This window comes from Candidatus Microbacterium colombiense (genome assembly GCA_029203165.1).
In the GTDB taxonomy this organism is placed as follows: Bacteria; Actinomycetota; Actinomycetes; order Actinomycetales; family Microbacteriaceae; genus Microbacterium; species Microbacterium colombiense.
This window is the reverse complement of record CP119308.1, coordinates 1,023,152-1,077,646: the sequence shown is the minus strand read 5'-3', so window position 1 is coordinate 1,077,646 and position 54,495 is coordinate 1,023,152. Positions and strand designations below refer to the sequence as shown.

Sequence of the window (54,495 nt, the reverse complement as noted above, 5' to 3'; positions counted from 1 at the left end):
GCACAGCGGAATCGCGAGCGGCAGGTACGACGCATCGGCATTGGAGACGTTGCCGAACAGTCGCGCGGCGAGCACATCGAACTCGCTCGGGGTGAGCAGGCGCTGCATGAACGTGGAGATCGCGCCGAGCCCGCCGCCGATGACGATGCCGATCAGCAGCATGAGCTGCAGGTTGCCGTAGCGGCCGGACAGGAGCCAGCCGTAGAGTGCCATCGCCAGAGAGACCATGATCGCGATCTGGATGCCGAACTGCCAGAGCCCTTGGATCGCGACGAGCCCGGCGACACCGAACAGGTACACCGTCGTCGTCTGGACGACCCGGTACAGGGACTCGAAGCCCATGATCGACGGCGTGATGATGCGATTGTTGGTGACTGTCTGGAACGCGACGGTCGCAACCGCCTGCGCCACCGCGACGACCGCCATCACCGTGATGTTCGTGGCGCGGTGTCGCGCGATCCGCCAGAAGCCTTCCGATGCGACCGGCATCGGATTGTCCCAGGCGAGCACTCCGAAGCCGAACACCACCGAGGCCGCAGCGAGGACGACGATCACGAGCACGTAGCGACGTCGTGCACGCGCCGTCGTGAACGAACCGGCCGAACGCAGCGCGTGACCCTGCACGGCGCTACCCACGGCGGCGCTGCCTCAACAGGAGCAGGATGAACACGACCGCCCCGAACACACCGAGGATCAACGACACCGGCACCTCGAACGGCATGATGATCGTGCGTCCGATGATGTCGCAGACGGTGACGATCGCGATGCCGAGCAGACACACCCATGGCAGATTGCTGCGCAGGTCATCGCCGCGCACCAGGGAGACGATGTTCGGCACTATGAGTCCGAGGAACGGGAGGTTTCCCACGACCACTGTCACGACTCCCGTGGTGATGGCGATCAGGACGGTACCGAGCAGGATGACCCGGTTGTAGTTCACGCCCACGTTCGTCGCGACCTCCTCGCCGAGACCGGCGATGGTGAGCCGGTCGGCGACGATGAACACGACGATCCCGACGAGCGCGACCACCCACAGCATCTCGTACTGACCTCGGAGCACCGACGTGAAGCTGCCGGCGAACCACACGCCCAGGTTCTGCAGCGAGTCGGTGACGAGCGCGAAATACGTCGACACCGCCCCCACCACCGAGCCGAGCATGATCCCGACGATCGGCACTATCAGCGATGACGTGAGCGAGACGCGTCGCAGGAACGCGAAGAACACCATCGTGCCGACGAAGGCCGCGACGACCGCACCGAGCATTCGCAGCGGGAGCGAGGGGTGCGGCACGAACACCATCACGGCGAGCAGGCCGAGCCCCGCCCACTCGGTGGTGCCGGTGGTCGTCGGCTCGACGAATCGGTTCTGGGTGAGGAGCTGCATCACGAGGCCCGCCATCGCCATGGCAGCGCCGGCGAGCACGAGGGCGATCGTGCGCGGAACACGTGTGATCTGGAACATCTCGGCCCCATCGGCCGCCCCGGCGATGTCGTACACACCCGTGAAGAGCGAGACGACGAGGAGCGCCGCGACGACGAGGACGCCGATCACCAGCTTGACGTCGAACAGCCGCCCGGCGGACCGAGGGGGCGACGTGAGATTCGTGGAGATCATCATGACGGGCGGCGGCACCCGGTCCCCCGACCGGGTGCCGCCGCACGGTCTCAGTTGCCGGCGCTCTTCTCGAGTGCGTCGGCGAGGTCGTTGAAGAAGGTCGTGTACGTCTGGATCCCCTCGTTGAGGTAGGTGTCCGTGGGCATGTACACGATCTGATCATCGGCGACCGCGGTGACGGACGCGAGCGCCTCGGAGTTCTCGAGGATCTCGGATGCCTGCACGTAGTCGGGCGTCTCGGCGGCGAACACCGCATCACGGTCGAGCACGAGGATCCAGTCGGGGTTCGACGCGGCGATCGCCTCCACCGAGATGTCGTCGCCCTGGTGGTCGTCGCTCGCGTCGTCGACCTCGAGCGCCGGAGTGAGCCCGAGGATGTCGTACACCGGGCCGAGCGAGCGACCGACGGTGGGTGCGAGGTACCCGATCGCCCCACCCGAGGTGTTGACGGCCATCACGGTGTCGGCGTCGACGTAAGCGGCTTTGGCGCGCTCGACGGCAGCGTCGAAGTCGTCGACCAGCTTCTTCGCCTCATCCTGCTTGCCGAAGATCTCGCCGAGGGCGGTGACCTGTCGCTTCAGCTCCGCGTCGAACGCTTCGCCCTCGCGCGGCTCCAGGTCGATGATCGTCGCGTCCGGGACGAGATCGGCGATCGCCTCATTGTGCTGGGTGAAGCGCTGTCCGCTGATGATGAGATCCGGCTCGACGGCAACGATGGCCTCGAGGTCGGGCTCGTTGTGCAGCCCGACGTCGACGATCGCGTCATCCTCCACGTACGACACTGTCTCCGGCATCAGCGCGACCGCTCCGGCGGCCAGTTCCACGTCCCAATCGGACAGCGTCTGGAACGTGCGGTTGTCGAGGGCGACGACCGATGTCGGGGGCGTGGCGACCTCGTGGCTGCCGGTGTTGTCCTCGATCGTGACGGAGTCGGCGGCGGCGGTCTGCTCCGGAGAGACGGTTTCGCCGGACGCACATCCGGCGAGCGCGAGAAGGCCGACGAGGCCGAGGCTCGTGGCGCTGAGGATTCTGGGCATGGACATGGAGAGACTCCTGTTCTGCGGGATGATCGCGCCGCACGACGGGCGCTGAAGGGAGTGAAGTTAGGGTTGCCTACCCTCACTAGAATTTAGGCTAGCCTGAATTCATGAGCGAGACCACCTCCGATTTCTCGATCGACCGGCGCGGACTGGACCTCGTGTTCCGCACCGTCACGATGACCGGGCGGGAGTGGCTCGCACCCGATTACGTGCGGATCCGTCTGACCGGCGCCGACCTCGCGGGCTTCGATTCCCCCGGAGCCGATGACCACATGCGGCTCTTCTTCCCCACCGGACCGGTGCACACGATCGACGAGCTGCGCGCGTCGCCGAGTCGTGAGTACACACCGCTCGCCTGGGGCGAGGACTGGCTGGACGTCGAGTTCGCCGTGCATGGCGATCAGGGTGTCGCCGCCCCCTGGGCTGCCACCGCTCCTCTCGGGTCGTCGATCGGCGTCGGCGGACCCCGCGGGTCCGCCGTACTCGTCGGCACACCCGGATCGTGGTTCCTGGCGGGCGACGAGACGGCGATCCCCGCGATCCGACGCTTCGCCGCGCTGGCCCCGACCGATGCCGCCGTGCGCATCGTGATCGAGACGGTCTCGGTGGGACGGGAGATCGACATCGACGCCCCGGTCGAGGTGGAGTGGCTGCACCGCGGCGATGCTCCCGCCGGTTCCGCGCTCATCCCGTTCCTCGATGCGCTCGACGCAGATGACGCGGTCGGCGAGGATCCCTTCGTGTTCATCGCTGCGGAGCAGTCCATCGTCAAGCCCGGACGGGCCCTCCTCGCGCGCTGGGACATCGACGCGGCGAAAGCCGTCGTCAAGGGGTACTGGAAGCGCGGCGAAGCGGAGTATCACGCACCGCACTGACAGGATGGCGGCATGGCACTCCTCGATCACCTGGGCATCACCGTCGCCGATCTCGAGCGCGGGCGCACGCAGTTCCACCCGATCCTCACCGCCCTGGGCTACCACAGCGGCGGCGAGGACGACCACTCGATCTCGTGGCACAACGGCGATGAGACCGAGATGATCCTCTACGTGTGGGATGAGGACTCCGCCCCGCACCGGCACGGACGCGTCGGCTGGCAGCATCTGGCGTGGGCCGTCGAGTCCCGCGACGAGGTCGATCGTCTGCACGCGATCGCCCTGGACGCGGGATGGACGGCTGTGCGCGATCCGAAGGAGTACCCCCGCTACAGCGACCGGTACTACGCCTCGTTCGTCGAGGACGACGACGGCATCCGCGTCGAGTTCATGTACAACCCGCCGCGCGATCCGGCTTGACTCCCGGGCGTGTCGCGCCCTAGTCTCGAAAAGCTGTGCCGACCGGCGCAGCGTCCAGCCGAGGAGACGACAGATGACCGCTCAGCGGAATCTCCCCATCGTGGCGGTGTTGCAGCTTCAGCCGAAGCGCAATGACCGTTTCGAGTCGTACCCTCCGGCACGCGCCGTGTGACAGCATCCGCTCTCACGCAGCCCCGTACCGACAGGTCCGGGGCTTTTTTTCATGAGTTCTCGACCTGTGGCTGACCAGCACACAAGGAAAGGAATCATGGAGAGGCTCTCCGCACGGCTGCTGTCATGGGCGTCGCTGATCGATGAGAAGACCATCGACCAGGCACGCACCGCCTCCGGCATGCCGTTCATCCACCCGCATCTGGCCCTGATGCCGGATGCGCACCTGGGCAAGGGGGCGACCGTCGGATCGGTCATCCCGACCCTCGGCGCGATCATCCCCGCCGCAGTCGGCGTCGACATCGGCTGCGGGATGATCGCCGTCCGCACCTCGTTCACGAAGAACGACCTCGCGGGTCTCGACCTCGCGCCGCTGCGCGAGCAGATCGAGCGCGCGATCCCGCTCTCCGCCGGTCGCTACAACAAGAAGATCGTCGCGACCGCCGAGCCCCGCATCGCGGAGCTCGAGGCGCTCGCCGAGACGCACGGCTTCGACCCCGAGACGTACGCCAAGAACTGGCGCCTGCAGCTGGGCACGCTGGGCTCGGGCAACCACTTCATCGAGGTCTCCGTCGATGAGCTCGACCGGGTGTGGCTGTTCCTGCACTCCGGGTCGCGGGGCGTGGGCAACCGGATCGCCGGACACCACATCTCCGTCGCCCAGCGGCTGGCGAAGCAGTGGTGGATCACCCTGCCCGACCCCGACCTGGCCTACCTCGTCGAGGGCACCGCGGAGTTCACCCGCTACATCCACGAACTGCGGTGGGCACAGCACTTCGCGCTGCTCAACCGTGAGGAGATGATGGACCGCGTCATCCGTCAGGTCACGGAGTTCCTCGGAACGCCGGTCGACGAGCAGGAGCGCATCAACTGCCACCACAACTTCACCGAGTCGGAGAAGCACTACGGCAAGCAGGTGTGGGTGTCGCGCAAGGGGGCGATCCAGGCGGATGCCGGTCGGCCGGGACTGATCCCTGGCTCGATGGGAACGGCCTCCTACGTGGTGGAGGGCCTGGGTGACCCGCAGTCTCTCAACTCCTCACCGCACGGTGCCGGTCGGGAGTACTCCCGCTCCGCCGCGCGCAAGACGTTCACGCACGAGCAGCTGCGGGAGGCGATGTCCGGCATCGAGTTCCGCGACACCGACGCGTTCATCGACGAGATCCCGCAGGCGTACAAGCCGATCGACCGGGTGATGGCGGATGCCGCGAGCCTCGTCTCGATCCGGCACACGTTGCGCCAGCTCGTCAACGTGAAGGGAGACTGAGCTCGGAGGTGGGTGGAGGTGCAGCTCCACCCACCTCTGCCACGTGGTGTGTGTCCCGTCCTGCACTTCGGCCGTTCCTGGAGCCCTGTCCACAGAAGCCGTGTGAACGCAGAATCCCCCACTTCGACCGGTGGCAGACTCGTCGCATCGATGCCAGCATGAGGGAGTGGGATTCATGAACGACGCGCAGATCTGGACCATGATCGGTTCCTTCAGCGCCCTGATGTTCGGCATGCTGACCGTGATCTCCACCCTCTTCGTGCGCGTCGTCCGCACCGAGATCGGCGGCCTGCGCAACGAGATGAACGGGCAGATCGGCGGTCTGCGCAATGAGATGAACGGACAGATCGGCGGCCTACGCAACGAGATGAACGGACAGATCGGCGGTCTGCGCAACGAGATGAACGCACGGTTCGATGCCGTCAACACGCGCATCGACGGGCTCGATCGCGACGTGCAGGCACTCGTCAAACGGAACTTCGGACTGGACCGCGAGTAGCACGCGGCACGCGTTCGGCCGTCAGGCGATCGGTGCGACGTCTGCGTCGACCGGCCGATCGGTGAAGGCCGTCTTCGGCACGAACAACAACAGCACCGCGGCCGCGAGGGCCGTCGCACCGCAGACGATCCAGACCGTGAAGTATCCGGCCAGCGACCCGGCAGTGCCCTCTGCCGCCCCGGCCGTGGCCGTCACGCCGTGCAGCAGCGCGATCCCGAAGATGCACGAGGCGATGGCGCCGCCCACTGTCTTGACCGAGTTGGTGAGGCCTGTCGCCACTCCGGTCTGCGACGCAGGTGCGGCGGACGCCGCGGCCGCCGGGAGCGCGGCGACCAGGGCACCGGAGCCGAGGCCCACGACCACCATGTTCGTGATGATCTGCGCATACGTGTCGTGGAACGGGAGGAAGAGCAGGAAGCCGACGCCCACCAGAACCGAGGCGCCCATCAGCGTGAGCCGCGGAGAGGTGCGGCGGGCGATCATGGGGAACAGCAACGCACCGGCGATCATGGCGATCAGATAGACCCCGATGATGAGCGAGGTCGCGAACCCCGTGGTGCCCAGACCGTAGCCGTAGACGGCAGGATCGGTGCGCGCGAACGTCGAGAGCGGCGCCTGAGCTCCGAGCACGCTGACGCCGAACAGACCCGCGGTGAGGAACACCGGCCCGAGCGCTGGAGAACGGAACATCCGCACATCGATCAGCGGGTCGTCGTGGCGCAGCTCCCACAGGGCGAACGGAACGACGAGCAGGATGCCGAGCAGCACGACCGCCCAGGACCACGGGCTCACCAGTCCCCCCTCGAGTCGCAGCAGGCTCAGGCCCCCGGTGAAGCAGATCAGAGCGAGCGAGATGAGGATCAGGCCGACCGTGTCGAACGCGCCTCCCGTCGGCTCCGGCGACTCCTTCACGCCGAACAGGATGACGAAGAAGCACACGACGATCAGCACGGCGGGCACGAGCAGCACCACCGTCAGCGGCAAGGCGTCGATCAGCGCTCCGCCGACGAGAGCGCCGATGATCGCACCGCCCTCGAGCGCGGCGACGAGGAGCCCGGCAGCCTTCGCGGTGATCGTCGAGCGTCCCTCCATCCGGCGCGACCGCGACCAGATCAGCGCGATCTCCAGCGGCAGCCACACCACGTAGAAGCCCATCAACGCCCAGGCGACGAGGAAGACCGCGAACGAGTCGGTGAACGGCAGCACCAGAGCCGCAGCCGCGGTCAACGCGGTCGAGATCAGCAGCATGCGTTTGTGGCCGACCATGTCGCCGAGCTTCGCGAAAGCCGGGACGACCAGCGCCGACAGCATCAGTTGCGTACCCTCGAGCCAGTTCACGTCGGCGTCGTGGATGCCCAAGTGCCGAGCGATGTCGGTCAGCATCGGCGTGTAATAGCCCTGCAGGACGCCGCTGGTGAACTCGACGAAGGCGAGGTAGCCGACGACGGCCGCGAGGGTGCCCAGTGTTCGGGTGCGCGTCATCGCGATTCCTGATTCTCTCTCGGCCCCGGAAACAACCGAAGGGCGGGTGAGATCACACTAGCCGTTCGAGCAGGGCTCGATGGAATCGCTCACCCCGCTCCAACGCGGCGACCTCGACGTTCTCGTCGACGCCGTGGATCGAGGCGCGCTGCGCGTTCGACATGTCCAGCGGTGCGAACCGGTACACCGCCGGCGAGAAACGGTGGAAGTGGCGGGAGTCGGTGGCGGCCATCATGATGTACGGCACGGCGGGCACTCCGGGGTGCGAGACGGCGAGCGCCTCGGCGAGCAGCGCGAACTGGGCATTCTCGGTCGACGACTCCGGCGATGGCTCACTCGCCTCGATGACGGTCACGGTCACGAGCGGGTCGTGGATGCGGCGACGCACGCGCAGCACTGTCTGCTGCGTCGTCTCGCCCAGCGCGATGCGCAGGTTGACGGTGGCGGTCGCCTGCGAGGGGAGCACGTTCGCCGCGGTGCCACCGGACTGCATGGTCGGCGCGACCGTCGTGCGCACCAACGCGGCGGGCTCTCCCCCCAGCAGCGCGAAGACACGCGAGGTCAGGGGTGGGACAGCGCCGAGCACTCGCAGCAGATGCCTGCCCGGACCGGGAGTCTGCTCCGCGAGCCGGGTCAGCATGCGCAGGACCGCCGTCGACGCCCGAGGGCGGAAGGTCGTCGGTCCGAGTCGATCGACCGCGCGCGCGATGCGGCGCACCGCGGTCAGTGAGGGTGGTGCCGATGCATGGCCTCCCTCGCCGCGCGCGGAGAGCGTCACGGTCATGACCCCCTTCTCGCCGACACCGATCATCGCCGCGCGCCCCGGCACGAACGGCAGCGGCGCGTCGACGACGGCCCCGCCCTCATCGACCACGAGCCAGGGCACGATGCCGCGAGCCTTGAGCACCGCCGCGATCTCCTGCGCCGCATGACCGTACGTCTCCTCGTTACCACCGAACGACAGATACACATCGCGAGCAGGCACGAATCCGTCGGCGAGCAGGTTCTCCACGGCCTCGAGGACCACAAGAAGCGGGCCCTTGTCGTCGAGTGCGCCCCGACCGTAGACGACTCCCCCGGCCACGACGCCGTCGAAGGGCGGGTGCGTCCAGGCATCGCTCTCGTCGACCGGCACCACGTCGTAGTGCGCCATGAGCACGACGGGGCCGTCGGATGCCGCAGCGGTGCCTCGCCAGTGGAAGAGGAGTCCGAAGTCGGTGTGCCGCTCGAGCACCAGGTGCTCGTGCGTGAGCGGATACAGTTCCGCGATCAGCGCGGCGAAGGCGTCGAAGGGTTCCTTCCCCCGCTGATCGACCTCGGCCGACACGGTCGGGATGCGGATCATCCGCGAGAGACGGTCGTCGATGCCTGGTCGCACGGTCGGTGGGGTCACATTCGCCATCGTATCGACCCGCGTGCGAGGCGGCGGAGTGCGGACGATCGCCGCCCGCGGCGCACAATGGAGGGGTGAGCCTGTTCACCTTCGCCCCCTCCCGCGGTCGTCGATGGCCGTTGGCGACCCAGGCCGCTCTCGGCATCGCCGCACCGATCGCCGTCATGACGCTCCTGGGCGAGCCCTCGCTGGGCTACGTGGCAGCCACCGGCGCGTTCACGGTGCTCTTCGCGGGATCGGCGGCAGTGATCGACCGCGCGCGGATCCTCCCCTTCGTCGCTCTCGGCCTCGTCGTCTGTGCGGCACTCGGAGCAGCCGTGGCAGGGCAGGAGTGGCTGGTCGGCATCGGCGTGGTCCTCATCGCGATCGTCAGCGCCGCCCTCTCGTTCGGATTCCGGCTGGGCCCACCCGGACCACTGTTCTTCGTGCTCGTCTTCGGTCTGACGACGCATGTGATCGGCGCCGCGACGATCTCGCCGTTCGTCTACCTGAGCGCGCTGGCCGCCGGATGCGCGTTCTCCTATCTGGTCGCGCTGACGCCGCTGCTGCTGCCGCGCGTCCGTGCCGTATCCGCCCGCCCGCTGCGCGAACTGCTCCCAGGACCGGCCCTGACCCCCGGCCGCCCGTCTGCTGCTGCTCCGGGTCGCCATCGTCTCAGTGCTGGGCGTGCTGCTCGGCCTGGTGATCGACCCCGAGCGCACCTACTGGATCGTCGGATCGGCCATCGCTGTGATCGGTGTCGCGGCGGCGCGCCGGGCGGCGTTCCAACGGGGGCTGCACCGGATGCTCGGCACCGTCGTCGGCGCAGGGGTGTACGTGCTGCTGGCACTCCTGCACCCCGCTGGCCTCTGGCTGGCGCTCCTCCTGGGCGCGTTGCAGTTCACGATCGAGTTGGTGGTGGTCCGCCACTACGCGCTGGCACTCGTCTTCATCACCCCGCTGGTGCTGCTGCTCACGGGGGCGGCCACGGGCAGCATCGGCTCGCTGGATGTCGCCCTCGAGAGGATCGTCGACACCCTCGTCGGGGCGGCGCTGGGGGCAGCATCCGGCGTTCTGCACCCGCGGGAACGACAGACGCAGGACTGACTCTCGCGTCAGCGGCGTCGGCGCGCCATACTCGGCTCATGACGCGCCCCTCCGATATCGATGAGTATCACCGCCGGCTCTCGCCGCAGGACCAGCAGATCTGCGACCTTCTTGCCGCCGAGATCGAGAAAGGCCTCCCCGAGGCACACGCGAAGGTCTGGCACGCGCATCCGGTGTGGTTCCTGGACGGCAACCCGATCGTCGGCTACGACCGGTTGAAGGACGCGGTCCGATTGATGTTCTGGAGCGGACAGTCGTTCCCTTCGCCGGGGCTCACGGCCTCCGGGTCGTTCCAGGCCGCAGAGATCCGCTACGACGATGTCGCCGAGATCGACACGGCGGCGCTGGCCGGGTGGCTCGAGTCCTCGCGGGCCGTCCAGTGGGACTACGAGCACATCCGCACCAACCGCGGCCTCGTCAAGCGCATCGACTTCTGACCGCGCGCCCCGATCACGGGAACACGGGCGAAGGCGTGGCGGTTGCATCTGCCGACGGCGCAATCGGCGTCGACGGAAGGAGCGACGGTGGAACTGACCCTTGTCACCTCGTCATTCTGCGGCGCATGCTCGCGCACCCGCTCCGTGTTGGCCGATGCGATGCGGTTCCTGCCCGATGCGACCGTCACCGAGATCGACGTCGCGCGTGATCCGGAGCGCGCGGAAGCCCTCGACATCCGCTTCACACCGACCATCATCATCAGCGACGCCGCCGGTGAGGTCGTGTTCCGCGCCGAAGGTGTGCCGACCGTTCCTCAGGTGCTCACCGCCGCGGTGAAGGCACTCCCCCGCACGACCTAGGGGACTCTCGCGATCCCTCTTGTGGAGGCAGGACCCCGGTCCGAGAATGAGCGTGCGCACGGCCATCCGCAGCCGTCATCCACCCGGGAGCACTCATGGCAAGTCTCAATCCGTACCTCTCCTTCCGCACCGAGGCGCGTCAGGCGATGGAGTTCTATCGAGGGGTCCTCGGCGGCGACCTCGAGATCAACGTGTTCGGGGAGTTCCCCGACATGGTGCAGGACCCGAGCCAGAAGGATCTGGTCATGCACGCGCAGCTCACCACGCCGGACGGCCTGGTGCTGATGGGATCGGACACGCCGGACGGGATGCCGTACGAGACCCCGCAGGGTTTCTCGGTCTCACTCAGCGGAAACACGCAGGCGCGCACGCAGGAGGTCTGGACCGCCCTCGCCGAGGGCGGGAACGTGACCATGCCACTCGACACGCCGCCGTGGGGCGGTACCTTCGGCATGCTCGTCGACCGGTTCGGCATCGCCTGGATGCTGCACGGCGACCCCGAGTGACGACTCAGCGCAGCGCGTGCGCCGCGATGAAGGACGCGGAGCGCTGCTCGTCGTCGGCCATCTCGGTCACGTGCTGCGGGGCGTCGAGCATCTCGCGCGAGCTCGGCGGAGTAGTCGAGGTCGATCCCGATCGCCTCGTGGATCGTCTCGGCGAACTTCTCGGGCTTCGCGGTCTCGAGCACCAGCATCGGCACGCCGTGCTCGACGTGCTCGCGGGCGACCTTCACGCCGTCGGCCGTGTGCGGATCGATGATCTCGCCGGTCGACTCGTGCACCGCGCGGATCGTCGCGAGACGGTCCGCGTGGGTGCTCGTGCCGCTGACGATCCCGAACTCGTCGGCGAAGCGCTCCTGCTCGGCGCTGAAGTCGAAGGAGCCCTGCTCGTCGAGTTCGCGCCAGGCGCCGACGACCGCTCGGGGTCGCGGCCGACGAGCTCGAAGATGAAGCGCTCGAGGTTCGACGCCTTCGAGATGTCCATCGACGGGCTCGACGTCGCGAGCGTCTGGGCGGCACTGCGCGGGCGGTACACGCCGGTGCGGAAGAACTCGTCGAGCACGTTGTTCTCGTTCGCCGCCAGCACGAGGCGTCGGATCGGCAGCCCCATCTGCTTCGCGAAGAAGCCGGAGAGGATGTTGCCGAAGTTGCCGGACGGCACCGTGAACGACACCTCGATGGGCGCCGCTCGACATCGGTCGCCCGGAGCCAGGCCCAGAAGTAGTAGACGGTCTGCGCGGTGATGCGGGCGAGGTTGATCGAGTTCACCGCGCCGAGGTGCTGCGAGCGCTTGAACTCGAGGTCACCGGCGAGGTGCTTGACCAGGTTCTGGCAGTCGTCGAACACGCCTTCCACGGCGATGTTGTGCACGTTGTCGTCGGCGAGCGAGAACATCTGCGCGCGCTGGAAGGCGCTCATGCGCCCCTGCGGCGACAGCATGAAGATCGCGATGCGTTCCTTGCCGCGCAGCGCGTGCTCCGCAGCCGATCCGGTGTCACCCGACGTGGCTCCGAGGATGTTGAGCACAGCGCCCTTGCGCTCCAGCGCGTACTCGATCACCTGTCCGAGGAACTGCATCGCCATGTCCTTGAACGCGAGCGTCGGCCCCTCGGAGAGTCCGACCAGCGTGAGTCCGTCGCCGATCGAGCGCAGCGGGACCACGCTCTCGGGGAACGCCGCATACGCGGCATCGGTCATGCGCGCCAGGTCATCGCGCGGGATGTCGGTGGCGAAGAGTCCGAGCACCTCGGCCGCGAGCTGCGGGTAGGTGAGAGCGCGCCAGCGCTCGAGCGTCTCCGGCGACACCTGCGGCATCGTCTCGGGAACGGCGAGTCCCCCATCGGGCGCGAGGCCCTCCAACAGCGTCTCGCTGAACGGCTGCGGCTGCATGCCGCCGCGGGTGGAGATGAACTGCACGTTGGCTCCTCGGCTCGGGACTCGGCGCCTCCATTCTCGCAGGCTGCGACGAGCACTCAGAACAACGAGGTCGGCAGGGCACCTTCGTGCTCGAGCAGCCAGCGCTTGGTCGCAAGCCCCTCGCCGGGGTTGCCGCCCGAGTAGCCGCCCAGTCCGTCACCCGCCACGACACGGTGGCACGGCACGATCAGCGGCACGGGGTTCGCCCCCATGATCGATCCGATGCCGCGTGCGGGCACCGTCGTACCGCTGCGGGCGGCCAAGCCACCGTAGGTGATCGTCTCACCGTGACCGACGGTGTCATACAGCGCCATCAGCACGGCCCGGGTGGCCACGGTCTGCTCCCCCAGATCGATCGGCAGATCGAAGGCGCGCAGTCGTCCTTCGAAGTAGGCGGCGAGCTGGGCGAGAGCCTCCTCGACGAGCGCATCGGGCGCGGTGCCGATTCCGTCAGGTGGCTCGGTCCGCCACGTCACGCGCGTGATCGACTGACCGTCGCTCACGACGCCGACGGTTCCCACCGGGGTGGGCAGAGTGGCGAAGGCGGACATGCGACGAGGCTACCGCTCCCGAGCGCGACGAGAGCCGGGTCAGATCCAGCCGCGTTCCTCGGCGATCAGCACAGCCTGCTGACGCGTGGCGACGGAGAGCTTGCCGAGGATCGTCGAGACGTGGTTGCGCACGGTTCCCGGCGCCAGAGAGAGGTCCTTGGCGATCTGCCCGGTCGTCTCACCGCGTCGGCCGGAGCGCAGCACATCGAGCTCGCGATCCGTGAGCGGAGAGCGTTCATCGCTGAGCGCGTCGGCGGCCACCTCGGGGTCGACGTAGCGTGCACCCGCCGCGACCCGTCGGATGACGGCGGCGACCTCGTCCGCACCCCGAGACTTGGGGAGGAAGCCGGCGACGCCCGAAGCGAGGGCACGGCGCAGCACACCGGGGCGCGCGTGCCGGGTGACCACGATGCATCGCGTGGCGATCGCGCGGTGGAGTCGCTCCGACACCTGCACCCCGTCGAGTCCGGGCATCTCGAGGTCGAGCAGGCAGACGTCGGGCTGCAGACGAAGCGCCTCGGCGACGGCCTGTTCCCCGTCCGCACACTCGGCGATGACGTCGATGTCGTCTTCCAGCCGCAGCAACGCGGCGAGCGCCGAACGGATCATCGCCTCGTCATCCGCCAGCAGCACCCGGATCATCGTTCCTCCTGCCTGCGCGACGGTACGGTCACGTCGACGACGAACTCGTCATCGGTGCGGGTCACGTCGAGCGTGCCGCCCGCCTCATCGATCCGGCGACGCACGCCGTCGAGCCCCGAACCGACGGTATCGGCCTCGCCCGCGCCGGCGGTGTCGTTCGCGATCATGTAGCGCCATCCGTCGCCGGAGCGGTCGAGCACGAGTCGCGCCCGGCGTCCTCCTCCGTGGCGGAGCACGTTGGTCGTCGTCTCGCGGATCACGGGACCGAGGGCCGACGCGGGCGCCTCATCCGCATCAGCGGGAATGACGGCGTCGACCTCGAGCCCGGCGGCGCGCAGCAGGTCACGGGCGTTGGCGATCTCATCGCCCAAGGGAACGGAGCGGAATCGTGTGGCGAGATCGCGTGTTCCCTGCCGGGCATCGTCGACGCTCGCCCGCGCGGCGTGGAGTTGCTCCATTCCCGACACCTGATCGACCGGCATGAGTCGCTCTGCGAGCTCGAGTTGCAGGGCGATCACCTGCAGATGATGCCCCTGGAGGTCGTGCACATCGGTGGCGACCCGTAGGCGCTCCTGGGTCGCCGCGAGCCGCGCCTCGGATGCGCGTGCACGATCGAGTGTGATGAGTACATCCCACCACCACAGCGAGCTCACCGTCATCACCGGCAGCAGCACCGTGTAGACGACGGGGAGCAGGAACGGGACGTCGGCGGCGATGTCGGGAGCCGAGTCGACCACGGCGAGACACAGGAGTACGGCGGTCGCGGCGATGACGACGCGATAGCGCACGCCGCGAGGCCAGTTCAGGAGCACGATCGACTGCGCGATCGGCATCGCGGCGAGCTGCCAGCTTCCGATGACGGCCCCCGCGCTGATCCCGTAGCCGATCGCGCCGAGAAGCGGGAGCGCGAGGCGCGTCCAACGGATGCCGGGCTCGACGTCGAGACGATGCCGGTAGGCGACGAGCAGCTGCACCGTGGACGCGCACCAGAGCAGACCGCCGCCCCCGACGACGAGCGCGACGAGACCGCGCAGATCCACGGCGATGCTGGTGCCGGTCCACGCGGCGACCATCGCCAGCTCGAACGCGATCACCGCGGTCGCCGTGTACCACCAGGTTGCGGTCACGCCGCGCGACAATCGCCGCGCCCCCGGCGTCGGCGCGGCGGCGAGGGGCTCGGTGTGGCTGCTCACCCCACCACGATACGGGCGTGACAGTTGTCACGGATCAGGCGTGCGATCCACCCGGAGATCAGTGACAGCACGGCACTGCCGTCGCAGGCGCGGCGGAGGTGGACTGAGGTCATCGCATCGGAACACCGGTGCACAGACATCCAGGAGCATCACCATGAACCTCATCGACACATTCCAGAACCTGGTCGCCCAGGTCCCGGATCTCGTGCAGCCGCTCATCGTCGCTCTCGCCGGCGCCATCCCCTTCATCGAGGGTGAAGGTGCCGCCGGTATCGGGATCATCGGCGGCATCCATCCGGTGATCGCCGCGGTGGCCGCCATCATCGGCAACTTCGTGTGCGTCGCCATCCTCGTGCTCGCGAGTTCCGGAGCGCGACAGGCGATCGTCAACCGATCCCGCGCCACGCAGTCCGTCACCGCCGGCGGCGCCGCGTCGACCGTCGATGACATCGTGCCCGACACCGGTCACGGCTCCGCCCGCAAGGAGAAGTTCCAGCGCGCCTTCGAGCGCTACGGCGTTCCGGGCGTCAGCCTGCTCGGCCCGCTGCTGCTGCCCACGCACTTCACGGCGACCATGCTCGCCGCGGCCGGCATCGGCAAGGCCCGCATCCTCTTCTGGCAGGCTGTCGCGATCATCGGGTGGACCACCGTCGTCACCGTGATCGTGGGAAGCGCGGTCTACGCGGTCCGCTGATCGGCCACCTGGCGGGACGATTCGCGGAGCGGATGACGATCAGCGGAGGTTTCCTCGGGGATTCCTCCGCTGATCGTCTGATGCTCCGTGATCCGTCGCGGTCTCGGCCTGATCAGTCGGACAACGCCGACAGGAACGCACCCGTACGATCAGCGATCTCGCCGGCCGCGACGTGATGCAGGTAGTGCGGGCCGTCGACTCGCACGACCTCGCCGTGATCGACGCTCGCGGCCTGCTGCTCGTGGAGCTCGATCCACTCCGCAGTGTCATCCGCACTCACGAAGGTCAGCACCGGGAGATCGGCGGGGAAGACAGCCCCGCTCACCGCCGCGAAGTTGCCGGGCGTCTGCTCGAACTCGTCGAGCATGGTCGGGGCGGTGGAGTTCTTCGCCGCGAGCATCGCCATCTGCCGCACGCTCTCCTCGTCGTACGGCAGCCCGTCATACGGATCTCCCGCGAGCGCGGTGAGCAGTCGGGTGATGCCGAGGTTCTTCAGCACGACCATCGCCTCGGTCGGCGTGGGCTCATCCGAACCCGGCTGGTCGGGAACGCTGTTGTCGATGCCGATGAAGGCCGTGAGCTCGTCGGCATAGCTCGCGCTGTAGGTGAGCGCGTAGATGCCGCCGATCGAGTGCGCCATGAGCGTATAGCGGGTGACGCCGAGCTGCTGCAGCGCCTCGTGGACCTCGGCGGCGATGTTCTCGGCCGTGCGCGGTGCGTCGGTCTGGTCGCTGAGTCCCGTGCCGAACGGTTCGACGACGACGACGCGGTGGTCGCGCGCGAGCTCGTCGGTGAGCGGCTGGAAGTCCCGTCCCGGCGACGCGGTGCCGAGTCCGGGCAGCAGCACGATCGTGTCGTCACCCTCGCCCTCGACGACGACGTGCATGGTCTTGCCGTCGACGGGGATGCCTTGGCCGTAGGCGGTGATCTGGGATGCTTCGACGACGCTTGCGACCGCGTTCACAGTGGCCGTGGTGGCGATCGCGACCACGGGGATGGCGACGATCACGCCGGTAGTGATGAGGAGGGTTTTCGCGAACTTCCGCATGGATTCCGTTCCGATTCGGGGCACGACTGCTGCCGTGCCGGGGGTATCTCTTCAGCACATCAGCCGGTCGGATGCCGCAGAAGTGCGCCCCCGTCATCCATCTCGATGACATCTGTCACGACGTCGCCACGGAGTACAGAATGTTCTGAATTCAGATTTTTGTGTACTATTCAGATGTGAGCACTCTCTCCGCCTCCCTGACGCACACGGCCGCCCTGTCCCGTCTCGGGCACGCGCTCTCCGACCCGACCAGGGCCGGCATCCTGCTCGCCCTCCGCGACGCTCCGTCATATCCGGCCGAGCTCGCCGAGTCGCTCGGCGTCTCCCGCCAGATCATGTCGAACCACCTCGCGTGCCTGCGCGGATGCGGACTGGTCGAGAGCATCCCCGACGGGCGCCGCAGCGTCTATCACCTGGCCGACGAACACCTCGCGCCCGCGCTGAGAGAACTGCTGCGCGTGGTGCTGATCGTCGAACCCGGATGCTGCAGCGGCGATGGATGCACCTGCTGATGTCGACCACGCTCACCCCCGCCCGGCGAGAGACCCTGCACCGCCGCATCCGCCTGATCGTCGCGATCACGATCGGCTACAACCTGATCGAAGCCGTCATCGCGATCTCGGCCGGCACGATCGCCTCCTCGGCCGCGCTGGTCGGATTCGGTCTCGACTCGACCATCGAGGTGCTCTCCGCCGGGGCCGTGGCCTGGCAGTTCACCCGCCGCGATCCGGAGCGCTGGGAGAAGCCGACGCTGCGGGTGATCGCCGTCGCCTTCTTCGCCCTCGCGATCTACGTCACGGTCACCTCGGTGTCGTCGCTGATCACGGCCGAACGGCCCGAGCACAGCACTGTGGGCATCGTCTTGACCGCGATCAGCGTGGCCGTGATGCCCTTCCTTTCACTCGCCGAGCGCCGGGCCGGCCGCGAGATCGGCTCGGCGACCGCCGTCGCCGACTCGAAGCAGACGTTGATCTGCACGTACCTCTCGGCCGCCGTGCTGGTCGGACTCGTCGCGAACAGCCTGCTCGGCTGGTGGTGGGCGGATGCCGTCGCCGGCCTGGTCATCGCGGCCTTCGCCATCCGCGAGGGGCTGGAGGCGTGGAAGGGCGACGCCTGCGCGACCTCGGTGGGGATGCTCCTCGAAGACGAGCACGACGACCACGACCACGACCACGACCACGACCACGACCACGACCACGACCACGACCACGATGGGCACGCCCACCGGCACTGACGCGAGCTAGGCGCCGACGAGCTCCGCGACCAACGACTCGATCCGCGCGCGGATGTCGTCACGGATGGGGCGCACCGCGTCGAGGCCCTGACCGGCCGGATCGTCGAGCACCCAGTCCTCGTAGCGCTTGCCGGGGAAGAACGGGCACGCGTCACCGCACCCCATGGTGATCACCACGTCGGACGCTTGCACGGCCTCGGTGGTCAGTACCTTCGGCTGCTCGGAGGTGATGTCGATGCCCAGCTCCGCCATGGCTGCGACCGCGACCGGGTTGATCTGCTCCGCCGGCATCGAACCGGCCGAGCGCACCGCGATGCGATCCCCGGCGATCTCGCGGAGGAAACCCGCGGCCATCTGCGAGCGCCCGGCGTTGTGCACGCAGACGAAGAGGACCGACGGTGTGGACGCACTTTTCATGAGGACTCCGCAGTGGTCTTCGGTGGATCGGCGGGAGCGAGCAGGCGACGCACGATGCCGCGCGACAGCATCAGCACCACGATGAGGAGAGTGACGAGGAAGAAGCCTCCGAGCTGCACCGCATCACCGAAGGCGAGGGCGACGAGCTCCAGCACCAGGAACTTGCTCCCGGGCATCACGAGAAGCAGCACGACCACGCCGATCAAGCGAGGCGCGACGCTCCCCTCGGTGCGGATCCGCGCCACGGCTGCGGACTTCACACGGACGACGACCTCGAGCACGAGCTTGAGCAGGATCGCCGTCAACAGCGACAGCAGGAACGTCTCGGAGATCACGGCGGGGAACAGCTGGCTGAACACCCCGAGAACCACGAGATACACCAGGACGTCGACCAGATCGATCGGGCGGATCCGCATGCTCGGATTCTATCGACCCGCTGGGAGCCTGACAGAATGAGGATCGTGCACCAGTCCAGGAGGCCCGCGGTCCTGCGCGGGTTCGCGGCGTCGAGCGTCGCGATCTTCGTCGCGCTGGCCGGTCACGTCTCCGCAGGCGGCGCGATGCCCGGCCCTCTCGGCATCCTGGTCCCCGGCGTGCTGGCGTTCATGGTGTGCGTGCTGCTCGCCGGGCGCAAGCTGTCGGTCCTGAGGCTCACGCTCTCGGTCGCGATCAGCCAGTTCCTGTTCCACGTGCTGTTCGTGCTCGGTACCATCACACCCTCGGGGGACACCGCACCGCACGTGCACGGCGCTCCGGTCGTGCTGCCCGCCATCACCGCGGGAGCCGACGCGGCGGCTGTCGCCGACGGCACCATGTGGTTCGGGCACGCCCTCGCCGCCGCGATCACCGTGATCGCCCTCCACCGCGGCGAGCGCCTGTTGCTCGGCCTGCGCGAACTCGCACAGCAGAGCGTGGTCTGGCTGCAGCGACGGATCGATGCCGCCGTCTTCGCTCCGCGCCCGCATTCCATCGTGCGCGCGCTCCTCGGCGCCGCGCGCCTCGACGCGCCTCACGACGCCGCCCTCCTCTCACCTCTTCGCGGACGCGCACCTCCTCGGACCCTCTCGGTCTGATTCACGCCTTCGGCACCTCCGGCCGACGGCGATCTGTGCGCGCGGGATCCGCCCCGCACGCGCTCCCGCACGCACGTTCGGCGTCGCCTCGCGACGTCCGTCGAGAGGTCTCTTCATCATGTCTTCCATCCGTCGAATCACGGTGGGGGTGGTGGTGGCGGCGATCGCGGTCCTCACGACCGCAGCCCCCGCATCCGCTCACGACGCGCTCGTCCACAGCACTCCCGAGGTCGACGAGCGCCTGCAGGCCGCGCCGGAGAACGTCAGCCTGACGTTCTCGGGCGAACTGTTGACGCTCGGAGACTCCAGTCAGGGCGCCGTGGTGATCGTCGTCGACCAGGACGGTCGCGACTGGTCCGCCGGCGATGTCGCGGTGACGGGCAACACCGTCACCGTCGACGTCGATCCAGCGATGCCGGAGGCCGGCTACCAGGTGCGGTGGCAGGTCGTGTCGGAAGACGGGCATCCGATCTCGGGCGTCATCCCGTTCACGATCGGGGATGCCGAGCCGATGGCGACGCAGGGAACGGGCGACGCCGGGGCCCCGGCCGATGTGCAGGAACCCGAGGACCAGACCGCATCAGGATCCGGCGGCGTGCCCCGCGCGCTGCTCATCGGGGCGGGAGGTGCGGCCATCGCCGTCGCCGCCTTCGCCCTCTATCGATTCCTCCGCCGTGCACGCACGGCGCCTGCGGCATCCGACGATGTCGACGCCGCAGAAGAACAACTGTGAAAGGTCATCCAGTGAACACCACTGCCAAGAAGTCCCTGTCCCGCTATGCCGCGCTCGTCGCGGTCTCCCTGCTCGCGCTCACCGGGTGCGCGACGACGGGCGCCGCCCCCGAGTCCGACGTGCCGGCCGGAGAGTCGATCACGATCGACGACTCGTGGGTGAAGTCCGCCGATGACGGCATGTCGGCGGCGTTCGGCACTCTGGTCAACAGCGGCTCCGACGACATCACCGTGGTCTCGGCCGATACCGAGGCGTCGAGCATGGTCGAGCTCCATGAGACCGTCGAGAACGAATCGGGCGAGATGGTGATGCGCGAGATCGAGGGAGGATTCGTCATCCCGGCCGGAGGCGAGTTCGCCCTCGAACCCGGCGCGAACCACATCATGCTCATGGGGCTCACGCATCCCCTGCAGGCGGGCGACGAGGTCACGGTCACCCTCACCTTCTCGGACGACTCGACGTACGAGTTCACGGCCCCCGTGAAGGACTACTCCGGCGCGAACGAGAACTACGAGTCGGGCGACGAGCACGAAGGCATGGATCACTGATGCCGGCGCCCGCTGAGGGCGCCCGCACCACCCGCTCCGGGTCGACCCGGCGACAGTTCCTCCTCGGAGGAGCTGTCGCCGGCGTCGGCGCGGCGGCGGCGATCGGTGTGGACTATGCGCTCACCCGGACGGACGCGGCACCGGCCGCTCCGTCCACGCCCATGAACGGCGAATCGACCGTGCCCTTCTTCGGGGCTCATCAGGCCGGGGTCGACACCGCGGCACAGGCCCACGGGTCGTTCCTGGCGCTCGATCTGCTCGATACGACTGACCGCGACGGACTGATGCGCCTGCTGCGCATCCTGACGGACGATGCTGCGCGTTTGACGCAGGGACTGCCTGCCCTCGCCGACTCCGAGCCCGAACTCGCGCTCTCGCCCGCCCGGCTCACCGTGACGTTCGGCTTCGGTCCGAGGTTGGTCGCCCGCGCGGCAGCTCAGGCTCCGGACTGGCTCGCACCGCTCCCCGCCTTCACGGTCGATCGGTTGCTGCCGGAGTTCGGCGACGGAGACCTGCTGCTGCAGATCGCCGGTGACGATCCGCTGACGGTGGCGCACGCCGCGCGGATGCTGCTGAAGGATTCGCGCAGCTTCGCGACGCTGCGCTGGAGCCAGAGCGGCTTCCGCCGCGCGTACGGCACAGAGCGCCCCGGCACCACCATGCGCAACCTGTTCGGTCAGGTCGACGGCACCACGAACCCGCAACCGGGCACGAAGAACTTCGACGAGGTCGTGTGGTCGGCTGACGGGTGGCTCACCGGCGGGACCGGCATCGTGGTGCGCCGCATCCGGATGGATCTCGACAAGTGGGATCGCCTGGACCGCAGCGGACGGGAGGCGTCGGTCGGGCGCACCCTCGCGAACGGGGCACCGCTGACCGGCTCGAAGGAGTTCGATGAGCCGGACTTCACCGCGAACACGGCGATCGGCTTCCCCGTCATCCCGCAGTTCGCGCACATCCGGCGGGCGCGGGGCGACGACGGAGTGCAGATCTTCCGCCGCGCCTACAACTACGACGAACGGCCGTCGGGCGTGGGCGTCTCGGAGTCGGGTCTGATCTTCGTCTCCTTCCAGGCCGACGTCGCCCGTCAATTCACGCCGATGCAGCGGCGACTCGATGAACTCGACCTGCTCAACGAGTGGACGACACCGATCGGTTCGGCGGTGTTCGCGGTACCGCCGGGATGCCGCGAGGGCGGGTTCATCGGCGAGACCCTGCTCTCGGGGGAGGACGACGCATGACCGTCACCGCATCCGCCGCGCCAGCATCGGCCCCCGGGATGGAGCAGACTCCCCCGCACCGCCGCCGCGGGTGGTTCGGTGCGCTCCTGCTGCGGCTCCACTTCTACGCCGGAATCCTGGTGGGTCCGTTCATCCTTATCGCCGCCGTCAGCGGGGCACTGTACGCACTGACCCCTCAGCTCGAACAGGTCGTCTACGCCCACGAGCTGCATGCGCCGGCGGCCGACACCACCCTCACCCTCGCCGAGCAGATCGCTGTCGCCGAGGCGCACATCGGCGATGAGCCCACACTCTCGGCGGTGCGGCCCGCACCCGAGCCGGGCGATACGACGCGCATCCTGTTCGCCGACGAGGGGCTCGGTGCGAGCGAGTCCCGGGCGGTGTTCATCGACCCGGCGACCGGGGAGGTCCGTGGCGATCTCACGGTGTACGGCACGAGCGGCGCGCTCCCGCTACGAACCTGGATCGACAACCTGCACCGGAATCTGCAGCTCGGAGAGTTCGGGCGTCTGTACAGCGAGGTGGCCGCGTCCTGGCTGGGGGTCGTCGCGCTCGCCGGACTGGCGCTGTGGATCATCCGCATCCGCACAGCACGCCAGAAGCGAGACCTCCTGCGCCCGAACCCGGGCCATCGCGGCTATCGGAGACTGTTCGGACTGCACACGTCTCTGGGGATCTGGGTGCTCCTCGGCGCACTGTTCCTCTCCGCGACCGGAATCACCTGGTCGCAGTACGCGGGGACGAACGTGTCTAACCTGCGATCATCGCTGGGCTGGGAGAACCCGCAGCTGGCCACGACCCTGGGCGACGACACCGAAGCACCCGCCGACGTGCACGCGCATCATCACGGATCGGAATCCGCTCCGACCGGTGCGGCCAACCCCGCCACCTTCGATGCGGTGCTCGCGATCGCGCGACGCACGAACGTCAACACCGGACTCGTCGAGATCAGGTCTCCAGTCGAACCGGGTTCCGCCTGGGTCGTGCGCGAGATCAAGTCCAGCTTCCCGACGGAGGTCGACCAGGTCGCGATCGACGGCACCACGATGCAGGTGGTCGACCGTGTGGACTTCGCCGACTACTCGCTGCCGGCCAAGCTCGCGCGCTGGGGCATCGATCTGCATATGGGAGTCATGTTCGGGCTCGCCAATCAGATCGTGCTGTTCCTTATCGCGAGCTCGATCGCCGGCATGGTCGTGCTCGGGTATCTGATGTGGTGGAAGAGACGACCGACCCGCGATCCCGGGCGCCTCGCGGGCACCCCGCCGCGGCGCGGTGCGCTGCGCGACGCCCCCTGGTGGGGACGTGGCGCGGTGGCACTCGGCGCAGTACTGGTCGGGCTGTGGCTGCCGCTCGTGGGCTGGACTCTGCTCGGATTCCTCGTGATCGATGTGCTCGTCGGCGTGCTCGCCGGCGCGCTGGCACGGTCCCGGCGACAGGCTTCACCGGTCGACTGAGCCACCCGCGGGCACGAAGGGGCGGGTGGGCCGGGCGTAGGTTGGGGGAATGCCCGCTTCCCCCGACCTCCTCGGCCGCACCGTCCTCGTCACCGGCGCGAACGCCGGGATCGGATACTGGTGCGCGGAGCAACTCGCCGTTCGCGGGGCACGAGTGCTGCTGGGGTGCCGATCCGTGGAGCGGGCGCAGAACGCGGTGTCGGCGATCCGCGCACAGGCGCCCGACGCGGATCTGCGCGTGCTGGCGCTCGACCTCGGCTCACTCCACAGCATCGGCGCGGCGGCCTCCGCGGTCGATGAACGCCTCGACGCGGTCATCTGCAACGCGGGAGTCAAGGCCGCCGACCGAGCCGCCCGCACGAGCGACGGACTCGACCTCATGGTCGGTACGAACTTCCTCGGACACTTCGCGCTCCTCGCGCAGCTCGCGCCGGTATTGGCCGACGATGCACGGGTCGTCGCCGTCGGCTCGTTGGCCCATCGTTTCGCCCGGATCGAGCCCGACACGCTCTCGGAGCCGTGGCGAGGGTCATCCCTCCGCCAGTACGGGCGCTCGAAGGCGGCGCTCATGGCCTTCGCGTTCGAACTCGATCGGCGATGGTCACACACGTCGCGCTCCGCGATCTGCGCCCACCCCGGCTATGCCGTGGATCCTCTCACCCCGACACGCCCCGGCGCGGTGGAGGTCTCGGCGCTCGTCCGCGCGCTCGCATCGCCGACGCGTGTGGTGGTGCAGGGCAAGAACGGCGGTGCTCTGCCGATCGTGCACGCCGCCACATCCGACGAGGTCCGAAGCGGGGACTACTGGGGCCCGGGAGGGTTGCTCGAATTCCGCGGCGCTCCGGCGCCGGTGACGGCATCCGAACAGGTGCGCTCCCCCGCCACCGGCGCCGACGTCTGGGCGGCGGCGGAATCCCTCACGGGAGTCGCCTTCCCCGACTGAGCACCGCGCGGCCGATCCCCGGGTCCGGCCCGGGTGTCCGACCTCGGTGTCCGACCTCGGCGACAGGATGTGAGCATGATCACACTGGGAGGACTCGGCGGCGGGGCGCAGGCCGACTGACCTGCGCCCCGCCCACCTCAGTCGGCCTCGGCCCGCGGGGTGACCCGCACCCGGGCGATGCGACGACGGTCGAGTTCGGCGACCTGGATCGTCGCGCCCGGCACCTCGACCGTGTCGCCGACGATCGCGAGCCGCCCGAGTTGCTCCGTCACGAAGCCGGCGATCGTGTCGGATGATCCGCGCGGCAATTCGACGCCCGTCGCCTCTTCGAAGTCCTGCAGGTTGAGCCGTCCGTCGACGCCCCCGCCCGGGGCATCCAGCACCGCGGTGTCGTACTCGTCGAAGATCTCGCCCACGACCTCCTCCACCAGGTCCTCGAGGGTGACGAGGCCGTCGGTGCCGCCGTACTCGTCGACCACGACCGCGATCTGATGCCCATCCGCACGCATCCGGGTCAGTGTCGGCAGCACGCGAGCGGTCGAGGGGATGTACGGGATCGCGCGCACCAGTGAGGCGAGCGCACGGTCCGGGTCGGTCGCGGCCGTCTCGAAGAGGTCGCGCACGTGCACGAAGCCCGTGATGTCGTCGATCGACTTGTCCGACACGGGGTAGCGCGAGAAGGGCAGCTCCCGCACCTGTGCCATCGCGTCGCCGACGCTCGACGTCTCGTCGAGGGCGACCACCTCGGGCCGCGGACGCATGACCTCGCTGATCTGTCGACCACGAAGCGAGAGCACGTCGTCGAGGATGCGTCGCTCATCGTCGGGCAGTCCCTGATGGCTCGCGACGATCTCACGCACCTCTTCATCGGTCATCTCATCCGACGTCTTGTGCGGGTCTCCACCCAGCAGCCTCACGAGAGCGTTCGTCGACACGGAGAGCAGCCAGATCACCGGCCGCATGACCGTCGCGAAACCGTTGAGGGCGGGCGCGACGGCGTATGCGAACTGCGCGTTGCGCTGGATCGCGAGACGCTTCGGAACGAGCTCGCCGAGCACGAGCGACAGGTAGGCGATGATCAGGGTCAACACGAGCGTCGCGATCGTCAGGGCCAGTGCCGGAGCCGCTCCCCAGGATTCGAGCAACGGCGCCAGTGACGGAGCGATCGACGTCGCACCATAGGCGGCGGAGGCGAAACCCGCCACCGTCACACCGATCTGCACAGCCGAGAGGAAGGTGTTGGGGTTACGGGCGAGAGCCGCGACCTTCGCCCCGCGGCGACCACGCTGGCCGATCGCGGTGATCTGACTCTCACGCAGCGTGACCAGAGCCATCTCGGTGGCGGCGAACACACCGCCGATCAGGACGAACGCGAAGACGAGACCGATGTTCCAGAACAGGTCGCCCATCAGCGGGCGTTCCTGTCTGTCGAGGGGTGAGCGTCCGGGGTGAACCGGACGCTCGTACTGTCAGAGTCCGAAGAGTCAGAACAGCGCTGCGCGCTCAAGAGTGCTCCTTGTTGGTCGGTGTTGCGATGGTGTCGGAAGGAAGGGGCTTGGGGTCGTTGCGCGTCTTGACGAGGCTGGCGACAGTGGCGACCGCGATGGTCGCGCCGATGAAGAGCAGCGAGAACCAGATCGGGATCTCAGGGGCCCACAGCACCGGCTCACCGCCGTTGACGAACGGCAGCTCGTTGACGTGCAGAGCGTGGAAGACGAGCTTCACACCGATGAACGCGAGGATGACGGCGAGGCCCTGAGCCAGGTACACGAGGCGCTCGAGCAGCCCGCCGATGAGGAAGTACAGCTGCCGCAGACCCATCAGCGCGAAGGCGTTCGCAGTGAACACGATGTACGCCTCGTCGGTCAGGCCGTAGATCGCGGGGATCGAGTCGACCGCGAAGACGAGGTCGATGAAGCCGATCGCGATGATCGTCAGCAGCATCGGGGTGACGAAGCGCTTGCCGTTCTTGACGACCGTCAGACGGTCGTTGTTGTACTCGTCGCTGACGGGCAGGTGGCGACGCACGAAGGTCATGAACCGGCCGTTGGCGGGGTTGCTCTCGTGGTTGCTGAAGGCCTGACGGTAGGCGAGCACCAGCAGCAGCGCACCGAACAGGTAGAAGATCCAGGAGAAGTTCTCGATCAGGGTCGCGCCGACCGCGATGAAGATTCCGCGCAGGATCAGCGCGATCACGATGCCGATCATCAGCACCTTCTGCTGATAGATCTTGGGCACGGCGAACCCGGTCATCACGATCAGGAACACGAAGAGGTTGTCGATCGACAGCGCCTTCTCGGTCAGGTAGCCCGCGAAGTACTCACCGCCGAACGTCCAGCCGGAGAATACGCCGATTCCGACGCCGAACAGCAGCGCGAGGCTGATGTAGAAGATCGACCACCGTGCCGATTCGGCGATGGTCGGCTCGTGCGGCGTACGCACGTGCGCGAAGAACTCGTACACGAAGAACGCGATCGTGACGGCGATCGTGATGATCCAGATGAGGGGGGTGATGTCCAAGGAGGGCTCCAGAGTCGGCGTATGCAGTAGCAGCGCCAAAGTCTTCTCCATTCCTGAGATCAGGAACCGGTGAACCGGGATGCGATTGCATCCGTAATGACGAACCCACCGTGTCGGAGTACTCCCCTTGGGATCTCCAGTGTACGGGATCGGGAGGGGTGCTCGCTGCCAACGGGGTGTGAGCGGACTCCACCCGATTACGCTGGATCCGCCCCACAGAGCGGAGACCGACATGGCTGCAGAGATCGACGATGCCGAACGCGCGGCGCGCGCCGCACATCTGAAGGAGCGCATCTACCTCACGTTCGCCGCGCTCGCGGTCGTGATCACCCTCTCCAGCCACGGCCACCCGACGGCCGGGCAGTCCGCCACGACGTTGATCGTCACGGTTCTCGGCACGCTGCTCGCGGTGTTCACGGCCGATCTCGTCTCGCACCTGGTGGTGCACGGACGCCTGTTCACCCGCACCGAGCTGCGTCACGCCGTCGGGTCGAGCTTCGGGGCGCTCAGCACCGTGGTTCTGCCGTTCATCTTCCTCGGCGTCGCCGCCTTGGGCGTTTGGAGCACCGGGGCGGCCCTGCGCGCGAGCGCCATCGCGCTGCTCGTCTCCCTGATCGTGATCGGCTGGGTCGCGGTGCGCCGCATCCCGCTGACCTGGATCCAGCGACTCATCGCGCTCGGCGCCGAGGCCGCGCTGGGGTTGGCCGTGATCGGCCTGCAGGTGCTCGCGCACGGCTAGGTCACTGCTACCGCTCATCTTCCAACGCCGCGCGCAGGACCGCTCGCGCGCGGCTGTAGCGGCTGCGGATCGTGCCCGCAGGTTTGCCGAGGTGCTGTGCGATCTCACCGAGGCCGAATCCGTCCCAGTGGAGCAAGCGGATGATCTCTGCATCGAGGGCGTCGAGGTCGGCGAGAGCCTCCCGCAGACCGTCGTCCTGAGGTGCTGTCGACGCAGGACGCGTCAGAGCCTCTTCCCGCAGACGTTCCGCCAACGCTTGGCGTCGCACTCCGCTTCGTCGACTCGTCATGAGCACTCGACGGGCGACCCCGAAGAGCCACATGCGAGCCTCCTGGTCATCGGTGGGCACGGCCGACACCCGTCTCCAGGCAATGAGCAGCGTCTCGCCCAGCAGATCAGCAGCGTCCTGCGGAGAGCTCCTGCGTTCGAAGTACGCCAGCAACGCCGGGGCTTCGCGTCGAACCACGTGCTCGATCCGTTCGGCGTCGGCAGTGATGTGCGGAACCGAGGCGCGCAGATATGACATCATTCCGTGGGCTCGATACCGTCGAGATCGTCACGACAAAGCTGGGTCACGGAAGCCAGGTGCGGATCGCCCGGCTCGAAGGACTCCCCCGGGGTGGCGGCACCCCACGCGATGCCAGGAACCACCTGATCGAGAACGACCAGGCTCTGCTCGACCACCGCCCAGGACTCGATCGACTCGGGGTAGCCGATGTCCTCCTCTCGAGGGTTCTGCTTTCGCTCCTGCACAGCGGCGGCGAACACCGCCGGATCCGCTGACGCCCAATAGTCGCCGACCGCCGTACGCTGCTCGTCGGTGAGGCCTCCCAGATCCACGTACAGCCTGCACTGCTCGCCGCGATCCTGTCCTTCTGTCGGAACGAAAGGCAGACCGGATGCAGGACGGAAGTCGGCTCCGTACTCGAGGCCCGCGAACGGAGGCACAGAGAGCAGAAAGCTATCGATATCGGTGGCCGCCGCAAGCGCTCCGACCAGCACCAGAGTGCCGCCGACCGCCACGATGGGGCGCCAGCGTCGACGCGGGCGGCCGGCGAGCGGCTGCGCGACCAATCGATCCATCGTCGCGTCGAGCGCCTCCGGCACGGGGCCGGCCGGATCGGCGCGACGCAACCGCTCATCGAGTTCGTGATCGTTCATGGTGCTCCCCATCCATCGTGGCTCATCAAGAACATGGCCGGCAGAGGAGAGAACGTTGCATGCAGCGGAGATTCGGGAATGCGACGGTGTCAGCCGTGCGGCGGTGCGCTCACCTCGGCGCCCGACAGCCGATCGATGATCGTCTCGGCGATGTCAGCCAGCGCGTCCCGCTGCGCGGGGGTGAGCGCGTCGATCACGAGGTGTCGCGCGGTCTCGATGTGCCCCGGCATGGCCCGGATCAACATGCGCCGGCCCTCGGTGGCGAGCTGGACGTCCGTCACCCGTCGGTCGTCGGCAGACCGAGTGCGCTCGACGATCCCGCGCTTCTCCAGCCGCGTGCAGACGTGCGAGAGCCGCGTCAGGGACGCGTTGGTGGCGTCGGCGAGCGCGGTCATGCGCAGAGTGCTCTCGGGCGCGAAGCGGAGTGCCGTCAGCACCATGAACTCGAAGTGCGTCAGGTGGGCGTCGCGCTGCAGCTGCGAGTCCAGAGCGGTCGGGAGCAACTGCGTGACCGCCACCAGGCCGAGCCAGGCCCGCGATTCGTGCTCATCCATTCTCGGAACCTGGAATGCCATGCGACCAGCGTACGTTAGTTGAAGCAACAACTAATCTGCCCGCAGATGGCGGGGCTCAGAAAGGGATCACGATGTTGATCGCATATTGGATCGCGGCGGGGCTCCTCGCACTCGCCTACCTCGGCGTCGGTGCGATCAAGATCGCCCGCCCACCGGCGACGCTCGCCGAATCCGGCCTGACCTGGGCGCCCGACTTCCCTCTGTGGACCGTGAAGGCCATCGGCATCCTCGAGGTGCTCGGTGCGATCGGACTGATCCTGCCTCCGCTCACCGGCATCGCCACGATCCTGGCCCCGCTCGCCGCGGTTGGACTGATCCTGCTCCAGGTCGGCGCGATCGTCACCCATGTCGTTCGCCGCGAGGTCACGACGCTCGCGGTGAACATCGTGCTGCTGGTGCTCGCCATCGCGGTCGCCTGGCTCGGATTCGCATCATGGGCATGACTCCGGCGGCTGCGGCCGGCGCCTGGCGCACATCACCGAGCGCGACGGCCGGGGCGGCTCCCGACGGCACGCAGATGGACACCGTCGAGCTGCTCGTCCGCGACCTCGACGCCATGACCTCGTACTATCGCGATGCCGTCACCCTCGACGTCCTCGAACAGTCCGGTGCTTCTGCGGTGCTCGGACGCGGCACACAGAAGATCATGACGCTGCGCCAAGAGCGAGACCTCCCCACCGCGAACCCGCGCGGGGCCGGGCTCTATCACACGGCGATCCTGTTCCAGGATCCGCAGCAGCTCGCATCCTCCCTCTTCCAGATGGCACAGCGTGTGCCGCAGACGTTCACGGGTTCTGCCGACCACCTCGTCAGCGAGGCGTTCTACTTCACCGACCCCGAAGGCAACGGCCTCGAGCTCTATCACGACCGGCCACGCGAGCAGTGGCAGCTGCTCCCCGGCGGAGGCGTCAAGATGGACTCCCTCCCGCTGGACCCGAACGCGTTCCTTCATCAGTGGCTCGACGAGGATGCCGCCAGCGCGGGTGACACGGCGGCGATCGGCCACGTGCACCTGCAGGTGGGCGATATCCCGACGGCGAAGCGGTTCTACGTCGACATCCTCGGGCTCGACATCACCGCCGACCTGGGCTCGGCGCTGTTCGTGTCAGCCGGCGGGTACCACCACCACATCGGCATGAACACGTGGCAGAGCGCGGGCGCAGGGCCCCGCGCCGCCTCACTCGGACTCGGAGACGTGCGCATCCTGGTGCCGACGCGCGACGATGTCGAGGCGATGACTGAACGCCTCCGGGGTCACGGGAACGACGGTGCCGACGACGGACGCTCGCTGCACATCGACGACCCGTGGGGCACGCGGTTGGTCATCTCGAGTCGATAGGCATGCAACTGCCGCGATCGACCAGAAGTCAGGATGCCGCTGTGACGACGACACTCACGACGCGTCGGAACGGGTCAGTGTCAGCGCTCGGGTCGAACGGTCCATAGCGGAGTTCGGCGAGTGCACGCGCCGGATTTGGGTCAGCGCCGCTCAGGAGGAGAAGCTCGGCGATCGCCTCGAAGTCGGCGAGATCCTCGTCGTCCAGCAACGAGTCGGAGATGCGGAAGACGACCATGCGGAGCGGCGTGTTGGGCTGCCACTCCGGGAGCGTCTCGCCGGGGTCGATCCGATGGTTCGGGTCGGCGCCGGACGTGAGCAGTCGTGTGACCTCGGCCACGTCGTGCCTCGCGACCGCGTCCAGAAGATCCTCGCCTGCAGACATGCGGAGAGCCTACTCCCGGGGTGCACGTGCGCGTCGAGCTGGTTCCACCGCTGTCCGATGACATCAAGTCTGTAGTTTTTGACAACGAGTCTGGGGCTGACATCCACGAAGCCTCGCGGTGGCGCGAGTCTCCTCCATTCGGCGAGTGACGCGTCGTGCGTCAGCAGTCCTGTCGTGTGCCAAACCTCTCACTACGTGTTTGAGCGGTTGACGCGAGCCGGTCTCTTCTTGCCGGTGGTGAGCCCGAAGTGCTTGCGCACAGCAGCGTCGTAAGCGTTGCTGGAATCTGAGAGCACTTTATATGCGCGTTCCAGGTCGTCCTCACTCTTGTGTAGGCAGGCGAATGCCGCCATGACGACCTCGCCCAGCTGCATTCGCAGGTCGTCCGTCACCACGAGCGAAAGGTAGGACGCAGTGTTGTCCATCTCCCGGACCACCGGTTTCAGATCTTCGGAGGATTCCAGCTCGGTGATGACACCGATCGCAATGCTCGTGGCTTCCTCGGCTAGCTGAATGAGTCGAGCGCTCTTCTCGAGAATGCGGTCGTCCCATCGGCGGCGAGCTTCGCGTCGGTCACGCTCGCGCCCTTTCGCCGTCAACCCTCCCGAATCTCGGGGCCGGTCACACAAGAAGAGAGTGGTCTGGAAGAGGGCGGCGCCGATCGAGTACGCGACCACCATCACCTTCGCGGTCGCACGCACGGGCTATCCCAAGACACGACCGCCTGTCACCGCTGAACTTAGCCTCAGGATCAAGTCATTTCGTTCGTCCAGGAACCTCTTCGAGGCAAGGTTTCGGGTCCGTACGTGCGCTGGCGGAACTGGCCGAAACCGGGCTGGCGATTGCAAATCGCCTGATCTCATACGTGCGGAGGTTGATTTCGGCGAGTTCTGGATCGGCCTCGCCGGGGTGCGCACCAAGGTCTTCATCTTCGTGTTCCGGGTGGATCACTCGGGGAAGGCAATTCATCGGGTCGATCCGACGTTGTCGCAGGAAGCGTTCCTCGCGGGGCATGTCACCGCGTTCGAGGAGTTGCGCGGGGTCCCCTCGATGCAGATCAACTACGACAACCTCGGACAGGCGGTGAAGTAGCTGCCCGGGGACCTGTATCGATACTTGCGGCCAGCGCCGAGTTTGGCTTGGCCACAGATTCATGTCTCTCCACGTCAGAGCTGCCTGAGTGCTCACAACGCGGCTTTGGAGTAGTCACATTCAACTCCACGTCGCTCGTAGGCAATTGGCACGGGCAGGGCCTGAAGTTCACAGCTCGCGACGCCTCCCCTGGTCGAACTCCCTGCTTCTCGACCGGAGTCGCGATCGTCATCGACGATCCAGGTGCGGATGAGAGATCTTGACAGGCTCATGGCCCCATACACGTCGCGACCCCGAAAGGTTGCACAGAATGCCGACGCTGCCGGTAGCAGCATGACCGAGACGTCGTGCGGATCGAGCCATCCTCGTGAGCGACTGCTGTCGAGTTTGAATACAGTTTCCTTGACTGAGTGAATCACCGTGTCCCACGCGACCTCTGGCCTCGTGGCGTACAGCGCTTCGATGTGCTTGAGCTCGGTCTCATGAAGGAGTAGCTCACGTACCTTCGCACCCAGGGGAACGTTCGCCTCGGCATCGAATCCGATGGCACCGATCGACTCAGCGTGTCCCAGCATCACCGCGATGTATGACTGGGTGTGGGTAATGCTCCCCGCGCGGTCTTCTGGCCAGACAGGCGCACCGTCCGCTCGACGAAGAATGGGGCGCGGCGGAAGGCCGATCAACGAAGCAGCACGGTGGGCGAGGTCTCGGGCGGTGAGGAACTCCTGCGCCCGAGCTTGACGCATGCGCACGGACATCGCCCATTCCTCCGGGAAAACCTCGAGCTCGTCAACGCCGAGACGAATCCGTTGCTCAAGCAGGACGACTTGCTCGCTGCCACCCACCCGAAGCTCTATCCGGTCGCCCGTCCGCTGAGCGCGCTACAGCGGAAAACAAAGATCAGGAACACAACGCCCAGGCCAGCGCAGGCGCATGACAAGGCCGGTACAAAGCCCAGCCACTCCACAAGACCGCCTCCGAGTGCGGCCCCTAGAGAGATCGCGCTGAACGCGCTCATTCGAAAAACGGCGGCCATCCTGCCTTGAGTAGCGCGCGATGCCAGCTGATGTCGAACCGCGTTGGACTGGACGTTGAACACCGTGAGACCCAGCCCGTAGAAGCCGAAAATGATGCTTGCAATCACCATCCCCGACGACACCGAAAGGAGCGGAAGGAGTAGCAGCGCGAACGGCGCCACCGACGCTGCGCCCGTCGCGAACAGCATCGTGCGGATGGATCCCAAATGCTCAGAGACACGTGATGCGATCGTGGCTCCGACGACTCCACCGAGAGCCCCGACCCCGAGCACCACGCCAACACCCGCGGCCCCGAACCCCAGCAACTTGAGCGCCGTGAGCATGAAGATGGTCAGCACTGCCTGCTCAAACAGGTTGAAGAACGTCATCTGGACGATGAGAACGTTGAGGACGGGCGTGCGCCACACGAATCTGAACCCCGCCCAAAGTTCTGCGAAGAACGAGGACTGCCCTTGTAAGCGGTCCGAGCCTGTCACCGGTCGAGCCCTCACACGAAGCAATGCAACTGCGGAAAGAGCGAAGGTAACCGCCATCGCGGCGAAGACCCCCGCCCCCAGTGCTGCAACGAGAAGCCCGGCAAGTGCGGGACCAACGACCTGAGCAATCGACACAGTCAGCTGAAGTCGGCTGTTTGCCGCAACCAAACGGTCCGGTGGCGCGATATCAGGAACGAGCGCCGTTGTGCCGACGCTCGCGACGGCGTTGAGCGCACCTGCCACCAGCACAACGGCCCAGAAGAACCATGAGGGCACTGATGTCAACGCGGCGACTACGGCGCATCCCCCCAGAAGCACGGCACGTCCCGCGTGGCACCAGGCGATGAGAGGAAGACGCGCGAACCTGTCGACCAGCACTCCAGCTACCGGCGTGATGACGAGGTAGGGAATGAACTGGAGCGCCGTTGCCGCAGACGCTTCGAACGCACCAAAGCCGAGTACTTCTACCGCAATGAGCGGGAACGCCACGGTCAGGAGTTGCCCGGCGACCTGCGCCGCGGATTGGCTTATCCAGTAGCTGTTGAAGCTACGCCACGAAGCCCGGGCTTCCCTCGAGGCCTGGTCCTCGAGAGTCATTGCTCAATTCCCCACGCCGCCGTATCGACCTGCTGCAGCCGCGGTGTCGTCTCAAGAAGGCGCGACATCAGCAGTGCTTCTCCGCCGCGAGAGCTGACGGCTTCGAAGTCCGCGGGGAGCCACATGGCTCCATACAGGGGAACTACTTCCGCCCCTCGCAAGGTCTTCGCATGGAGAGTTCCTGTGCCGAGATCCAGCACTCGGATCGCTGCGTCATCCACGTAGCGGGCGGGTTCGTAGACGACGACTTTCGCATATTCCAATGGTCCGTTTGCGCCCAGGCGCTCGTAGTCGAAGCCGCATGTCCTGATGGACAACGTCTTCGCATCCGTGATGGCGATGGAAAATGACGTCGGCCTGGCCAGAGGCCCGCCAACGAAAAGCGCTGGTTGCAGCCCCGACCGGGCTATGGATCGGACGTAGCTGGACATCTGCTCATCAGTTGTGGTTTGCCCGTGCCGCTCGTTCACAGCTCGCGCCAACGGGGCGAGTATCGGCGCCAGCTCCTCGATCTGTGATGGAGTTTCGATGACGGTCACAGGCTCACTATCCGCTGCGGTACGCATCTCCCTGCGGATCTTCATGCGTCGACGCCGTCCATCAATCTCGGAGATGGTGTGATCGAGCGAATCGCTGATCGTGATCCGAGCTGCGGCATCGATTAGCCGTGCTGAGTGCGGCGAACGGTCGAGTTCTCGAAGAGCAAGGGCCAGGGACCGATCTATGTAAAGCATCCCGATCACATGCTGCGCATGGAAGTCGAGGATCCTCTGGAGCAGAGCTAGCTCTGCCGGCAGGTTCTCATACCCTGACCGAACGAACCCGTTCCCCTGCCCGTTTCTCGTGCCAATCAAGATGTGGGTCCGGGAACTCAGTTCGCCAGCGCGCGCAGACAGCTCCCCGCCGAAAATAGCCGCGACATCGTAGGTGGTGCGAGAGGGCGGCCCCGGGAGAACATGGACGGGAATCGCGCTGACCCCCGTGTCATAGCTTGCCACCCACCATTCCACTTGGATGCTCGGGTTCGACAACGTGAGCGCGGATGTCCAGGCGGGCGAGGTGAACAGGGAATCGTTGTGCACGAGCCTGCCGCGCATGTCCGCGGGCAGATCAGCGTACGCATCGAACCGCGAGACATCAATCACGATCAGCTCCCACGTGTGTTGCGGTTCCGCTCATCGCGTTCTTGTTGTTTGCGGTGAGACGCGCAGGGGAAACCGTGATCGCCGAAGGGATCGCGTATGCGGGAAGCACGTCTCGCAGCTGCCTCTGGATCTCGCGACGAGACGACACAGCACCTCGCTCATCCGGGGTAAGAGCCACATGAAGCGCCAATGATGCTCCGAACGGTCCCTGCCTCATCTCCGCGCGGCAGCTTTGAACATGGCTGATCGAGCGCGCCGCTGCCTCAACCTCTTCTAGCGCGAAGCGATAGCCATTGAGTGACACTTGCCGGTCAATGCGCCCAATGACGGTTACCGTTCCGGACTCGTCCGACGTGCCGGAATCACCGGTGAAGTACTCCCCCGGCCTGTCGGCGGATTCAGCCGTTCGTCGAAACCCAGCTTGGGGGCCGTCGAGAGGCAGGTATCCGAGCGCGAGGTGAGGTCCGGAGACAACGACCTGCTGCGTACCGCCGTCGTGCTCAACCCGCACTCTATTGCTCCCGAACCCTGATCCAACCGGCAAGGGCGCAGATGGGTTCAGGCCTGCCAACATCGGCGGGATCTCCATCGCAGACGCGATCTGTGGTGTTTCTGTTGCACCGTAAACGTTAAACAAACGAGCCTCAGGCGCGTGAGAGAAAATCGATGCTGCGACCGCGGCTGTGAGCTGCGCGCCCCCGCAGATGACACGTCGGAGACAGCTCGAGGCCCCTCTGCCCACGAGCAGACCAAACTCCACAAGTGCCGGCGTTGCGTGCAGCACGGTCACGCCCCGCTCTTGGACGAAGCCGGCCAGGGCTCCCGGCGCGGTGAACACTTCCTTCGCGGGGATGTGCAGTTCTGAGCCGAGATGCAACGACATGACGATGTCGCGCAGCACGGGGTCGTGCCCGACACCACCCGTCAACGCAAACCTGTCATGATGGTCCACGTCGAAAACGCTGGGATAGGTTCTGGCCATCATCTCTAGTGCTCCGTGGCCAACGATGACCGCTTTGGGCACCCCCGCGGATCCGCTGGTAAAGAGAACATGACTTGCTTCGGCAGGAAGGTCCGTCCGGAGGTCCGTCAGCCGTACCGCTGTGGCGTGGGCGTGTTCGACTGTGACCTGCCAGCTCGCTTGGCTTTCGGAGATCATCCGTCGAATGCGACTTTGCGGGTTGCCTGCGTCGACTGGAGCGGGGACCGCGCCAGCTTTCCACACCGCGAGCAGCGTGACTATGAACTGAACTGAGCGATCCGCGACGATAACAACCGCTTCACCCGGCCGCATTCCTTTTCCGACGAATCGCTCATGGGCGCGGCTGACAAGCTCGTCGAGCTCACGAACGGTGATCTTCTTCGCTTCAGCAGAGACAATTGCTGTTCGTGCGGGGTCACGCTCAGCAAGCCGCTTAAGCGCTGAGGCGACGAAATGATGAGTCCCCGTCACAGCGCGTGGTCTGCAAGTTCGCGCACGAGCGCCTGGCTGAGCTCCCGCGCTGTGGCGTTGTCGAAAACCAAAGCGACCTTCGCCTCGATACCGAACCGGCGTTCGATCTCCGGCAGCAGGCGGATTGCGGTGATCGAGTCTCCGCCCAGATCGAAGAAGTCTTCGTCAGGCGTGACGTCGTCGACGCCCAGTGCGTCGTTCCACAACTCGATAACTCGCTCAAGGATTTCCTGGTCGTTCATTGTTCAGTCCCTACTGGCTCGGGGCGGTCATGGGCGGCAAGACGAAGGAGGTGTAGAGCGAACCCGTCGACGAGCGCGTTCGACGTACTCTCGGAAAGAGCATCGGTCCGTGCGGTCGCCGTTGCTCTCACCGACGTGTGGTCGTAGGAAGACACAAAGTTCAACGGTCGTCGCGCAGATTGAGGCGGGCGGTCTGAGCGAACCTTCATGCCGTCAGCGCCCGCGATCCTTAGCTGGCGATTCGCCAGCGCCTCGGGCTGGAACGCGAATTTCAGGGGGTATAGGTCCGCTGCCTCATGCGTGTTGAGGAGGTGCTCCCATTGGATTCGATGACCGGTGTTCCAGCGGCGGACTATCGCCGCGATCTCGCGCAGCACAGCTTGGTCGCCGGACGCAGTATCGACGCCAATGAACATCGAGGTCGCGAAGTAGCCCAAGGCCTCTGCCTCGGCAGCGTTCGTGCGTCCCGCGTGCGCCGATCCGAAGACCACCTGGGTGTCACCCAAGGCATCCGCGACTGAAAACGCGAAAGCGGCGGAACCAACGACGAAGGGGCTCACTTTGTGGGCACGTGCAGTCTTCTTAACAGCTGCCGCAAGCCCTTCCCATTCGCGGTGTCGCTGGGATGCCGGCCCCGTTTTTGACACGGCTCTTGAGTCGACGGCACGGACAGCCGAGTACTTCTGATCGAGAACGTCAGCCCATGCCGCAAGCGCAGAAGGCGCCGGCGGGATCTCACCGAGGTCGCGATACTGCGGCACCGACACGGTTGATGTGGTCCCGTCGCCGGTCAGCATCGTCGCGTACTCTTCCGAGATCCCTTCGTACAACAGCATCTGGGACCATGCGTCAAAAGCGAGATGGTGCACGCCAACGCCGATCACGAACTCTAAGTCTTCGGCGGACGCCCAGACACGTACTCGGATGGGCACCTCTTGTGTGAGATCGAAGTCGGCGCCGAGCGCTGCCCGAATGTGACGGACCGCGGAGTCCACATCCGTGACGGAGTCGACGACGCTGAATGCCTGATCGACTGCGTCCTGGGGAGTGTGCCTGACAACGAATTGACCGCTTGCGTCATACACCGCGCGAAGGACGTCGTGCCTTTGAAGCATTACGAGCAGAGCGTCGCGTAGAGCCCGAGTGTCCAACGTGCCGCGGTAACGGAAGACATCCCCCATGATATAGAAGCGGTCGCTCTCGACATCGATGAAGTCGATCATCATCTTCTGCTGAGCGGTTGGCGACCACGCGATCGAACTACCGAACACCACTGACACCTTCGTTCAGAGCTCTAACGTTCTCGGCGAGATGGACCTTACTCGTCGTACCAGTCAGGACAATCGCGCGCTCAAACAGATCGTGAAAAACGTCGAATGGACGTGAGCTGCTTGACAGCGTTCCAGAGGCGAATGGGCGGTTCAGAATGGGAACCACCGAGCTGCTCCCTGAGTCGAGGAACTCGTGAGCCAGGAGGACGTTCTGCGCGTTCGCCGGAAACTGTACCGTGTCGAAGACGCCTGAATCGACCGCTACCCGCAGATCGTGGGGCGTAGAGACGCTCGCGCCGACCCGCCCTACACGTTCGCCTCGAATTGAGGCGAGCCAGGATTGGACCCGCACGTCTTTGACCGTTTCGGCGGTGCACTTGTGAAGTTGGAGCAAATCCACGCGTCCAAGGAGCGCAAGCGAGCGTTGGAGACTACCCTCCAGGGCCTCCGGTGAGTGGTCGACGGTGCTTCCGTGCTCCGGCGACCAGAACTCCCCCGCCTTGGTCGCGATAGTCAGGCTGTCACGAACTTCGCTGCCACAAGACTTGAGGAAGCTGCCGAAGCGTTGTTCGCTGATCCCGTAAGCAGGAGCTGTGTCGAAGAAGCGGATCCCCAGCGCGACTGCTGTACTGAGAAGTGCCGCTGCCTGGTCTGACGCAGGAATGGACGTCTCTGCCTTGGGCCATGGTCTGCCGATCCCGATGAGTCCGAGGCCGAGCTGAATCTGCCCCACTAGGCATCGCTCCCCGAAGCACGCGGGTGGTAGACGGATTGATCTTCCACGGGCGCCAAAGCGAAGTCGCCATCCCCGTTGATCACCTTGCCCCGAGACAGCGTGATTGAAGAGGCTCGCCCGCGCCCCTTGAGCACAGCACCGCGAAGATCCGGGTCCGGGCCGCCGTGATCATCCCCACCAGACAACAAGATGTTCATCGCGCTGATGTCGCCGATAATTTGGCTTCCGTCTTCCAAAACGCAGGTGCCAATAATGTCGACCCGCCCGAGCAGACGGGTGCGGTTTCCGATCGTGGTCACCGCCCCCGCGCGGTTCACAAGGAGAGCGACTGCATGAGGGCCGATTGCATTGTCGTCACCGATCACCAGCCGTCCACCGCGTGTTGCATCGATCCGGCTCGCCTCAAAAAACAGATTGTTGTTTCCAATCCGGGTAGACCCTGGCTCCGCATCGATCCTGACCCCGGGGTAGAAGACATTGCCCGTACCAATCTGGACGTGTTTCGAGATCAGCACTGAGTACGGGTCGATCACGATGTTCCGCGTGTCGGCGATGATCTCGCTGACTCCGATGTACCCCAGCCGTTTGCGAATTTCGTCAGCGTAGGCAATCAGGTTTTCAGGCACTGAGCTTCTCCAGTTCGGTTTCAATGTCATAGTCGTCAATTGGACGTCGCGTCACTTCAGGTTGCCCGAGCGTCTGGAACACCCTTGCAGCGACAGCATTCGCGCTGTATGGACTCTCGGTCATCTTCCCCGGCAGCAGCGCAAGTACGTCGGTTGCCAGCGGAATCGTGCGAACATTCAACGAGCGAGGCTGGCCAGGATCCGGCGCATAGTCGACTTTCACGCAGGCGGTTACACGGGCCGCTCCCAGATCAACAGTGTGGAACCTCGAACGGATCCGTTCCAAGAGACGGCTGGCCACACCGTCATCAACGGCGAAGGTGGGCTCATCGACGACGACAGCGTCTTCGTTGAGCCCGACGATACTCCACGCGTCATGATTGATCATCGCCGCCTGGTCGGGGGCAACCCCGAAGACGGATCTCGCTGCGAGCCTCGGCAACGACACAAGATGACTTCGCCAGAACCGCAACGAGACCGGCGGCAGACCGAGGTCGTCACACGCTTGGGGTAGCCCGTATCCCGCTGCGCACACGATGTACCGGTAGTTCACTGAATGCGTGCCGTCCGCGGTCTCGATCTGCATCGCTCCGTTCACGGTGCCGCTGATACGAGCACCCAAGATAAAGTGCGTGCCACGAGCACGGAGTTCCGCGGTAAGCCCGGACGCCAGAATGCGGGTGTTGATCCCGATGTCGTCGACCTCGAAGGCATCCTCCCCATCGAGCGTGATGTCGGCGCGCAAGGCTTCCAGCGCTGCCCCGCGGAGCTCTGTGTGTCCGACGCCAGCCGCACCCCAACGCGCCAACGCGCGGTCACGGTCATGCTCAGGAACGATCGCTACTGCGCGGAGCGGCTCCAACTCAACGCATTCAGGGTATCGACGCTGAATCTCCTGCCAGCCATATCGGCACCGCTGCGCGACCGCGACGGCCTCACCTTCATCTGCAACGGACAGAGAGTGGTACGTGCCTGCGTGCAGCCACCCTTCGTTTCGGCTGCTGGTACCGGCGAGCGTTTGCTGCGCTTGGTCCGCGATTGCCACCGAGTATCCGATGCGAGAGAGCCGATCCGCCGCCATCAGGCCTGCGAACCCGGCCCCTACGACAACCACATCAACGTCTAAAACTGTCATCAGATCCCCTCGAACTCAATGCGAGGGCTAGATCACGCGCGAATCGGCGCCACCGTCAGGACCACTCGGTGCATTCTGTTGGCAACTGTTTACCAGGAGTTTGCCAACTTGTGCAAACTCCGCAAGCGCGTCTACGATCGCGGACATGCCATTACTTCTACTTATCGGAGCGGGCGAACGCCGCTACCGAGAAACGCTTCTGGCGTCGATCCAAGGCAACGACGTATGGCTCTTCACGGCGATCACCCCGACGTGGGAGGACCGATACATTGCAGGAAGCACAGTCATCCCTCGTTTGAATGCCACCCGAATCAGTACCCGGATGGATTACGTGCTCGAGAAGGCCACGCAGGTCGCCGATGAGCATGGCGTCGCGGGTGTCATCACGTTCGATGAGATGTTCACACCTTTGACCGCACGAATCGCCGACGCGCTCCAGGTTCCAGGTTTCGGTGTCGATGCAGTCGAAAACTGTCGCGATAAGTTGATCTCCCGTCAGGTCCTCCGGCACGCAGGGCTCACGCAGCCCGTGTCCGAGTACGCCGCAACTGCATCTGATGCTCTCGCGATCTCCCACACGACCGGATTCCCTTTGGTCCTAAAGCCGCGCGGGATGGCGGGGAGCATCGGCGTTCTGCGGGTCGATACTCCTGAGGAGCTGTCCGACGCGTTCGAGGTGGTTCGGCGGGCGGCAGCAATGGGCGCCCAGCGTCATGGGACGGGTGCTCTTGTCGAGCAGATGGTCGTTGGTGAAGAGGTCAGCATTGACAGTGCGGTGCGCGGTGGAAAGGTAGATCCCCTCTTCGTCGCTCGGAAACGATTCGGGCCTGCGCCGTACTTCGAAGAGACCGGACAGACAATCGACGCGGAGGATCCGCTACTGACCGACCCGCAGATCGTCGAGGTACTCGAACGCGCCCACCTCGCACTCGGCGTCAACAACGGAGTGACACACACCGAGATCAAACTCAGCCCAGATGGTCCGGTCATCATTGAAGTCAACTCCCGACCTGGCGGGGATTTTGTTCCACACACGGCGGAACTCGCCACTGGCCTTGAAGTAGGAAACATCGCAGCTCAGATCGCGCTCGGAGGTATTCCCCGCACCCAACGCACACGCACCGCCGTCGCAGCGAACGCGGTGCTGTACCCGGAGACGTCTGGAACAGTTCGGCAAGTGAATGTGCCTGCGCCCCAGCCGGACCTGGGGGTGGTGGAGGCCGCGCCACTCGTCAGCGAGGGTGCGACCGTCCTGCTTCCTCCCGACGGGTACATGACCCGGTATGCATACGTGCTTGTCAGTGCTCCGACGCCGCGGGAATGTGCGACCAGACTCTCTGCTGCCGTCGAGGCGTGTGCTCTTGAGATGGAGCCGGCTTGAGCTTTGCCTCGCGGACGCATCCTTAACGACCAGCTATCGCTGCCTGATAGGCGATGACCACGACTCTCGGGATAGGGCCCCGAGCGTTCACCTGAAGGCCGTTCTCGGTTGCCCACTCGCGGATCTCCGCAAGCTCTGCCGCACGCCTCACCCTGGGCGACAACGGCGCTTGGGTAGAGGCATCCACCCTTGCAGCTGCAATCCAAGGGGCGATCGTTTCCCGGAGCTTTGCGGCGTTCGCTTCGGAAAGGTCGATCACGTACGGGACATCATCAAACCAGAATCTCAGGGTATGTTGGGCCGTGCTGCCATCGAGATCATCAATGAGTCGAACTTCGTTGCGCGTCGACACGTTTTCTCCTTTTTGCATTCTCACGCCACAACTACGCCCCCCAGGCTGCAACTCAAGAATAGATCCAAGCCAGCGGAGTGCGAAATGTTGGTCGACAGACGATGGACGAACATCCCTCCACCGCCCTGTTTCCTGCGCTGAAGCCGTCCTCGAACGGCGGGACACCAGGTTCGGGGTCAGCCCACGCAACCCGATGGCGCTCCTCGCCACGTCGGTATGGACACAGCCGGTGCGCTGCAGCTCGCCGACACTCTCACCGGGCCGAGCGGAAGCGAACCGATCGGCGCGAGCGAGATCGCCGCGCACGTCCGGCAGCTGCGCACCAACCCCGAAGCATGGCTGATCTCCGGCCACAACGCGGGCCACTTCTCGCTTGCGGGCGCACGCACATCCTGAAGCCCGGGATCCGCGGCCTCGATCGCGGCGACCTGAACGAGCACCTGTCACTCGCCACGGCCGCAACAGCTCGTGCTCGCCGCCGAGGCAATAATCGAGCGCTTCGAGGACATCTTCACAGGTTTGCCGAAAGTTGCTTGCATTTTTCCAGCAGAGTTCGAGCTTCGAACGCTCGGCCCCACCGTGGTTCTGCTTAGCATCCCACCCGGACCAGCCGCGCGACGCTCGCTCCCCGCTCTCGGGATCGATGCGCTCCAGCTCGATCATCGAAAACTCCACCTACGACGGAGACATCCATTCAGCGTCCGGCCTGAACGTTCGCGGAGCTCGCGCCTCGGCGCGTCGGCTGATCGACGCCGTCCTCAAGCGCACGGTCCGGCCAGTCCTCGAGCAATCATTGGCCACTCCCCGACCAGTTCGTGCGTCAGTCGCTCGAAGCAATCGCGGACCTCGTCGTCAACACCGATTCACCTTCGCTCCGGCTCGGATGCCGGGCATCCTCGCGGGCCCGCTCCCGACGCCTCGATCGTTCCCGAAACTCTCGCCCCACCCGCAGACTTCGCATGACGCCGTGATCGAAGCTGATCATTCCTCGCCGCCGCCATTCGATCGAGGCGTGGCCACGAAAGCCCGCCACAGCCCGGCGTCGCTCAATGAACTCAAGACCCCGAGGCAGAGGGGCAGGTAAGCCATCAGTGTCCGGGAGCAAGTGGGTGAAGAGTTCAGCGAACGTCGGGCCCGCCGAGGTACGCCGCCGAGTCTGGGCGATATAGATCGCTGCTGCCAACGCCCATAGCTCGGCGGTATCTTCGCCTGTGAAGCCCTCAAACACGTAGACCCATTCGGCGGGGGGTGAAGATTCGATCCCCCGCCACCAGATCGGGCACGACTCAGACATCTCACCATCACAATCGCGGTCGCCGGCGCGAGCCCGCCCCGTGAAGCGACCGACTGTCATCGGGATGGGCAGCACACGTACAGGGAACAGCATCGATCTGATGCGCAGGCTTGACGTCCATCAGCACTGTTGCTGGCTCGCCGCGTTCAGCGAGATCGGCGTTCAGTACCTCGAGATCCTCGCCCATCTCGGCGTTGCGCAGCGTGGTGTAGGTCGCCCGGACAGCGACGACTTGCAGGTCTTCGTCGTTCCATCTCACCAAGTCGCCGGGATGGACGATCATCGGTCTGGCCCGAATCGGACTACGGCGGACATGCTCAGCGGACGGCTGAGATCGCATCGAGCGATGTCGGACCATATGAGGGCGTATGCCGCTCCGAGTGCGCTGTTTGGCGCGTCGTCGAGGAGCGCGACGAGGTCGACGAGTCGAAGCGCACCGGAATCCGGTAGATCCCGGAGAGCCACGCCCTCGAGCCACTGCGGGTCGCGGTAACGCAACAGGAACCTCAGGTTCTGTTGCGTCGCTCCGGGTAGATCGTCGAACACGAGGTAGTCCCATCCCAGAGCGGCTGCCATTCGCCGAGTGAGCTCGAACTTCGCCGCATCCTCCGGTTCGATCTCTGACCTCTCCCTGACGTCGACGAGAAGAGCGGTTCCGTCCTTGCGGCGAACGAAGTAGTCGGGGGCATGTCGGCGCTTCGGGTTGCGCCAATGAATCCACATCGGCTGACTCGACACCGCCTCAGCACTCCGGGTTCGATCGAGACTCATCAAGAACGCCCGCTCCCAAAAAGACTCGAAGGGCACGTGCTGGCCCGTCGAGGCAAGCCAGAAGCGTCCCTCGACATTGCGCTTGTGGGGGTAGTCCGGAAATTTCCGGACTGGGGCCGTCTCCTCGAAGGCGATCGACCCGGCATCCGCTGGTGTCGCCTCCCGAGCGAACCCGTGAAGCGAGTATCGAATTGTGGCCGCCATGGCGTTCGTTCCATCGATCGCCTGAAGCCAGTTGGTGGTCAGCGTCATTGCGGACTCCGTTCGGCCCCGGTGTCCGTGGAGGGGTTCCGCGGTGCGGATCCTGACTTGTCCGGCAAGGTACTCCGCCGTTCGGCGCGGAACCGGCAACACGCCGCTGATCTACAACTCGGGTGCGAATCTACAACTCCCGTGCGACGTTCTACAGGTAGATGAGATTTCTACAGATCCGGTGAGACAGGACAACCGGCTCACGAGAAAAGATTCCGTGACCAAACCGTTGCATTCGTTACCTCGCCGTTATACAGTGATCACACGGTGAATGTTTGCTGTGGCACTCACCGCATGTGATTGCAGGACACTCTTGGTGCAAGGGACAAGGGCCGGTCGGGAGCCTCTCCGACCGGCCCTTTACTGTTCGCACTATTCTGTGAGGATGACCGATCGCAAGCTCGCCCTGGAGGCCTGGGAGAGCCTGTTCCGCGCGCAGCACGAACTGTTCACCGAGATGATGGCGGACTTCGAGCACGCCGAGCTGGCGCAGGCGGAGTATGACGTGTTGCTCACCGTGACGCGCTCCCCCCAGATGACCGCGCGACTGCGCGACGTCACCTCGAACATGCTGATCAGCCAGCCCAGCGTCTCCCGTCTGGTCGATCGCATGGTCAGCCGCGGCCTCATCTCGAAGTGCGCCGATCCCGACGACGGCCGCGGCGCACTGATCCGCGCGACGGATGCCGGGGCACGCTCGTTCCGCGCCCTCGCGACCGTGCACGGCCGATCGATCGCCGAACGGATGGCGACTCTCGACGACGACGAACTGCGCGCTCTGCGCGACCTCGCCGAGAAGCTCCGCCAGGGCTGACCCCCTCTTCCCTCGCTCGCTCGCGGCAGAGTCTGGCAGGGTGGAGCGTGAGGGCGCGCACCACGGCGCGCTCGCGACCGCCCCCTCGGGGGGAACCAGGGAGGTCATTCATGGAGATCGCCGGAGCTGTCGGCATCCTCATCATCGTCGGCATCGCGATCGTCGTCGCCGTCGTCCTACTGCTGATCCTGCTGCTGTTCGCACGCAGCTGGATCAAGGTGGCCCGAGCCGACGAGGCACTCGTCATCTCGGGACGCAAGCAGAAGGTGCAGACCGCGGTCATCGCGGCAGACGGGACGAGCCGGCCCGAGATGTCGGAGTCACCCGTCACGGTCATCGTGAACGGCAAGTCGCTGGTCAACCCGATCACGCAGCGCCACGAGATCATCTCGCTGCGTTCGCGTCAGGTGTCGCTGAACGCCGAGGCGCAGTCGCTCGACAGCGTCACGCTGAACGTCGACGGCGTCGCGATCGTCAAGATCGGCTCCGACCCCATTCTCGTGCGCCGCGCTGCCGAGCGATTCGCCTCGCAGGACAAGGCCATCGAGCAGTTCACTACCGAGCAGCTCGAGGGTGCCCTCCGCGGCATCGTCGCCACGCTCTCGGTCGTCGAGCTCATGCGTGAGCGTAAGAAGTTCTCCGACCAGATCGCCGCCGACGTCTCGCAGGAGCTCGCCGAACAGGGACTCATCCTCGACTCGTTCCAGATCAAGGGCATCACCGACAAGGTCGGCTACATCCAGTCGCTCGGTGCTCCCGAGATCCAGGCGAAGCGTCAGTCCGCGGAGATCTCGCAGACCAACGCCGACCGCGCGATCAACCAGAAGAACATCGCCAACAAGGAAGCCAACCTGATCGAGCAGACCGCGCTCGACACGAACACGGCCAACTCCGACTCCGGCATCGGCCGCGCCCGTGCCGAGGCCGAGCAGGCCGAAGCCCTCGCCCGAGCCCAGGCCGAGCAGGCCGTTCTGCAGCAGCAGGCCGAGAACAAGCAGGCTCAGCTCGACGCCGACGTCAAGCGCGTCGCCGACGCGCAGCGGTACGAGGCCGAGACCCGCGCACAGGCCGAGCTGTACACGCGCGAGCGCGCAGCCGAAGCCGCCGCGATCGAGCAGGTCAAGCAGGCAGAAGCGCGCACCCGCATCGCCGAGCAGCAGGCACAGGCCGACAAGGCCCGCGCCGACGGTGAGGCCGCGGCAGCCGTGGCGAAGGCCACCGGTGAGGCGAACGCGCTGCGCTCGCAGGCCGAAGCCGAGTCCGAGGCACGTCGTCTGCGCGCCAACGCCGAGGCCGATGCGATCCGCGCCGAAGGTGACGCGCGCGCTGCCGCCCTCGAGGCCGAAGCGAAGGCGATCGCGTCGAACCAAGAGGCATTCATGTCGCAGCGCGTGCTCGAGGTGCTGCCGTCGATCATGGCCGAGTTCGCCAAGGGCTATGCCGCGATCGGCAACGTGTCGATCATCGGCGGGTCCGGCGACGACGGCGCATCCCAGGTCGTGGGGGCCGACAGCGCGAAGGCACTGCGCTCGGTGTTCGACAGCGTGCACTCGGCGACAGGGCTCGACCTCGCCGGCATCATCCAGGGCCAGGCCATCGGCCGCGGTTTCGGTGCCGGAGTCGCCGAGGCTACCGCACCTGCTCCCGCGCAGACGCGTGTTCCGAACCCGACCACTCCGCCACCGCCCGCCGCGTCAGTCGCAGACGCGGAGTAGTCACACCGTCACGCAGAACAGCGGATGCCGCGGCCGATTCCGGTCGCGGCATCCGCTGTGCTGCGCGGTCAGCGTTCATAACTCCTCAAGAACTGGGCCCGAACGGTCGGATAGCCCTCGATCGACGGAACCTGCGCCGTCTTTGAGGAGTTGTGAACGACGCAGCGGCCGCACCGACCGGGCAGACTGGAGGAATGACGTCCGCCGCGTTCGACCTCGCCGCCATCGGCGCGGGACTCTCGTTCGCGGCAGCCCTCGACGAGCTGTCGACGACGCTCGACACGAGCACGTCAGCGGTGGTGAGCGCTCCTCCCGGAACCGGGAAGACCACGCTCGTGCCACCGCTGCTCGCCTCGCGTTCGAGGGGTCGGGTCATCGTCACGCAGCCGCGTCGCGTCGCCGCCCGTGCCGCAGCGCGCCGACTCGCGCAGCTCGACGGCTCACCCCTCGGCAGCCGCGTGGGATTCACCGTGCGCGGCGAGCGCGTCGTCGGCAAGGACACGAGGGTCGAGTTCGTCACGGCCGGGGTGCTGCTGCGGCGCCTGCTGGACGACCCGGATCTCACCGGCGTGGATGCCGTGATCATCGACGAGGTGCACGAGCGAGCGCTCGAGACCGATCTGCTGATCGGCCTGCTCTCGGAGGTGCGGGAGCTGCGAGACGACCTGGTGCTCATCGCCATGTCGGCGACCCTCGATGCCGCACGGATCGCCACCGTCATCGGCACGGACGGCCAGCCCGCGCCGATCGTCGACCATGACGTGCCCGCCTTCCCGCTCATGGAGCGCTGGGCGCCCAGCCCCACCCCGCGCCTCGACGAGCGCGGAGTCACCTGGGGATTCCTCGATCATGTCGCCCACACCGCGGCATCCGCCGCCACCGACCTCATGCGCGACGACCCCGCCGCCGACGTGCTCGTCTTCGCGCCGGGCGCACGCGAGGTATCGGAGATCGCGCGCCGCATCCGCGCAGCGACCCGCTCCTTCGATGTGCGGGAGCTGCACGGCCAGATGCCGGCGGCCGAGCAGGATGCCGTGATCCGCGGCCGCCTCCCACAGGAGCCACCGCGCATCATCGTCTCGACCTCGCTCGCCGAGTCGTCGCTCACGGTGCCCGGCGTGCGGCTGATCGTGGACACATGCCTGGCGCGGGCTCCACAGCGTGATGCTGCGCGAGGTATGACAGGGCTGGTGACCACGGCGGCCTCACGTTCCTCGTGCGTGCAGCGCGCCGGCCGTGCCACCCGCCAGGGCCCGGGCACCGTCGTCCGCTGCGTCGATGAACGCACCTACGCCGCCGCCCCCACCCGCCCGACGCCCGAGATCGCATCGAGCGACCTCGCCGATGCGGCCCTGCTGCTGGCCTGCTGGGGCGCACCGGGCGGCATCGGCCTGCGGCTGATCGACGCCCTTCCCGCCGACAGCCTTGCGGACGCCACCGCGGTGCTGCGCGGCCTCGGCGCGATCGACGACGAGGGTCGTGCGACCGAAGAGGGTCGCGCTCTGGCCCGCATCCCGACCGACCCGCGCCTCGCCCGCGCCCTGCGCGACGGCAGTCCTGTGGTGGGCGCTCGACTGGCCGCCGAGGTCGTCGCAGTACTGGGCGGTGATGTGCGCGCCGCAGACTCCGATGTCGCACAGACGCTGATCGCCCTGCGGGGCGGCCGTACACCGGAGGCACGCCGGTGGCGGAGCGACGCGGACCGCCTCGAACGCCTGACGACGCCGACTCCGGGCGTGCGCTCGGATCTCGACGGCGTCGGCCTGGTGATCGCCCTGGCCTTCCCGGATCGGGTCGCCCGCCGCGTCGACCGCAGTGCCGGCGGGGCCACCTTCCTGCTCGCCTCCGGAACCCGCGCGGGGGTGACCGGCGCACTCGCAGCGGTCGAGTGGCTGGCGATCGCCGATGTCGCGCGAGCGTCCGGGCGAGCGGCCGCCGGATCGGGCGCGATCGTGCGGTCGGCAGCGACGCTCTCCGAGGAGCAGATGGAGCGGGCGGCGAGTCACCTGATCACCGACCGCGTCGAGGCCGAGTTCGTCGGAGGCCGCGTGCAGGCTCGACGCGAGCGGCGCGTGGGCGCGATCCTGCGCTCGTCGGCACCGGTGCGCGCGTCGGCCGACGAGGGGCGCGACGCCGTGCGCCGCACACTCCGGCGCGACGGGCTGGGGCTGTTCCCGTGGTCGGCGGCGGCGTCCGAACTGAGGAGCCGCCTGGCCCTGCTGCGCCGCGAACTCGGGACGCCCTGGCCGGACGTGTCTGATGAGGGCCTCCTCGCGACCCTCGATGCGTGGCTCGCGCCGGAGCTCGACTCTCTGGCGGCCGGCACCCCGGCGGCGCGGCTGGATCTGACCTCGGCGCTACGCCGACTGCTGCCATGGCCCGAGGCGGGGCGGCTCGAGGAACTCGTGCCGGAGCGCCTCGAGGTGCCCAGCGGATCCCGCATCCGCATCGCCTACCCCGCTTTCGATGATCCGGATGCACCGCCCGTCGTCGCGGTGAAGCTGCAGGAGTGCTTCGGCTGGGCGCAGACGCCGCGCCTCGTCGACGGTCGCGTGCCCGTGCTCTTCCACCTGCTCTCCCCCGGCGGGCGTCCGGTCGCCGTGACCGATGACCTCACCTCGTTCTGGTCGGGCCCGTACGCCCAGGTGCGCGCCGAGATGCGCGGGCGCTACCCGAAGCATCCCTGGCCGGAGGACCCCTGGGCTGCCGTTCCGACCAGGCACACCAAGAACCGCGCCGCCCGCTAGACCGCGGCCAGAGAGACCGCGTCGCCCGAGAGACCGAGCCGGCGCCTCAGCGGGTGCGGCGGCGCAGTGTCAGCGCTGCGAGGATGAGCGCGCCCACCGCGAAGGCGACGACGACGAGCAGCGGACCGAACACGTCCCACCCCTCATCACCCGCGGCGACCGCATTGATCGTGTCGATCGCATAGCTCAGCGGCAGCCAATCGGAGATGGCGTGGAGCACGTCGGGCATCTGATCGCGGGGCATGAAGAGACCGCCGAGGATGATCTGCGGGAACACGAGCAGGGGCATGAACTGCACGGCCTGGAACTCGGTCTGGGCGAAAGCGCTCGCCAGCAGTCCGAGAGCCGTGCCGAGCAGCGCGTCGACGACCGCGACCAGCCCGAGCTGCCACAGCGGTCCGTCGACATCGAGACCGCACACGCCCACCGCGAACGACACCGTGATCACGGCCTGCAGCAGCGCCATCAGCCCGAAGGCGAGCGCGTAGCCGAGGATGAAGTCGGCCTTGCCGAGCGGGGTGGTCATGAGTCGCTCGAGCGTGCCGGAGCGCCGCTCACGCAGCGTCGTGATCGAGGTGATCAGGAACATCACGATGAACGGGAAGAGCGCCAGAATCGCTCCGCCGAACTGATCGAACACGCCCTTCTGATCGCTGAACAGCCAGGCGAACAGCCCGACGAGCAGGCTGGGCGCGATGAGCATGAGCACGATCGAGCGGGGGTCGTGGCGCAGCTGAGTCAGGACGCGGCCGGCGGTCGCGAACGTCCGCAGCCCGTTCACGAGGCCGCCTCCTCGTCGTCGCGCCGCGCCTCTCGACGGGATCGCCTCGTGTCGGGGGAGAGAGACCGATCCCGTTCGATCAAGGCCAGGAACGCGGCCTCGGGATCGTCGGTTCCGGTGTCGGCCAGCAGCGCGCGCGGCGTGGTGTCGGCGATGATCCTGCCTTCACGCAGAAGCAGCAGTCGGTCGCAGCGGAGGGCTTCGTCCATCACATGACTCGAGACGATGAGGGTGACGCCGCGGTCGGCGAGACCGCGGAAAAGCTCCCACAGCTCGGACCGCAGCAGCGGGTCGAGACCGACGGTCGGCTCGTCCAGCACCACGAGCTCGGGCGATCCGATCAGCGCCATCGCGAGCGAGACCCGCGTCGACTGCCCGCCGCTGAGGGAGTCGACGAGCTGGCCGGACTGGGGGCCGAGGCCGACGTCGGCGATGACCCGGTCGACGTCGCCGTTCGGCGCCTTCAGCAGCGCCGCGAAGTACGACAGGTTCTGCCGCACGGTCAGGTCGCCGTACACCGCGGCGCCCTGGGTGCCGTAGGCCACACGGTGCCGCAGCTGCCGCGAACCGCCGGGCTCACCGAGCACCGTCACGTGGCCGGATGCGATGCGCTGCACGCCGACGATCGAGCGCATGAGCGTGGTCTTGCCGCATCCGGAGGGTCCGAGCAACCCGGTGATCTGCCCCCGCGGGATCGCGAGGTCGATCCCGTCGAACACCGGTGTCTTCCCGCGCTGCACACGCAGCTGAGACACCTCGACCGCGAGATTATTCATCATGCGATGAATTATGCGCCGACGAGGTGGCGCCGTCAACAGGACGATGACGCGCGCACTCCGGCCTCCCCCGAGCGCGCGCGTCGACCTACCTCGGCACCACGTCGTAGGTGATGCGCACGAGGCCATCCCCACCCGTGGAGTGATGCCCGCGCAGGGTGAGCAGAACGTCGCGATCGAGGTCGCCGAAGAGCCGGCTCCCACGTCCGAGCAGGATGGGAGCGATCGAGACGGTGATCTCATCGATGAGCCCTGCGGCGAGGAAGGACTGGATGGTGCGCCCGCCATCGACGTAGACGCGCTTCGCCTCGACCTCCGCGAGGATGGCGCTGACCTCGTCGACCGAGCGGGCGATCCGGGCATGCTCGCTCTCGGTGAGAGTCGTGCTGAGCACCACGACGGTCGCTCCATCGAAGGGCCACTCATCGAAGCCCGACACCGTGTCGTAGGTGGTGCGCCCCATGACGAGCGCGTCGACCGTCGGGAAGAAGGTCTCCCAGATCAGCCCCGGGTGCGCTCCCTCTTCGGCGATGTGCGCTCGGTGCTCCGGTTCCGTGAGCCAGGAGAGGTCGCCATCGGGTTTGGCGATGTAGCCGTCGAGGCTCGTTCCGATGAAGACGCATCCGCGCCAGGAGCGATCGAGGTTCATGTCCAGCCTTTCACGAGGGTGTCGATGGTGGATTCCGGCGAGGTGGGATCGAGCGAGACCGCCTGCCGGTACAGACTTCCGTGCAGGGCGTCGAGCATCAGCAGAGACGCGGCACGGAGATCGACGTCGGCGCGGAGCGACAGGTGTGCGAGCAGTGACTCGAGATAGTGAGCCTGTCGGGTCCACCCCTCTCGGAGCAGCTCTGCCGCCTCAGGCGACCACAGATCACGCATCAGCTCACCGAGCCCCGCGATCGCCGCAGAAGACGAGGCCGTCGCGAAGTGCGCGTGCCCGTACGAGTGGAGCTCATCCCGCGCACGCTCCGGGTCGATCGGCGCGCGAGGGATGCCGTCGATCCATCGCCGCGAGAGGGCGAGGAGCAGGCGCTCTTTCGATCCGAACCGCTTGATCAGACCCGCGGCGCTGATCCCCGCCGCCGGCGCGATCTCATCGAGCTTCCAGGGTTCGGTCGACGTGCGCTGAGCGAGGGCTGCAACTATGCGATCCAGCAGCTCAGCGTCGGAGGAGCGAGGGGGACGAGCCATTCCATTAGTAAATCATAACTGATTAATGGGATGTGACTCCGTCGAAGAGGTAGCGCTGCAGCGTGGGGCCGACGCGCGCCACGAGTTCGTCGACCGTGGCATCGGCGAGCGGAGGGAGACGCAGCACATACCGGGTGATCAGCATGCCGGCGATCTGCGAGGCGACGAGCGACGCCCGCAACTCGGCGTCGTCAGCGTCGAGACTGCGCGCCACCCGCGAAAGGAGTTCGCGCGAGAGGAATCCCGCCAGCAGCGGAGTCGTGAGTTTGCTGCCGAGCGCCGTGCGCAGCAGCATGACGCCGCGCCGGCGCACATCCGGCTGCTCGAACGCCTGCAGCACGTAACGGATGAGCCGCTCCCCCACCTCGTCGCGCGGGCCTGCGAGGATGCCGGGCACATCGATGTCGGGTCGCAACGGGATGCCGACAGCCTCGGCGAAGAGGTCGGCCTTGGTGCCGAAGTAATGGTGGACGAGCGCCGAGTCCACCTCTGCTCGCGCGGCGATCAGCCGGATCGTCGCACCGTCGTACCCCTGCTCGCCGAACTCTTCGACGGCAGCCGCGATGATCCGCGCCCGAGTATCGGAGACACCTTTCGGACGGCCGCGCCGCCGGAGGGGCTTCTGCTCGGTCATGCCCGCCAGCCTACGACCTCCCCCACGCCCGAGCTCCGGCGCTAGTCCAACAGGTGGCGCAGGTAGCGCGGCGGGGAGCCGAGGAACGATCTCCAGTGGTTGACGAGTTCGAGATCGTTCCACTCGGCGGGTCGAATGCCCCAGTCGCCGACCTCGAGGATGCGGGCGCCTGGAAGCGCAGCCAGCACGGGCGAGTGCGTGGCGCAGAGCACTTGACCGCCCTCGTCGACAATGCGCTGGAGCACCGCGATCAACGACAGGGTCGACGAGAACGACAGGGCGGCCTCGGGCTCGTCGAGGCAGTAGAAACCCGGCTCATCGAAGCGACTCTCCAGCAGCGCCAGGAATGATTCGCCGTGGCTCATCTCGTGGAAGGCGACGTCTCCCCTCGCCGAGGGATTCTCTTCGAGGTAGGTGTAGAACGAGTGCATCGTCTCGGCGCGGAGGAAGAACCCCCACCGGTTCGCCCCCACGCCACGCTGCAGCTGCAGCCAGTCCGAGAGCGGCGACTCGGTCGGGCGCGTGCGATGCTGCGCGTTGCGCGAGCCACCCTCCGGCGACAGCCCGTAGGCGATCGCGATCCCTTCGACGATGGTCGACTTGCCGCTGCCGTTCTCGCCGACGAGGAAGGTCACGCCGGGGTCGAGATCGATGCCCTCGCGCAGCACCTGCGCCACGGCTGGGATGTTCGCGGGCCAGCGACGGCTGGGGGCCGGCGCATCCGACGTCGGGCGCACGGCGACCACCGGCTGCTGGCGCCGACGCCTGCTGTTCGGGTCCCAGAACGGATCCATCGGTTCACTCCCTGCGTCGGCATCCCGTGGAGACTACCGGCGGCCGCCGACACGCGCCCGACACAAGCGCACTCAACGGGCACTCAGCACTCGATGACGTTGACCGCGAGGCCGCCCTCGCTGGTCTCCTTG

Annotated in this window: 62 protein-coding genes and 2 pseudogenes (2 of these 64 only partly in view); 26 read left to right on the top strand and 38 right to left on the bottom strand. The window is 66.7% G+C overall.

Features of this window, described 5'->3' with window-relative positions; genetic code table 11:
• The 3 genes in view from P0Y60_05260 to P0Y60_05250 are tightly spaced (at most 50 nt apart) and all read right to left on the bottom strand, a layout consistent with a single transcriptional unit that may run on beyond the window.
• Positions 1-636 carry the 5' portion of an iron chelate uptake ABC transporter family permease subunit gene (locus tag P0Y60_05260; protein WEK62162.1) on the bottom strand. The gene continues 393 nt to the left of window position 1, outside the view, so the window shows 636 of its 1,029 coding nt (coding positions 1-636); it begins with the start codon at positions 634-636; the stop codon falls past the left edge of the window.
• Positions 629-1,615: an iron chelate uptake ABC transporter family permease subunit gene (locus P0Y60_05255; protein ID WEK62860.1), complete on the bottom strand. Its 987-nt coding sequence runs from the start codon at positions 1,613-1,615 to the stop codon at positions 629-631. The genes P0Y60_05260 and P0Y60_05255 overlap by 8 nt, the downstream gene beginning before the upstream one ends.
• A gap of 50 nt (positions 1,616-1,665) precedes the next feature.
• Complete coding sequence (locus P0Y60_05250; protein ID WEK62161.1) at positions 1,666-2,658, bottom strand: ABC transporter substrate-binding protein; 993 nt, start codon at positions 2,656-2,658, stop codon at positions 1,666-1,668.
• Positions 2,659-2,762: 104 nt separating this feature from the next.
• Between P0Y60_05250 and P0Y60_05245 the strand changes: the two genes are divergently transcribed.
• The 4 genes from P0Y60_05245 (at position 2,763) to P0Y60_05230 (ending at position 5,884) form a co-directional block, all read left to right on the top strand.
• The gene (locus P0Y60_05245; GenBank protein WEK62160.1) at positions 2,763-3,530 is read left to right on the top strand and encodes a siderophore-interacting protein; all 768 of its coding nucleotides are present in this window, start codon (positions 2,763-2,765) and stop codon (positions 3,528-3,530) included.
• A gap of 12 nt (positions 3,531-3,542) precedes the next feature.
• The gene (locus P0Y60_05240) at positions 3,543-3,947 is read left to right on the top strand and encodes a VOC family protein (protein ID WEK62159.1); all 405 of its coding nucleotides are present in this window, start codon (positions 3,543-3,545) and stop codon (positions 3,945-3,947) included.
• Between the two features lie 268 nt (positions 3,948-4,215).
• The gene (locus P0Y60_05235) at positions 4,216-5,385 is read left to right on the top strand and encodes an RtcB family protein (GenBank protein ID WEK62158.1); all 1,170 of its coding nucleotides are present in this window, start codon (positions 4,216-4,218) and stop codon (positions 5,383-5,385) included.
• 175 nt (positions 5,386-5,560) lie between these two features.
• Complete coding sequence (locus tag P0Y60_05230; protein WEK62157.1) at positions 5,561-5,884, top strand: hypothetical protein; 324 nt, start codon at positions 5,561-5,563, stop codon at positions 5,882-5,884.
• Between the two features lie 21 nt (positions 5,885-5,905).
• Here P0Y60_05230 and P0Y60_05225 read toward each other — a convergent pair whose 3' ends face one another.
• Positions 5,906-7,366 (bottom strand): MFS transporter, encoded by a 1,461-nt coding sequence (locus P0Y60_05225; protein WEK62156.1) that lies wholly within the window; start codon positions 7,364-7,366, stop codon positions 5,906-5,908.
• Between the two features lie 52 nt (positions 7,367-7,418).
• Positions 7,419-8,768, bottom strand: a complete 1,350-nt coding sequence (locus P0Y60_05220) for a M20/M25/M40 family metallo-hydrolase (protein ID WEK62155.1) — start codon at positions 8,766-8,768, stop codon at positions 7,419-7,421.
• A gap of 648 nt (positions 8,769-9,416) precedes the next feature.
• On the opposite strand from P0Y60_05220, the gene P0Y60_05215 reads away from it, so the two are divergent.
• The 4 genes from P0Y60_05215 (at position 9,417) to P0Y60_05200 (ending at position 11,148) form a co-directional block, all read left to right on the top strand.
• On the top strand, positions 9,417-9,845 hold the full coding sequence (locus P0Y60_05215; GenBank protein ID WEK62154.1) for an FUSC family protein: 429 nt from the start codon (positions 9,417-9,419) through the stop codon (positions 9,843-9,845).
• Positions 9,846-9,883: 38 nt separating this feature from the next.
• Complete coding sequence (locus P0Y60_05210; protein ID WEK62153.1) at positions 9,884-10,282, top strand: DUF1801 domain-containing protein; 399 nt, start codon at positions 9,884-9,886, stop codon at positions 10,280-10,282.
• 87 nt (positions 10,283-10,369) lie between these two features.
• Positions 10,370-10,642 carry a thioredoxin family protein gene (locus P0Y60_05205; GenBank protein ID WEK62152.1) on the top strand — a complete coding sequence of 91 codons (273 nt, stop codon included), beginning with the start codon at positions 10,370-10,372 and terminating at the stop codon, positions 10,640-10,642.
• A 95-nt stretch (positions 10,643-10,737) separates the two neighbouring features.
• Entirely contained in the window at positions 10,738-11,148 is a 411-nt protein-coding gene (locus P0Y60_05200) for a VOC family protein (GenBank protein ID WEK62151.1), read from the top strand.
• Positions 11,149-11,152: 4 nt separating this feature from the next.
• Here P0Y60_05200 and thrC read toward each other — a convergent pair.
• From thrC to P0Y60_05180, 4 genes and pseudogenes are all read right to left on the bottom strand, one after another.
• A pseudogene (gene thrC / locus P0Y60_05195) lies at positions 11,153-12,558 on the bottom strand (threonine synthase).
• Positions 12,559-12,614: 56 nt separating this feature from the next.
• Entirely contained in the window at positions 12,615-13,109 is a 495-nt protein-coding gene (locus tag P0Y60_05190; protein WEK62150.1) for a methylated-DNA--[protein]-cysteine S-methyltransferase, read from the bottom strand.
• A gap of 39 nt (positions 13,110-13,148) precedes the next feature.
• Positions 13,149-13,751, bottom strand: a complete 603-nt coding sequence (locus tag P0Y60_05185; GenBank protein ID WEK62149.1) for a response regulator transcription factor — start codon at positions 13,749-13,751, stop codon at positions 13,149-13,151.
• Positions 13,748-14,944, bottom strand: a complete 1,197-nt coding sequence (locus tag P0Y60_05180; GenBank protein WEK62148.1) for a histidine kinase — start codon at positions 14,942-14,944, stop codon at positions 13,748-13,750. Before P0Y60_05180 ends, P0Y60_05185 begins: the two co-directional genes overlap by 4 nt.
• Before the next feature lie 154 nt (positions 14,945-15,098).
• Here P0Y60_05180 and P0Y60_05175 point away from each other — a divergent pair, with 154 nt between their 5' ends.
• Positions 15,099-15,638, top strand: a complete 540-nt coding sequence (locus P0Y60_05175) for a small multidrug efflux protein (protein ID WEK62147.1) — start codon at positions 15,099-15,101, stop codon at positions 15,636-15,638.
• 112 nt (positions 15,639-15,750) lie between these two features.
• Here the strand turns inward: P0Y60_05175 and P0Y60_05170 are convergent, their stop codons facing one another.
• Complete coding sequence (locus tag P0Y60_05170) at positions 15,751-16,686, bottom strand: alpha/beta hydrolase (GenBank protein WEK62146.1); 936 nt, start codon at positions 16,684-16,686, stop codon at positions 15,751-15,753.
• A 176-nt stretch (positions 16,687-16,862) separates the two neighbouring features.
• Here P0Y60_05170 and P0Y60_05165 point away from each other — a divergent pair, with 176 nt between their 5' ends.
• Positions 16,863-17,198 (top strand): metalloregulator ArsR/SmtB family transcription factor, encoded by a 336-nt coding sequence (locus P0Y60_05165; protein ID WEK62145.1) that lies wholly within the window; start codon positions 16,863-16,865, stop codon positions 17,196-17,198.
• Entirely contained in the window at positions 17,168-17,920 is a 753-nt protein-coding gene (locus P0Y60_05160) for a cation transporter (protein ID WEK62144.1), read from the top strand. The genes P0Y60_05165 and P0Y60_05160 overlap by 31 nt, the downstream gene beginning before the upstream one ends.
• Before the next feature lie 6 nt (positions 17,921-17,926).
• Here the strand turns inward: P0Y60_05160 and P0Y60_05155 are convergent, their stop codons facing one another.
• Together P0Y60_05155 and P0Y60_05150 are read right to left on the bottom strand one after the other, a co-directional pair.
• Entirely contained in the window at positions 17,927-18,337 is a 411-nt protein-coding gene (locus P0Y60_05155; GenBank protein WEK62143.1) for an arsenate reductase ArsC, read from the bottom strand.
• Positions 18,334-18,753, bottom strand: a complete 420-nt coding sequence (locus P0Y60_05150; GenBank protein WEK62142.1) for a hypothetical protein — start codon at positions 18,751-18,753, stop codon at positions 18,334-18,336. The genes P0Y60_05155 and P0Y60_05150 overlap by 4 nt, the downstream gene beginning before the upstream one ends.
• 36 nt (positions 18,754-18,789) lie before the next feature.
• Between P0Y60_05150 and P0Y60_05145 the strand changes: the two genes are divergently transcribed.
• From P0Y60_05145 to P0Y60_05120, 6 genes are all read left to right on the top strand, one after another.
• On the top strand, positions 18,790-19,410 hold the full coding sequence (locus tag P0Y60_05145; GenBank protein WEK62141.1) for a hypothetical protein: 621 nt from the start codon (positions 18,790-18,792) through the stop codon (positions 19,408-19,410).
• Positions 19,411-19,528: 118 nt separating this feature from the next.
• Positions 19,529-20,143: a copper resistance protein CopC gene (locus P0Y60_05140; protein ID WEK62140.1), complete on the top strand. Its 615-nt coding sequence runs from the start codon at positions 19,529-19,531 to the stop codon at positions 20,141-20,143.
• An 11-nt stretch (positions 20,144-20,154) separates the two neighbouring features.
• On the top strand, positions 20,155-20,691 hold the full coding sequence (locus tag P0Y60_05135; protein ID WEK62139.1) for a copper chaperone PCu(A)C: 537 nt from the start codon (positions 20,155-20,157) through the stop codon (positions 20,689-20,691).
• Positions 20,691-21,932 (top strand): Dyp-type peroxidase, encoded by a 1,242-nt coding sequence (locus P0Y60_05130; protein WEK62138.1) that lies wholly within the window; start codon positions 20,691-20,693, stop codon positions 21,930-21,932. The genes P0Y60_05135 and P0Y60_05130 overlap by 1 nt, the downstream gene beginning before the upstream one ends.
• Positions 21,933-21,970: 38 nt before the next feature.
• On the top strand, positions 21,971-23,389 hold the full coding sequence (locus P0Y60_05125) for a PepSY-associated TM helix domain-containing protein (GenBank protein ID WEK62859.1): 1,419 nt from the start codon (positions 21,971-21,973) through the stop codon (positions 23,387-23,389).
• A 49-nt stretch (positions 23,390-23,438) separates the two neighbouring features.
• Positions 23,439-24,332, top strand: a complete 894-nt coding sequence (locus P0Y60_05120; GenBank protein WEK62137.1) for an SDR family NAD(P)-dependent oxidoreductase — start codon at positions 23,439-23,441, stop codon at positions 24,330-24,332.
• Between the two features lie 137 nt (positions 24,333-24,469).
• Here P0Y60_05120 and P0Y60_05115 read toward each other — a convergent pair whose 3' ends face one another.
• Together P0Y60_05115 and P0Y60_05110 are read right to left on the bottom strand one after the other, a co-directional pair.
• Positions 24,470-25,741 carry a hemolysin family protein gene (locus P0Y60_05115; GenBank protein ID WEK62136.1) on the bottom strand — a complete coding sequence of 424 codons (1,272 nt, stop codon included), beginning with the start codon at positions 25,739-25,741 and terminating at the stop codon, positions 24,470-24,472.
• 94 nt (positions 25,742-25,835) lie between these two features.
• Complete coding sequence (locus P0Y60_05110; protein ID WEK62135.1) at positions 25,836-26,852, bottom strand: TerC family protein; 1,017 nt, start codon at positions 26,850-26,852, stop codon at positions 25,836-25,838.
• Positions 26,853-27,084: 232 nt separating this feature from the next.
• Here P0Y60_05110 and P0Y60_05105 point away from each other — a divergent pair, with 232 nt between their 5' ends.
• The gene (locus tag P0Y60_05105; protein ID WEK62134.1) at positions 27,085-27,591 is read left to right on the top strand and encodes a hypothetical protein; all 507 of its coding nucleotides are present in this window, start codon (positions 27,085-27,087) and stop codon (positions 27,589-27,591) included.
• Positions 27,592-27,598: 7 nt separating this feature from the next.
• On the opposite strand, the gene P0Y60_05100 is transcribed toward P0Y60_05105, so the two are convergent.
• From P0Y60_05100 to P0Y60_05090, 3 genes are all read right to left on the bottom strand, one after another.
• Positions 27,599-28,120, bottom strand: coding sequence for a sigma-70 family RNA polymerase sigma factor (locus tag P0Y60_05100; GenBank protein WEK62133.1), 522 nt, complete (start codon positions 28,118-28,120; stop codon positions 27,599-27,601).
• Complete coding sequence (locus tag P0Y60_05095; GenBank protein WEK62132.1) at positions 28,117-28,752, bottom strand: hypothetical protein; 636 nt, start codon at positions 28,750-28,752, stop codon at positions 28,117-28,119. The genes P0Y60_05100 and P0Y60_05095 overlap by 4 nt, the downstream gene beginning before the upstream one ends.
• A gap of 89 nt (positions 28,753-28,841) precedes the next feature.
• Positions 28,842-29,306, bottom strand: a complete 465-nt coding sequence (locus P0Y60_05090; protein ID WEK62131.1) for a MarR family transcriptional regulator — start codon at positions 29,304-29,306, stop codon at positions 28,842-28,844.
• 92 nt (positions 29,307-29,398) lie between these two features.
• Between P0Y60_05090 and P0Y60_05085 the strand changes: the two genes are divergently transcribed.
• On the top strand, positions 29,399-29,770 hold the full coding sequence (locus tag P0Y60_05085; GenBank protein ID WEK62130.1) for a DoxX family protein: 372 nt from the start codon (positions 29,399-29,401) through the stop codon (positions 29,768-29,770).
• Positions 29,761-30,666 (top strand): VOC family protein, encoded by a 906-nt coding sequence (locus P0Y60_05080; protein WEK62129.1) that lies wholly within the window; start codon positions 29,761-29,763, stop codon positions 30,664-30,666. Before P0Y60_05085 ends, P0Y60_05080 begins: the two co-directional genes overlap by 10 nt.
• A gap of 28 nt (positions 30,667-30,694) precedes the next feature.
• Here P0Y60_05080 and P0Y60_05075 read toward each other — a convergent pair whose 3' ends face one another.
• Positions 30,695-31,048 (bottom strand): hypothetical protein, encoded by a 354-nt coding sequence (locus P0Y60_05075; GenBank protein WEK62128.1) that lies wholly within the window; start codon positions 31,046-31,048, stop codon positions 30,695-30,697.
• Positions 31,049-31,239: 191 nt separating this feature from the next.
• Positions 31,240-31,749 (bottom strand): hypothetical protein, encoded by a 510-nt coding sequence (locus tag P0Y60_05070; protein WEK62945.1) that lies wholly within the window; start codon positions 31,747-31,749, stop codon positions 31,240-31,242.
• Between the two features lie 166 nt (positions 31,750-31,915).
• Here P0Y60_05070 and P0Y60_05065 point away from each other — a divergent pair.
• Positions 31,916-32,134: pseudogene (locus P0Y60_05065) on the top strand (IS21 family transposase).
• A 98-nt stretch (positions 32,135-32,232) separates the two neighbouring features.
• Here P0Y60_05065 and P0Y60_05060 read toward each other — a convergent pair.
• The 9 genes from P0Y60_05060 to P0Y60_05020 are packed head-to-tail and all read right to left on the bottom strand — an operon-like array spanning position 32,233 to position 40,858.
• Entirely contained in the window at positions 32,233-32,985 is a 753-nt protein-coding gene (locus P0Y60_05060) for a 4'-phosphopantetheinyl transferase superfamily protein (GenBank protein WEK62127.1), read from the bottom strand.
• A gap of 8 nt (positions 32,986-32,993) precedes the next feature.
• A complete protein-coding gene (locus P0Y60_05055; GenBank protein WEK62126.1) occupies positions 32,994-34,250 on the bottom strand; it encodes an MFS transporter in 1,257 nt (418 codons plus the stop codon).
• Positions 34,247-35,395 (bottom strand): GNAT family N-acetyltransferase, encoded by a 1,149-nt coding sequence (locus P0Y60_05050; GenBank protein ID WEK62125.1) that lies wholly within the window; start codon positions 35,393-35,395, stop codon positions 34,247-34,249. The genes P0Y60_05055 and P0Y60_05050 overlap by 4 nt, the downstream gene beginning before the upstream one ends.
• Positions 35,388-36,848, bottom strand: a complete 1,461-nt coding sequence (locus P0Y60_05045; protein WEK62124.1) for an AMP-binding protein — start codon at positions 36,846-36,848, stop codon at positions 35,388-35,390. Before P0Y60_05045 ends, P0Y60_05050 begins: the two co-directional genes overlap by 8 nt.
• The gene (locus P0Y60_05040) at positions 36,845-37,090 is read right to left on the bottom strand and encodes an acyl carrier protein (GenBank protein ID WEK62123.1); all 246 of its coding nucleotides are present in this window, start codon (positions 37,088-37,090) and stop codon (positions 36,845-36,847) included. Before P0Y60_05040 ends, P0Y60_05045 begins: the two co-directional genes overlap by 4 nt.
• On the bottom strand, positions 37,087-38,313 hold the full coding sequence (locus P0Y60_05035; GenBank protein ID WEK62122.1) for a condensation domain-containing protein: 1,227 nt from the start codon (positions 38,311-38,313) through the stop codon (positions 37,087-37,089). Before P0Y60_05035 ends, P0Y60_05040 begins: the two co-directional genes overlap by 4 nt.
• 37 nt (positions 38,314-38,350) lie before the next feature.
• Complete coding sequence (locus P0Y60_05030) at positions 38,351-39,094, bottom strand: aldo/keto reductase (GenBank protein WEK62121.1); 744 nt, start codon at positions 39,092-39,094, stop codon at positions 38,351-38,353.
• Complete coding sequence (locus P0Y60_05025) at positions 39,094-39,723, bottom strand: hypothetical protein (protein ID WEK62120.1); 630 nt, start codon at positions 39,721-39,723, stop codon at positions 39,094-39,096. The genes P0Y60_05030 and P0Y60_05025 overlap by 1 nt, the downstream gene beginning before the upstream one ends.
• Positions 39,716-40,858: an FAD-dependent oxidoreductase gene (locus P0Y60_05020; GenBank protein WEK62119.1), complete on the bottom strand. Its 1,143-nt coding sequence runs from the start codon at positions 40,856-40,858 to the stop codon at positions 39,716-39,718. The genes P0Y60_05025 and P0Y60_05020 overlap by 8 nt, the downstream gene beginning before the upstream one ends.
• A gap of 322 nt (positions 40,859-41,180) precedes the next feature.
• On the opposite strand from P0Y60_05020, the gene P0Y60_05015 reads away from it, so the two are divergent.
• Positions 41,181-42,239 carry an ATP-grasp domain-containing protein gene (locus P0Y60_05015; GenBank protein WEK62118.1) on the top strand — a complete coding sequence of 353 codons (1,059 nt, stop codon included), beginning with the start codon at positions 41,181-41,183 and terminating at the stop codon, positions 42,237-42,239.
• Positions 42,240-42,261: 22 nt separating this feature from the next.
• Here the strand turns inward: P0Y60_05015 and P0Y60_05010 are convergent, their stop codons facing one another.
• Positions 42,262-42,591: an Lsr2 family protein gene (locus P0Y60_05010; GenBank protein WEK62117.1), complete on the bottom strand. Its 330-nt coding sequence runs from the start codon at positions 42,589-42,591 to the stop codon at positions 42,262-42,264.
• A 216-nt stretch (positions 42,592-42,807) separates the two neighbouring features.
• On the opposite strand from P0Y60_05010, the gene P0Y60_05005 reads away from it, so the two are divergent.
• Entirely contained in the window at positions 42,808-42,987 is a 180-nt protein-coding gene (locus P0Y60_05005; GenBank protein WEK62116.1) for a hypothetical protein, read from the top strand.
• Between the two features lie 905 nt (positions 42,988-43,892).
• On the opposite strand, the gene P0Y60_05000 is transcribed toward P0Y60_05005, so the two are convergent.
• On the bottom strand, positions 43,893-44,168 hold the full coding sequence (locus P0Y60_05000) for a hypothetical protein (protein WEK62115.1): 276 nt from the start codon (positions 44,166-44,168) through the stop codon (positions 43,893-43,895).
• Positions 44,165-44,908 (bottom strand): TnsA-like heteromeric transposase endonuclease subunit, encoded by a 744-nt coding sequence (locus P0Y60_04995; GenBank protein WEK62114.1) that lies wholly within the window; start codon positions 44,906-44,908, stop codon positions 44,165-44,167. Before P0Y60_04995 ends, P0Y60_05000 begins: the two co-directional genes overlap by 4 nt.
• A gap of 385 nt (positions 44,909-45,293) precedes the next feature.
• Between P0Y60_04995 and P0Y60_04990 the strand changes: the two genes are divergently transcribed.
• From P0Y60_04990 to hrpB, 3 genes are all read left to right on the top strand, one after another.
• The gene (locus tag P0Y60_04990) at positions 45,294-45,722 is read left to right on the top strand and encodes a MarR family transcriptional regulator (protein WEK62113.1); all 429 of its coding nucleotides are present in this window, start codon (positions 45,294-45,296) and stop codon (positions 45,720-45,722) included.
• Positions 45,723-45,832: 110 nt separating this feature from the next.
• Positions 45,833-47,437: an SPFH domain-containing protein gene (locus tag P0Y60_04985; protein ID WEK62112.1), complete on the top strand. Its 1,605-nt coding sequence runs from the start codon at positions 45,833-45,835 to the stop codon at positions 47,435-47,437.
• A gap of 194 nt (positions 47,438-47,631) precedes the next feature.
• A complete protein-coding gene (gene hrpB, locus P0Y60_04980) occupies positions 47,632-50,184 on the top strand; it encodes an ATP-dependent helicase HrpB (GenBank protein WEK62111.1) in 2,553 nt (850 codons plus the stop codon).
• Between the two features lie 46 nt (positions 50,185-50,230).
• Here the strand turns inward: hrpB and P0Y60_04975 are convergent, their stop codons facing one another.
• The 7 genes from P0Y60_04975 to P0Y60_04945 all read right to left on the bottom strand — a co-directional run.
• Positions 50,231-50,965 carry an ABC transporter permease gene (locus tag P0Y60_04975; protein WEK62110.1) on the bottom strand — a complete coding sequence of 245 codons (735 nt, stop codon included), beginning with the start codon at positions 50,963-50,965 and terminating at the stop codon, positions 50,231-50,233.
• Positions 50,962-51,744 carry an ABC transporter ATP-binding protein gene (locus tag P0Y60_04970; GenBank protein WEK62109.1) on the bottom strand — a complete coding sequence of 261 codons (783 nt, stop codon included), beginning with the start codon at positions 51,742-51,744 and terminating at the stop codon, positions 50,962-50,964. The genes P0Y60_04975 and P0Y60_04970 overlap by 4 nt, the downstream gene beginning before the upstream one ends.
• An 85-nt stretch (positions 51,745-51,829) precedes the next feature.
• Positions 51,830-52,390 (bottom strand): dihydrofolate reductase family protein, encoded by a 561-nt coding sequence (locus tag P0Y60_04965; GenBank protein WEK62108.1) that lies wholly within the window; start codon positions 52,388-52,390, stop codon positions 51,830-51,832.
• Positions 52,387-52,935, bottom strand: coding sequence for a TetR family transcriptional regulator (locus tag P0Y60_04960; protein WEK62107.1), 549 nt, complete (start codon positions 52,933-52,935; stop codon positions 52,387-52,389). The genes P0Y60_04965 and P0Y60_04960 overlap by 4 nt, the downstream gene beginning before the upstream one ends.
• Before the next feature lie 22 nt (positions 52,936-52,957).
• Positions 52,958-53,569, bottom strand: a complete 612-nt coding sequence (locus P0Y60_04955) for a TetR family transcriptional regulator (GenBank protein ID WEK62106.1) — start codon at positions 53,567-53,569, stop codon at positions 52,958-52,960.
• 41 nt (positions 53,570-53,610) lie between these two features.
• A complete protein-coding gene (locus P0Y60_04950) occupies positions 53,611-54,363 on the bottom strand; it encodes an AAA family ATPase (protein ID WEK62105.1) in 753 nt (250 codons plus the stop codon).
• Positions 54,364-54,446: 83 nt separating this feature from the next.
• Positions 54,447-54,495, bottom strand: partial view of an L-serine ammonia-lyase, iron-sulfur-dependent, subunit alpha gene (locus tag P0Y60_04945; protein ID WEK62104.1) — the end only. Its footprint extends 1,454 nt past the window's final position; the window shows 49 of its 1,503 coding nt (coding positions 1,455-1,503); the start codon falls outside the window, past its right edge; it ends in the stop codon at positions 54,447-54,449.

What these genes read in the sequence shown, in the direction of transcription:
- P0Y60_05200 (WEK62151.1), top strand. Translation starts at nt 10,738, where the DNA reads ATGGCAAGTCTCAATCCGTACCTCTCCTTCCGCACCGAGGCGCGTCAG.
- P0Y60_04990 (WEK62113.1), top strand. Translation starts at nt 45,294, where the DNA reads ATGACCGATCGCAAGCTCGCCCTGGAGGCCTGGGAGAGCCTGTTCCGC.
- P0Y60_05095 (WEK62132.1), bottom strand. Translation starts at nt 28,752, where the DNA reads ATGAACGATCACGAACTCGATGAGCGGTTGCGTCGCGCCGATCCGGCC.
- P0Y60_05240 (WEK62159.1), top strand. Translation starts at nt 3,543, where the DNA reads ATGGCACTCCTCGATCACCTGGGCATCACCGTCGCCGATCTCGAGCGC.
- P0Y60_05250 (WEK62161.1), bottom strand. Translation starts at nt 2,658, where the DNA reads ATGTCCATGCCCAGAATCCTCAGCGCCACGAGCCTCGGCCTCGTCGGC.
- P0Y60_05120 (WEK62137.1), top strand. Translation starts at nt 23,439, where the DNA reads ATGCCCGCTTCCCCCGACCTCCTCGGCCGCACCGTCCTCGTCACCGGC.
- P0Y60_05130 (WEK62138.1), top strand. Translation starts at nt 20,691, where the DNA reads ATGCCGGCGCCCGCTGAGGGCGCCCGCACCACCCGCTCCGGGTCGACC.
- P0Y60_05175 (WEK62147.1), top strand. Translation starts at nt 15,099, where the DNA reads ATGAACCTCATCGACACATTCCAGAACCTGGTCGCCCAGGTCCCGGAT.
- hrpB (WEK62111.1), top strand. Translation starts at nt 47,632, where the DNA reads ATGACGTCCGCCGCGTTCGACCTCGCCGCCATCGGCGCGGGACTCTCG.
- P0Y60_05040 (WEK62123.1), bottom strand. Translation starts at nt 37,090, where the DNA reads ATGAACGACCAGGAAATCCTTGAGCGAGTTATCGAGTTGTGGAACGAC.
- P0Y60_04955 (WEK62106.1), bottom strand. Translation starts at nt 53,569, where the DNA reads ATGACCGAGCAGAAGCCCCTCCGGCGGCGCGGCCGTCCGAAAGGTGTC.
- P0Y60_04960 (WEK62107.1), bottom strand. Translation starts at nt 52,935, where the DNA reads ATGGCTCGTCCCCCTCGCTCCTCCGACGCTGAGCTGCTGGATCGCATA.
- P0Y60_05225 (WEK62156.1), bottom strand. Translation starts at nt 7,366, where the DNA reads ATGACGCGCACCCGAACACTGGGCACCCTCGCGGCCGTCGTCGGCTAC.
- P0Y60_05090 (WEK62131.1), bottom strand. Translation starts at nt 29,306, where the DNA reads ATGGATGAGCACGAATCGCGGGCCTGGCTCGGCCTGGTGGCGGTCACG.
- P0Y60_04950 (WEK62105.1), bottom strand. Translation starts at nt 54,363, where the DNA reads ATGGATCCGTTCTGGGACCCGAACAGCAGGCGTCGGCGCCAGCAGCCG.
- P0Y60_05015 (WEK62118.1), top strand. Translation starts at nt 41,181, where the DNA reads ATGGATTACGTGCTCGAGAAGGCCACGCAGGTCGCCGATGAGCATGGC.
- P0Y60_05155 (WEK62143.1), bottom strand. Translation starts at nt 18,337, where the DNA reads ATGAAAAGTGCGTCCACACCGTCGGTCCTCTTCGTCTGCGTGCACAAC.
- P0Y60_05105 (WEK62134.1), top strand. Translation starts at nt 27,085, where the DNA reads ATGGCTGCAGAGATCGACGATGCCGAACGCGCGGCGCGCGCCGCACAT.
- P0Y60_05035 (WEK62122.1), bottom strand. Translation starts at nt 38,313, where the DNA reads ATGATCGACTTCATCGATGTCGAGAGCGACCGCTTCTATATCATGGGG.
- P0Y60_05185 (WEK62149.1), bottom strand. Translation starts at nt 13,751, where the DNA reads ATGATCCGGGTGCTGCTGGCGGATGACGAGGCGATGATCCGTTCGGCG.
- P0Y60_04970 (WEK62109.1), bottom strand. Translation starts at nt 51,744, where the DNA reads ATGATGAATAATCTCGCGGTCGAGGTGTCTCAGCTGCGTGTGCAGCGC.
- P0Y60_05190 (WEK62150.1), bottom strand. Translation starts at nt 13,109, where the DNA reads ATGTCCGCCTTCGCCACTCTGCCCACCCCGGTGGGAACCGTCGGCGTC.
- P0Y60_05140 (WEK62140.1), top strand. Translation starts at nt 19,529, where the DNA reads ATGTCTTCCATCCGTCGAATCACGGTGGGGGTGGTGGTGGCGGCGATC.
- P0Y60_05005 (WEK62116.1), top strand. Translation starts at nt 42,808, where the DNA reads ATGGACACAGCCGGTGCGCTGCAGCTCGCCGACACTCTCACCGGGCCG.
- P0Y60_05150 (WEK62142.1), bottom strand. Translation starts at nt 18,753, where the DNA reads ATGCGGATCCGCCCGATCGATCTGGTCGACGTCCTGGTGTATCTCGTG.
- P0Y60_05245 (WEK62160.1), top strand. Translation starts at nt 2,763, where the DNA reads ATGAGCGAGACCACCTCCGATTTCTCGATCGACCGGCGCGGACTGGAC.
- P0Y60_05085 (WEK62130.1), top strand. Translation starts at nt 29,399, where the DNA reads ATGTTGATCGCATATTGGATCGCGGCGGGGCTCCTCGCACTCGCCTAC.
- P0Y60_05055 (WEK62126.1), bottom strand. Translation starts at nt 34,250, where the DNA reads ATGACTCTCGAGGACCAGGCCTCGAGGGAAGCCCGGGCTTCGTGGCGT.
- P0Y60_04965 (WEK62108.1), bottom strand. Translation starts at nt 52,390, where the DNA reads ATGAACCTCGATCGCTCCTGGCGCGGATGCGTCTTCATCGGAACGAGC.
- P0Y60_05080 (WEK62129.1), top strand. Translation starts at nt 29,761, where the DNA reads ATGGGCATGACTCCGGCGGCTGCGGCCGGCGCCTGGCGCACATCACCG.
- P0Y60_05235 (WEK62158.1), top strand. Translation starts at nt 4,216, where the DNA reads ATGGAGAGGCTCTCCGCACGGCTGCTGTCATGGGCGTCGCTGATCGAT.
- P0Y60_04985 (WEK62112.1), top strand. Translation starts at nt 45,833, where the DNA reads ATGGAGATCGCCGGAGCTGTCGGCATCCTCATCATCGTCGGCATCGCG.
- P0Y60_05075 (WEK62128.1), bottom strand. Translation starts at nt 31,048, where the DNA reads ATGTCTGCAGGCGAGGATCTTCTGGACGCGGTCGCGAGGCACGACGTG.
- P0Y60_05100 (WEK62133.1), bottom strand. Translation starts at nt 28,120, where the DNA reads ATGATGTCATATCTGCGCGCCTCGGTTCCGCACATCACTGCCGACGCC.
- P0Y60_05160 (WEK62144.1), top strand. Translation starts at nt 17,168, where the DNA reads ATGCTGCAGCGGCGATGGATGCACCTGCTGATGTCGACCACGCTCACC.
- P0Y60_05210 (WEK62153.1), top strand. Translation starts at nt 9,884, where the DNA reads ATGACGCGCCCCTCCGATATCGATGAGTATCACCGCCGGCTCTCGCCG.
- P0Y60_05220 (WEK62155.1), bottom strand. Translation starts at nt 8,768, where the DNA reads ATGGCGAATGTGACCCCACCGACCGTGCGACCAGGCATCGACGACCGT.
- P0Y60_05230 (WEK62157.1), top strand. Translation starts at nt 5,561, where the DNA reads ATGAACGACGCGCAGATCTGGACCATGATCGGTTCCTTCAGCGCCCTG.
- P0Y60_05115 (WEK62136.1), bottom strand. Translation starts at nt 25,741, where the DNA reads ATGGGCGACCTGTTCTGGAACATCGGTCTCGTCTTCGCGTTCGTCCTG.
- P0Y60_05020 (WEK62119.1), bottom strand. Translation starts at nt 40,858, where the DNA reads ATGACAGTTTTAGACGTTGATGTGGTTGTCGTAGGGGCCGGGTTCGCA.
- P0Y60_05255 (WEK62860.1), bottom strand. Translation starts at nt 1,615, where the DNA reads ATGATCTCCACGAATCTCACGTCGCCCCCTCGGTCCGCCGGGCGGCTG.
- P0Y60_04995 (WEK62114.1), bottom strand. Translation starts at nt 44,908, where the DNA reads ATGACGCTGACCACCAACTGGCTTCAGGCGATCGATGGAACGAACGCC.
- P0Y60_05145 (WEK62141.1), top strand. Translation starts at nt 18,790, where the DNA reads ATGAGGATCGTGCACCAGTCCAGGAGGCCCGCGGTCCTGCGCGGGTTC.
- P0Y60_05170 (WEK62146.1), bottom strand. Translation starts at nt 16,686, where the DNA reads ATGCGGAAGTTCGCGAAAACCCTCCTCATCACTACCGGCGTGATCGTC.
- P0Y60_05125 (WEK62859.1), top strand. Translation starts at nt 21,971, where the DNA reads ATGGAGCAGACTCCCCCGCACCGCCGCCGCGGGTGGTTCGGTGCGCTC.
- P0Y60_05000 (WEK62115.1), bottom strand. Translation starts at nt 44,168, where the DNA reads ATGATCGTCCATCCCGGCGACTTGGTGAGATGGAACGACGAAGACCTG.